General features: G+C 62.7%; 56 protein-coding genes (1 of these 56 running past the window's edge). 25 read left to right on the forward strand and 31 right to left on the reverse strand.

Annotated features, from left to right (window positions below):
• Nucleotides 1–1,129, forward strand: a 1,129-nt coding sequence (locus tag F6S12_RS05530; RefSeq protein ID WP_315868780.1) for a glycosyltransferase family 1 protein, incomplete at its 5' end; no start/stop codon positions are given.
• Here F6S12_RS05530 and F6S12_RS05535 read toward each other — a convergent pair.
• The 3 genes from F6S12_RS05535 to F6S12_RS05545 all read right to left on the reverse strand — a co-directional run bounded on the left by F6S12_RS05535 (nucleotide 1,126) and on the right by F6S12_RS05545 (nucleotide 3,506).
• Complete coding sequence (locus F6S12_RS05535; RefSeq protein ID WP_011059296.1) at nucleotides 1,126–2,229, reverse strand: NADH:flavin oxidoreductase; 1,104 nt, start codon at nucleotides 2,227–2,229, stop codon at nucleotides 1,126–1,128. The genes F6S12_RS05530 and F6S12_RS05535 overlap by 4 nt on opposite strands.
• Nucleotides 2,230–2,416: 187 nt before the next feature.
• On the reverse strand, nucleotides 2,417–2,899 hold the full coding sequence (locus tag F6S12_RS05540) for a glutathione peroxidase (RefSeq protein ID WP_015634175.1): 483 nt from the start codon (nucleotides 2,897–2,899) through the stop codon (nucleotides 2,417–2,419).
• Nucleotides 2,900–3,020: 121 nt separating this feature from the next.
• Complete coding sequence (locus F6S12_RS05545; RefSeq protein ID WP_011059294.1) at nucleotides 3,021–3,506, reverse strand: peptidylprolyl isomerase; 486 nt, start codon at nucleotides 3,504–3,506, stop codon at nucleotides 3,021–3,023.
• Here F6S12_RS05545 and F6S12_RS05550 point away from each other — a divergent pair.
• Genes F6S12_RS05550 through F6S12_RS05560 form a run of 3 tightly spaced genes read left to right on the forward strand, consistent with a single transcriptional unit; the run spans nucleotide 3,475 to nucleotide 6,875 of the window.
• Nucleotides 3,475–3,813 carry a DUF3565 domain-containing protein gene (locus F6S12_RS05550; protein ID WP_011059293.1) on the forward strand — a complete coding sequence of 113 codons (339 nt, stop codon included), beginning with the start codon at nucleotides 3,475–3,477 and terminating at the stop codon, nucleotides 3,811–3,813. The two genes, F6S12_RS05545 and F6S12_RS05550, sit on opposite strands and share 32 nt — an antisense overlap.
• Before the next feature lie 56 nt (nucleotides 3,814–3,869).
• Nucleotides 3,870–5,969 carry a phosphate acetyltransferase gene (gene pta / locus F6S12_RS05555; RefSeq protein ID WP_019096051.1) on the forward strand — a complete coding sequence of 700 codons (2,100 nt, stop codon included), beginning with the start codon at nucleotides 3,870–3,872 and terminating at the stop codon, nucleotides 5,967–5,969.
• Nucleotides 5,970–6,875, forward strand: coding sequence for an acyltransferase (locus tag F6S12_RS05560; protein WP_015634172.1), 906 nt, complete (start codon nucleotides 5,970–5,972; stop codon nucleotides 6,873–6,875).
• A 120-nt stretch (nucleotides 6,876–6,995) separates the two neighbouring features.
• Here F6S12_RS05560 and cysN read toward each other — a convergent pair whose 3' ends face one another.
• The 3 genes from cysN to F6S12_RS05575 form a co-directional block, all read right to left on the reverse strand.
• Nucleotides 6,996–8,894 (reverse strand): sulfate adenylyltransferase subunit CysN, encoded by a 1,899-nt coding sequence (cysN, locus tag F6S12_RS05565; protein WP_258718180.1) that lies wholly within the window; start codon nucleotides 8,892–8,894, stop codon nucleotides 6,996–6,998.
• A gap of 9 nt (nucleotides 8,895–8,903) precedes the next feature.
• Nucleotides 8,904–9,821, reverse strand: coding sequence for a sulfate adenylyltransferase subunit CysD (gene cysD / locus F6S12_RS05570; RefSeq protein ID WP_011059289.1), 918 nt, complete (start codon nucleotides 9,819–9,821; stop codon nucleotides 8,904–8,906).
• A gap of 235 nt (nucleotides 9,822–10,056) precedes the next feature.
• Entirely contained in the window at nucleotides 10,057–10,815 is a 759-nt protein-coding gene (locus tag F6S12_RS05575; RefSeq protein WP_011059288.1) for a Nif3-like dinuclear metal center hexameric protein, read from the reverse strand.
• Between the two features lie 102 nt (nucleotides 10,816–10,917).
• Between F6S12_RS05575 and algW the strand changes: the two genes are divergently transcribed.
• The 3 genes from algW to F6S12_RS05590 all read left to right on the forward strand — a co-directional run bounded on the left by algW (nucleotide 10,918) and on the right by F6S12_RS05590 (nucleotide 15,004).
• Nucleotides 10,918–12,072, forward strand: a complete 1,155-nt coding sequence (algW, locus tag F6S12_RS05580; protein WP_011059287.1) for a Do family serine endopeptidase AlgW — start codon at nucleotides 10,918–10,920, stop codon at nucleotides 12,070–12,072.
• Nucleotides 12,073–12,157: 85 nt separating this feature from the next.
• Nucleotides 12,158–14,263, forward strand: a complete 2,106-nt coding sequence (locus tag F6S12_RS05585) for a TonB-dependent siderophore receptor (RefSeq protein ID WP_315868781.1) — start codon at nucleotides 12,158–12,160, stop codon at nucleotides 14,261–14,263.
• 12 nt (nucleotides 14,264–14,275) lie between these two features.
• The gene (locus tag F6S12_RS05590) at nucleotides 14,276–15,004 is read left to right on the forward strand and encodes a DUF4198 domain-containing protein (RefSeq protein WP_011059285.1); all 729 of its coding nucleotides are present in this window, start codon (nucleotides 14,276–14,278) and stop codon (nucleotides 15,002–15,004) included.
• A 33-nt stretch (nucleotides 15,005–15,037) separates the two neighbouring features.
• Here F6S12_RS05590 and hisC read toward each other — a convergent pair whose 3' ends face one another.
• From hisC to F6S12_RS05640, 10 genes are all read right to left on the reverse strand, one after another.
• Nucleotides 15,038–16,090 carry a histidinol-phosphate transaminase gene (gene hisC, locus F6S12_RS05595; RefSeq protein WP_011059284.1) on the reverse strand — a complete coding sequence of 351 codons (1,053 nt, stop codon included), beginning with the start codon at nucleotides 16,088–16,090 and terminating at the stop codon, nucleotides 15,038–15,040.
• A gap of 2 nt (nucleotides 16,091–16,092) precedes the next feature.
• Nucleotides 16,093–17,421: a histidinol dehydrogenase gene (hisD, locus tag F6S12_RS05600; RefSeq protein ID WP_011059283.1), complete on the reverse strand. Its 1,329-nt coding sequence runs from the start codon at nucleotides 17,419–17,421 to the stop codon at nucleotides 16,093–16,095.
• 154 nt (nucleotides 17,422–17,575) lie between these two features.
• Entirely contained in the window at nucleotides 17,576–18,211 is a 636-nt protein-coding gene (hisG, locus tag F6S12_RS05605) for an ATP phosphoribosyltransferase (RefSeq protein ID WP_011059282.1), read from the reverse strand.
• A 129-nt stretch (nucleotides 18,212–18,340) separates the two neighbouring features.
• Nucleotides 18,341–19,606, reverse strand: coding sequence for a UDP-N-acetylglucosamine 1-carboxyvinyltransferase (gene murA / locus F6S12_RS05610; protein ID WP_011059281.1), 1,266 nt, complete (start codon nucleotides 19,604–19,606; stop codon nucleotides 18,341–18,343).
• 22 nt (nucleotides 19,607–19,628) lie between these two features.
• On the reverse strand, nucleotides 19,629–19,868 hold the full coding sequence (locus F6S12_RS05615) for a BolA family protein (protein ID WP_011059280.1): 240 nt from the start codon (nucleotides 19,866–19,868) through the stop codon (nucleotides 19,629–19,631).
• Between the two features lie 116 nt (nucleotides 19,869–19,984).
• Entirely contained in the window at nucleotides 19,985–20,293 is a 309-nt protein-coding gene (locus tag F6S12_RS05620; RefSeq protein WP_011059279.1) for a lipid asymmetry maintenance protein MlaB, read from the reverse strand.
• On the reverse strand, nucleotides 20,290–20,943 hold the full coding sequence (locus tag F6S12_RS05625) for a phospholipid-binding protein MlaC (protein ID WP_015634165.1): 654 nt from the start codon (nucleotides 20,941–20,943) through the stop codon (nucleotides 20,290–20,292). Before F6S12_RS05625 ends, F6S12_RS05620 begins: the two co-directional genes overlap by 4 nt.
• 11 nt (nucleotides 20,944–20,954) lie before the next feature.
• Entirely contained in the window at nucleotides 20,955–21,422 is a 468-nt protein-coding gene (mlaD, locus tag F6S12_RS05630) for an outer membrane lipid asymmetry maintenance protein MlaD (RefSeq protein WP_011059277.1), read from the reverse strand.
• Entirely contained in the window at nucleotides 21,422–22,219 is a 798-nt protein-coding gene (gene mlaE, locus F6S12_RS05635) for a lipid asymmetry maintenance ABC transporter permease subunit MlaE (RefSeq protein WP_011059276.1), read from the reverse strand. The genes mlaD and mlaE overlap by 1 nt, the downstream gene beginning before the upstream one ends.
• Nucleotides 22,219–23,028, reverse strand: a complete 810-nt coding sequence (locus tag F6S12_RS05640) for an ATP-binding cassette domain-containing protein (RefSeq protein WP_011059275.1) — start codon at nucleotides 23,026–23,028, stop codon at nucleotides 22,219–22,221. The genes mlaE and F6S12_RS05640 overlap by 1 nt, the downstream gene beginning before the upstream one ends.
• A 264-nt stretch (nucleotides 23,029–23,292) precedes the next feature.
• Here F6S12_RS05640 and F6S12_RS05645 point away from each other — a divergent pair, with 264 nt between their 5' ends.
• The 10 genes from F6S12_RS05645 (at nucleotide 23,293) to F6S12_RS05690 (ending at nucleotide 30,363) form a co-directional block, all read left to right on the forward strand.
• Nucleotides 23,293–24,267: a KpsF/GutQ family sugar-phosphate isomerase gene (locus tag F6S12_RS05645; protein ID WP_011059274.1), complete on the forward strand. Its 975-nt coding sequence runs from the start codon at nucleotides 23,293–23,295 to the stop codon at nucleotides 24,265–24,267.
• Complete coding sequence (locus tag F6S12_RS05650; protein WP_011059273.1) at nucleotides 24,267–24,791, forward strand: KdsC family phosphatase; 525 nt, start codon at nucleotides 24,267–24,269, stop codon at nucleotides 24,789–24,791. Before F6S12_RS05645 ends, F6S12_RS05650 begins: the two co-directional genes overlap by 1 nt.
• Before the next feature lie 9 nt (nucleotides 24,792–24,800).
• A complete protein-coding gene (gene lptC / locus F6S12_RS05655; RefSeq protein WP_011059272.1) occupies nucleotides 24,801–25,373 on the forward strand; it encodes an LPS export ABC transporter periplasmic protein LptC in 573 nt (190 codons plus the stop codon).
• On the forward strand, nucleotides 25,360–25,905 hold the full coding sequence (lptA, locus tag F6S12_RS05660; protein WP_011059271.1) for a lipopolysaccharide transport periplasmic protein LptA: 546 nt from the start codon (nucleotides 25,360–25,362) through the stop codon (nucleotides 25,903–25,905). The genes lptC and lptA overlap by 14 nt, the downstream gene beginning before the upstream one ends.
• Nucleotides 25,905–26,630, forward strand: a complete 726-nt coding sequence (gene lptB / locus F6S12_RS05665) for an LPS export ABC transporter ATP-binding protein (protein WP_011059270.1) — start codon at nucleotides 25,905–25,907, stop codon at nucleotides 26,628–26,630. Before lptA ends, lptB begins: the two co-directional genes overlap by 1 nt.
• 182 nt (nucleotides 26,631–26,812) lie before the next feature.
• Nucleotides 26,813–28,306, forward strand: a complete 1,494-nt coding sequence (locus F6S12_RS05670; protein WP_194237200.1) for an RNA polymerase factor sigma-54 — start codon at nucleotides 26,813–26,815, stop codon at nucleotides 28,304–28,306.
• A 125-nt stretch (nucleotides 28,307–28,431) separates the two neighbouring features.
• Nucleotides 28,432–28,737 (forward strand): ribosome hibernation-promoting factor, HPF/YfiA family, encoded by a 306-nt coding sequence (gene hpf / locus F6S12_RS05675; protein WP_011059268.1) that lies wholly within the window; start codon nucleotides 28,432–28,434, stop codon nucleotides 28,735–28,737.
• Nucleotides 28,738–28,749: 12 nt separating this feature from the next.
• Complete coding sequence (gene ptsN / locus F6S12_RS05680; RefSeq protein ID WP_011059267.1) at nucleotides 28,750–29,214, forward strand: PTS IIA-like nitrogen regulatory protein PtsN; 465 nt, start codon at nucleotides 28,750–28,752, stop codon at nucleotides 29,212–29,214.
• 2 nt (nucleotides 29,215–29,216) lie between these two features.
• Entirely contained in the window at nucleotides 29,217–30,074 is an 858-nt protein-coding gene (gene rapZ, locus F6S12_RS05685) for an RNase adapter RapZ (protein WP_011059266.1), read from the forward strand.
• 16 nt (nucleotides 30,075–30,090) lie between these two features.
• Complete coding sequence (locus F6S12_RS05690) at nucleotides 30,091–30,363, forward strand: HPr family phosphocarrier protein (RefSeq protein ID WP_011059265.1); 273 nt, start codon at nucleotides 30,091–30,093, stop codon at nucleotides 30,361–30,363.
• Between the two features lie 29 nt (nucleotides 30,364–30,392).
• On the opposite strand, the gene F6S12_RS05695 is transcribed toward F6S12_RS05690, so the two are convergent.
• From F6S12_RS05695 to pmbA, 6 genes are all read right to left on the reverse strand, one after another.
• Nucleotides 30,393–31,286 carry a ZIP family metal transporter gene (locus F6S12_RS05695; protein WP_315868782.1) on the reverse strand — a complete coding sequence of 298 codons (894 nt, stop codon included), beginning with the start codon at nucleotides 31,284–31,286 and terminating at the stop codon, nucleotides 30,393–30,395.
• Between the two features lie 34 nt (nucleotides 31,287–31,320).
• Nucleotides 31,321–31,932: a superoxide dismutase gene (locus F6S12_RS05700; protein ID WP_019095665.1), complete on the reverse strand. Its 612-nt coding sequence runs from the start codon at nucleotides 31,930–31,932 to the stop codon at nucleotides 31,321–31,323.
• Nucleotide 31,933: 1 nt separating this feature from the next.
• Entirely contained in the window at nucleotides 31,934–32,383 is a 450-nt protein-coding gene (locus F6S12_RS05705) for a hypothetical protein (protein ID WP_011059262.1), read from the reverse strand.
• A 28-nt stretch (nucleotides 32,384–32,411) separates the two neighbouring features.
• Entirely contained in the window at nucleotides 32,412–33,788 is a 1,377-nt protein-coding gene (locus tag F6S12_RS05710) for a class II fumarate hydratase (RefSeq protein ID WP_015634159.1), read from the reverse strand.
• A complete protein-coding gene (locus F6S12_RS05715) occupies nucleotides 33,781–34,176 on the reverse strand; it encodes a hypothetical protein (RefSeq protein WP_011059260.1) in 396 nt (131 codons plus the stop codon). Before F6S12_RS05715 ends, F6S12_RS05710 begins: the two co-directional genes overlap by 8 nt.
• Nucleotides 34,177–34,414: 238 nt before the next feature.
• The gene (gene pmbA, locus F6S12_RS05720; protein WP_011059259.1) at nucleotides 34,415–35,761 is read right to left on the reverse strand and encodes a metalloprotease PmbA; all 1,347 of its coding nucleotides are present in this window, start codon (nucleotides 35,759–35,761) and stop codon (nucleotides 34,415–34,417) included.
• Nucleotides 35,762–35,869: 108 nt separating this feature from the next.
• Here pmbA and yjgA point away from each other — a divergent pair, with 108 nt between their 5' ends.
• Nucleotides 35,870–36,391: a ribosome biogenesis factor YjgA gene (gene yjgA, locus F6S12_RS05725; protein WP_011059258.1), complete on the forward strand. Its 522-nt coding sequence runs from the start codon at nucleotides 35,870–35,872 to the stop codon at nucleotides 36,389–36,391.
• Nucleotides 36,392–36,440: 49 nt separating this feature from the next.
• Here yjgA and tldD read toward each other — a convergent pair whose 3' ends face one another.
• From tldD to mreB, 8 genes are all read right to left on the reverse strand, one after another.
• Entirely contained in the window at nucleotides 36,441–37,883 is a 1,443-nt protein-coding gene (gene tldD / locus F6S12_RS05730) for a metalloprotease TldD (RefSeq protein WP_011059257.1), read from the reverse strand.
• A gap of 26 nt (nucleotides 37,884–37,909) precedes the next feature.
• Nucleotides 37,910–38,749 (reverse strand): carbon-nitrogen hydrolase family protein, encoded by an 840-nt coding sequence (locus F6S12_RS05735; protein WP_011059256.1) that lies wholly within the window; start codon nucleotides 38,747–38,749, stop codon nucleotides 37,910–37,912.
• Between the two features lie 58 nt (nucleotides 38,750–38,807).
• Nucleotides 38,808–42,611, reverse strand: a complete 3,804-nt coding sequence (locus F6S12_RS05740; protein ID WP_161466193.1) for a YhdP family protein — start codon at nucleotides 42,609–42,611, stop codon at nucleotides 38,808–38,810.
• A 75-nt stretch (nucleotides 42,612–42,686) separates the two neighbouring features.
• Nucleotides 42,687–44,144, reverse strand: coding sequence for a ribonuclease G (rng, locus tag F6S12_RS05745; protein ID WP_011059254.1), 1,458 nt, complete (start codon nucleotides 44,142–44,144; stop codon nucleotides 42,687–42,689).
• A 56-nt stretch (nucleotides 44,145–44,200) separates the two neighbouring features.
• Complete coding sequence (locus F6S12_RS05750) at nucleotides 44,201–44,806, reverse strand: Maf family protein (protein WP_011059253.1); 606 nt, start codon at nucleotides 44,804–44,806, stop codon at nucleotides 44,201–44,203.
• 43 nt (nucleotides 44,807–44,849) lie between these two features.
• A complete protein-coding gene (gene mreD / locus F6S12_RS05755; RefSeq protein ID WP_011059252.1) occupies nucleotides 44,850–45,341 on the reverse strand; it encodes a rod shape-determining protein MreD in 492 nt (163 codons plus the stop codon).
• Nucleotides 45,341–46,438, reverse strand: a complete 1,098-nt coding sequence (gene mreC, locus F6S12_RS05760; RefSeq protein WP_072443017.1) for a rod shape-determining protein MreC — start codon at nucleotides 46,436–46,438, stop codon at nucleotides 45,341–45,343. The genes mreD and mreC overlap by 1 nt, the downstream gene beginning before the upstream one ends.
• Nucleotides 46,439–46,580: 142 nt before the next feature.
• The gene (gene mreB, locus F6S12_RS05765; RefSeq protein ID WP_002555108.1) at nucleotides 46,581–47,618 is read right to left on the reverse strand and encodes a rod shape-determining protein MreB; all 1,038 of its coding nucleotides are present in this window, start codon (nucleotides 47,616–47,618) and stop codon (nucleotides 46,581–46,583) included.
• 211 nt (nucleotides 47,619–47,829) lie between these two features.
• Between mreB and gatC the strand changes: the two genes are divergently transcribed.
• The 6 genes from gatC (at nucleotide 47,830) to F6S12_RS05795 (ending at nucleotide 53,095) form a co-directional block, all read left to right on the forward strand.
• Nucleotides 47,830–48,117 (forward strand): Asp-tRNA(Asn)/Glu-tRNA(Gln) amidotransferase subunit GatC, encoded by a 288-nt coding sequence (gene gatC, locus F6S12_RS05770; protein ID WP_011059250.1) that lies wholly within the window; start codon nucleotides 47,830–47,832, stop codon nucleotides 48,115–48,117.
• A 16-nt stretch (nucleotides 48,118–48,133) separates the two neighbouring features.
• On the forward strand, nucleotides 48,134–49,585 hold the full coding sequence (gene gatA, locus F6S12_RS05775) for an Asp-tRNA(Asn)/Glu-tRNA(Gln) amidotransferase subunit GatA (RefSeq protein ID WP_053149031.1): 1,452 nt from the start codon (nucleotides 48,134–48,136) through the stop codon (nucleotides 49,583–49,585).
• A gap of 10 nt (nucleotides 49,586–49,595) precedes the next feature.
• Nucleotides 49,596–51,041, forward strand: coding sequence for an Asp-tRNA(Asn)/Glu-tRNA(Gln) amidotransferase subunit GatB (gene gatB, locus F6S12_RS05780; RefSeq protein ID WP_011059248.1), 1,446 nt, complete (start codon nucleotides 49,596–49,598; stop codon nucleotides 51,039–51,041).
• A 187-nt stretch (nucleotides 51,042–51,228) separates the two neighbouring features.
• A complete protein-coding gene (locus tag F6S12_RS05785; protein ID WP_169892810.1) occupies nucleotides 51,229–51,603 on the forward strand; it encodes a septal ring lytic transglycosylase RlpA family protein in 375 nt (124 codons plus the stop codon).
• A 50-nt stretch (nucleotides 51,604–51,653) separates the two neighbouring features.
• Nucleotides 51,654–52,718, forward strand: coding sequence for a calcium/sodium antiporter (locus F6S12_RS05790; protein ID WP_026020272.1), 1,065 nt, complete (start codon nucleotides 51,654–51,656; stop codon nucleotides 52,716–52,718).
• On the forward strand, nucleotides 52,715–53,095 hold the full coding sequence (locus tag F6S12_RS05795; RefSeq protein WP_011059245.1) for a carboxymuconolactone decarboxylase family protein: 381 nt from the start codon (nucleotides 52,715–52,717) through the stop codon (nucleotides 53,093–53,095). The genes F6S12_RS05790 and F6S12_RS05795 overlap by 4 nt, the downstream gene beginning before the upstream one ends.
• A gap of 54 nt (nucleotides 53,096–53,149) precedes the next feature.
• Here the strand turns inward: F6S12_RS05795 and F6S12_RS05800 are convergent, their stop codons facing one another.
• Nucleotides 53,150–54,091, reverse strand: a complete 942-nt coding sequence (locus tag F6S12_RS05800; protein ID WP_011059244.1) for an AEC family transporter — start codon at nucleotides 54,089–54,091, stop codon at nucleotides 53,150–53,152.
• Nucleotides 54,092–54,350: 259 nt separating this feature from the next.
• Between F6S12_RS05800 and F6S12_RS05805 the strand changes: the two genes are divergently transcribed.
• Nucleotides 54,351–55,904, forward strand: the 5' portion of a protein-coding gene (locus F6S12_RS05805) for a hypothetical protein (RefSeq protein ID WP_015634152.1). 87 nt of this gene lie beyond the right edge of the window; only the first 1,554 of its 1,641 coding nucleotides appear in the window; it begins with the start codon at nucleotides 54,351–54,353; its stop codon lies beyond the right edge, outside the window.

A 55,904-nucleotide genomic window follows, 5' to 3' on the forward strand; every position in this document is an offset into this window, starting at 1 on the left:
CCCGCGCCAGGGTTGCGACCAGAGCCGGGCCAGCGACGAAGCCCTGCTGCTGTGCCGGGGCTGGCCGCTGCCGGGCTACCCGGGGCTTCAATGGGGCCAGTCGTCGATGCACAAGCTGCTGCGACGCTGGAAACGCCAGCGCCCGGACGTGCTCTATATCGCCACCGAGGGGCCGCTGGGGCTGTCTGCGCTGCGGGCCGCCAAGCGCCTGGGAATCTCCGTGGTCAGCGGCTTTCACACCAACTTCCAGCAGTACTCCAGCCAATATGGCCTGGGTTTGCTGACCCGCTTGCTGACCCACTATCTGCGCTGGTTCCACAACCGCTCGCAACTGACCCTGGTACCCAGCGCCAGCCAGCACCTGGAGCTGGAGCGCCGGCATTTCGAACGCCTGGCCCTGCTGTCCCGGGGCGTCGACAGCCAACTGTTCCACCCAGCCAAGCGGCTCGATACGCTGCGGGCCGACTGGGGCCTGGGCACCGATGACCTGGCGGTGATCCACGTCGGGCGCCTGGCGCAGGAGAAGAACCTGGGCCTGCTCAAGCGCTGCTTCGAACGCCTGCAGGCGACTTATCCACAGCGCAGGATGAAGCTGATCGTGGTGGGTGACGGCCCGCAACGTGGGGCTCTGGAAAAAAGCCTGCCCGAGGCCCTGTTCTGTGGCAGCCAGCGGGGCGAAGCCCTGGCCGCCCACTACGCCTGCGGGGACCTGTTTCTGTTTCCCAGCCTCACCGAAACCTTCGGCAACGTGGTGCTGGAGGCTCTGGCCTCGGGGCTCGCGGTGGTGGCCTACGATCAGGCTGCCGCAGCCCAGCATATCCGCCATGGCTACAACGGTGTGCTGGCCATGCCCGGCGACGAAAGCGCCTTCTGCGACGCTGCCAGCTGGCTGCTGGAAGAACCGGAAACCTTGCGCCGGGTACGCCTCAACGCCCGCCAGCATGCCAGCCGCCAGGGCTGGGCCGCGGTTATCGAGCAGTTTGAAGATCGCCTGCGCAGTGCCTGCGAGCACGGGCCGGCCGAGGATTACGAAGGGCTTATCGAAGCGACGGTCAAACCCCGCAGCGCCGTGGAGACACTCGGCACGGCAAGGGGGCTGCCCCCCTCGCCGCCCGGAGCCGGCAGTTAAACCAGGGTCGTCAGCGCGTCACGGCTGAACGGCAGGATGTCCTGCTCGCGACCTTCACGGACTTTCTGCGCCCAATCCGGATCCACCAGCAGTGCACGGCCCACGGCCACCAGATCGAACTCGTCGTTGTTCAGACGCTGCAGCAGGTTTTCCAGGCTGGCCGGCTGCGCCACCTTGTCGGTGTTGACCATGAACTGCAGGAACTCGCCGTCCAGGCCGACGCTGCCCACGGTGATGGTGGGCTTGCCGGTGAGTTTGCGAGTCCAGCCCGCCAGGTTGAGGTCGGAACCTTCGAACTCAGGCTCCCAGAAGCGGCGGGTCGAGCAGTGGAAGATATCCACACCGGCATCCGCCAGCGGCTTGAGGAAGGCCTCCAGAGCTTCCGGGGTCTGCACCAGGCGCGCGCTGTAGTCCTGTTGCTTCCACTGGGAAAAACGCAGGATGATCGGGAAATCCGGACCGACGGCAGCCCGTACGGCCTGGATCAGCTCAATGGCGAAGCGCGAGCGCTGGGCCAGGTCGCCACCGTATTCATCGGTACGCTGGTTGGTGCCTTCCCAGAAGAACTGGTCCACCAGGTAACCATGGGCGCCATGGATCTCCACGCCGTCCATGCCGATGCTCTGGGCATCCTTGGCGGCCTGGGCGAAGGCTGCGATCACCTCCTGGATGTCCTGGTGGGTCATGCCGTGCACCAGCACCTTGCCGTCCTTGAGCTTCTCGGTCGGGCCGTAGCCGGGCACGCTGGCGTCCGGCTCGGTGCCCAGGCGCCGCACATTGCCCACATGCCAGAGTTGCGGGACGATCTTGCCGCCTTCGGCGTGGACCGCATCCACCACCTTCTTCCAGCCGGCCAGGGCCGCCTCGCCATGGAACTGCGGCACATTGGGGTAACCATTGGCAGCCTGGTGACCCACCGTGGTGCCCTCGGTAATGATCAGGCCGACACCCGCAGCAGCGCGGCGGCGGTAATACTCGATGACCTTGGAGTTGGGCACGCCACCGGGGGAAAACGACCGGGTCATTGGTGCCATCACCACGCGGGTCGGCAGTTCCAGCGCGCCGAGTTGAAAGGGTTTGAACAAGGCTTGAACAGGCATGCTGCGCTCCGAGAAAAAGGCTTGAGTCGATATTCGACGCACAAGACTGCGCCGGGTACCGGCCCCGGCGCACTTATGATGAGGATAATATTCCCCCCTCAATGCGCTGCACAGCATTATTGATTTGAGTGATTTAGATGCAAAAACGCCGCATTGAAGCGGCGTTAAACAAGGGCCCGGCGCGGGTTCAGCTCAAGGCTTTTTCAATCGCCTGGATCACTGTCGGATCATCGGGAGCGGTACGCGGCGAGAAACGCGCCAGTACCCGACCGTCCTTGCCCAATAGGAATTTCTCGAAGTTCCAGGTGATGTCCCCGGGAAACTCGGCGCCTTCGCCCGCCAGCAGGCGGTACAGCTGATGGCGCTCGGGACCGTTCACGTCCAGTTTGCTGCTCAAGGGAAAGGTCACCCCGTAGTTGAGGCTGCAAAATTCCTGGATCTCCTGCTCGGTGCCCGGTTCCTGCCCGGCGAACTGGTTGCAAGGCAACCCCAGCACGCTGAATCCCTGGGCCTTGTATTGCTGGTAGAGATTCTCCAGCGCCGCATATTGTGGTGTCAGACCACATTTGGAGGCGACGTTGACCACCAGCACGACGTGCCCCTTGAAGGGCGCGAGCGGCAGCTCCTGACCATCCAGGGCTTTCAATTTAAGGTCGTGAAAAGCACTCATGACGAACTCCAAATTCCTGTGTTCTTACAGAAAACAGCCTCTCGACAGTACAGCCAAAAGCCGCGGACTAAAAAGGCGCCCTCGGGCGCCTCTCCAGTAAGCTTGAGCTTAGCGCAGAAAATCAGTGGTGATGGCCACCTTCGCCATGGACGTGACCATGAGCGATTTCTTCCTGGCTGGCGTCACGGATGGCAACGATCTTGACCTGGAAATTCAGGCGCTGACCAGCCAGCGGGTGGTTGCCGTCGACGGTAACGTCGTCGCCGTCCAGGTCACGGATGGTCACGATCTGCATCTGGCCGTCCGGAGCGGAAGCGTGGAACTGCATGCCCACTTCCAGTTCGTCGACGCCTTCGAACATGCTGCGGCTCAGGGTGCTGACCAATTCGGCAGCGTATTCGCCGTAGGCATCTTCAGGTTCTACGGAGACTTTCAGTTCGTCACCAACTTGCTTGCCTTCCAGGGCCTTTTCCAGACCAGGAATGATGTTACCTGCGCCTTGCAGGTAAACCAGCGGGGCGCCGCCGGCAGAGCTGTCGATGACCTCACCAGCGTCGTTGGTGAGGGTATAGTCGATGGAGACAGCCTTATTGGCGGCGATCAGCATGGGGCGGGACCTTTTGCATAAGAATGAAGAACGTCCAAGTTTAGCGAAGCAATCGCTCGAAAGCGAACGGAACCCGGACCAACGGAACGTGAAAAATCACTCGACAATCTGCGGTTTTCACCAGGATGAAGAAGGCCATTGGGTGGCTGAACTGTCCTGCGGGCATACCCAGCACCTGCGCCACCAACCGCCCTGGCAGTCCCGGGCCTGGGTCCTGGAGCCGCAGTTGCGAGCCAAAAAAATAGGCCAGCGCTTTGCCTGCGGCTGGTGTGCTCAAGCCCCGGATAACGATAACCTTAGCGCCTGACTTCAGGCAGACGGCCAAAGACCGTCGCCTTTGCCATGCACCTTCTGAGAATTCGCATGCAAACTTTTTTCATCGCGCCCACCGATTTTGGAGTGGGTCTGACCTCCATCAGCCTCGGGCTGGTGCGTACGCTGGAACGGGCTGGCCTCAAGGTCGGCTTCTTCAAACCCATAGCCCAACCTCACCCCGGTGACACCGGCCCCGAGCGTTCCACCGAACTGGTGGCGCGCACCCATGGTCTGAAACCGCCACAACCCCTGGGCCTGGCCCATGTGGAGCGGATGCTCGGCGACGGCCAGCTGGATGAGTTGCTGGAAGAAATCATCACCCTCTACCAGCAGGCAGCCATCGGCAAGGATGTATTGATCGTCGAAGGCATGGTGCCGACCCGCAGTGCCAGCTACGCCGCCCGGGTCAATCTGCACCTGGCAAAAAGCCTGGATGCCGAGGTGATCCTGGTATCCGCCCCGGAAAACGAAGTGCTCACCGAGCTGTCCGGACGGGTCGAGTTGCAGGCCCAGCTGTTCGGCGGCCCGCGGGACCCGAAAGTGCTGGGGGTGATCCTCAACAAGGTGCGCACCGACGAAAGCATGGAGGCGTTTTCCGCGCGTTTGAAGGAACATTCGCCCTTGCTGCGCAGCGGCGACTTCCGCCTGCTGGGGTGCATCCCCTTCCAGCCGGAGCTCAATGCCCCGCGTACCCGGGACGTGGCCGACCTGATGGGCGCCCAGGTGCTCAACGCCGGCGACTACGAAAGCCGGCGCATGACCAAGATCATCATTTGCGCCCGCACCATGCGCAACACCGTGGAACTGCTCAAGCCCGGCGTGCTGGTGGTGACCCCGGGCGACCGTGACGACATCATCCTCGCCGTGAGCCTGGCGGCCATCAACGGCGTGCCCCTGGCCGGCCTGCTGCTGACCAGCGACACCCTGCCCGACCCGCGGATCATGGAGCTCTGCCGGGGCGCCCTGAACGCCGGCCTGCCAGTGCTTTCGGTGAGCACCGGATCCTACGACACCGCCAACCAGCTCAATGGCCTGAACAAGGAAATTCCCATCGATGACCGCGAGCGCGCGGAAATCATCACCGACTTCGTCGCCAGTCACCTGGACGCCAACTGGCTGCACCAGCGCTGCGGCACCCCACGGGAAATGCGCCTGTCACCTGCGGTGTTCCGCTACCAGTTGATCCAGCGCGCCCAGCAGGCCAACAAGCGTATCGTCCTGCCCGAAGGCAGCGAGCCGCTGACCGTGCAGGCCGCCGCCATCTGCCAGGCCCGGGGCATCGCCCGCTGCGTGCTGCTGGCCAAGCCCGAGGACGTGCACGCGGTGGCCCGGGCCCAGGGCATCGAACTGCCCGAAGGCCTGGAGATTCTCGACCCGGACCTGATTCGCCAACGCTACGTGGAGCCCATGGTGGCCCTGCGCAAGAGCAAGAGCCTCAACGCTCCCATGGCCGAGCAGCAGCTGGAAGATCCGGTGGTGATCGGCACGGTGATGCTGGCCCTGGATGAAGTCGATGGCCTGGTTTCCGGGGTCATCCACTCCACCGCCAACACCATCCGCCCGGCCCTGCAGTTGATCAAGACCGCGCCGGGCTGCAGCCTGGTGTCCTCGGTGTTCTTCATGCTGTTCCCCGAGGAAGTGCTGGTGTATGGCGACTGCGTGATGAACCCGCACCCCAGCGCCAGCGAGCTGGCGGAAATCGCCCTGCAGAGCGCCGACTCGGCAGCCGCCTTCGGTATCACCCCGCGCGTGGCGATGATCAGCTACTCCAGCGGCGACTCGGCCAGCGGCGAGGAAGTGGAGAAAGTTCGCGAAGCCACTCTGCTGGCCCACGAAGCCCAGCGTTCGCTGCTGATCGACGGGCCGTTGCAATACGACGCCGCGGCCAACGAAAACGTCGCCCGGCAACTGGCCCCCAACAGCCAGGTCGCGGGCAAGGCCACGGTCTTCGTGTTCCCTGACCTCAACACCGGCAACACCACCCACAAGGCGGTGCAACGCAGCGCCGATTGCGTGAGCCTGGGGCCGATGCTGCAAGGCCTGCGCAAACCGGTGAACGACCTGCCCCGGGGCGCCCAGGTGGACGACATCGTCTACACCATCGCCCTTACCGCGATTCAAGCCGCCAACCGACCTATGGATGTCTAAATGCTGGAATTCCTACCTGCCGTGGTGCGCGGAATCATCGCCTCGCTCCTGTTGGCGCTGAACACCATCCTGCTGTGCTCGTTCCTGTTCTGCGTGGCGTTGGTCAAGGCCCTGCCGTTCGCCCTCACCCAGCGCTTGAGCCTGTGGCTGATGAACCACACCCACGAAGCCTGGATCAGCAACAACAAGGCCTGGATGCAGTTGGTATGCCGTACCCGTTGGCACGTGCAGGGCCTGGAAGGCCTTGATTACCAGCACTCCTACCTGGTCACCAGCAACCACCAGAGCTGGGTCGACATCATGGTCCTGCAGTACGTGCTCAACCGGCGTATCCGCCCCCTGAAGTTCTTCCTCAAGCAGGAGCTGATCTGGGTGCCGGTGATTGGTCTGGCCTGGTGGGCCCTGGGCTTTCCGTTCATGAAGCGCTACTCCAAGGCGTACCTGGAGAAGCACCCGGAAAAGAAAGGCAAAGACCTGGAAACCACGCGCAAGACCTGTGCGAAGTTTCGCAACAACCCGGTGGGCATCTTCAACTTCGTCGAGGGCACGCGCTTTACCGACGCCAAGCACGCCCAGCAGCAATCGCCGTTCCGCTACCTGCTCAAGCCCAAGGCCGGCGGCATCGCCTTTGTCCTGGATGCCATGGGCGAGCAACTGCAGTCGATCATCGATGTGACCATCCACTACCCGGCGGGCCGCCCCGGTTTCTGGGACCTGCTGTGCGGCAGGGTCAAGGATGTGGTGGTGCGTTTCGAAGAGGTGCAGATCCCGGCGCAGTTCCTTGGCAAGAACTACGAGCAGGACACGGCCTATCGCCAGGAATTCCAGGGCTGGATCAACCAGCAGTGGCTGGACAAGGATGCGCTGCTCGAAACGCTGCATCGGGAGTATCCGGCAAGACCCTGAGGGCCTTTTCGCTGGCAAGCCAGCTCCTGCGGTCCTGCACCCTACTTACCGCCGAACGCTATCTGAAGCGCACAAAAAAGCCCGCAGCCGATCACTCGGCTGCGGGCTTTTTGCTATGGCTTAGATCGCGCCGCGGCTGCGCAACAGGTCCAGCACCTGCTTGACGCTTTCTTCCAGCGACAGCGACTGGGTGTCGATCACCAGATCGGCATTGAGCGGCACGTCATAGGGGAAGGACTCGCCCGGGATGTTATCCCCTCCGGCCGCGTACAGGCCCTGCGGATCACGCTCGGCGCACACCGCAGGCGATGCCTGGACGTAGACCGTCAGCAGACGCTCCTTGCCGATCAGGTCCTTGGCCTGCTCGCGCCCTTCGGCACTCGGTGCCACGAACGCGGCCAGGGTCAACAGGCCGGCTTCGTTGAACTGACGGGCAACGTGAGCCGCACGGCGCCAGTTTTCGGTACGCCCCGCACGATCCTGTGGCAGGCCCTTGTTCAGGTCATGACGCAGGTTCTGACCATCGAGCACATACACCGCGCGCCCCATGTCGAACAGACGGCGCTCCACTGCATAGGCCAGGGTGCTCTTGCCAGCGCCCGACAAGCCGCTGAACAGCACGGTGGCCGGCTGCTGGCCGAAACGCTGGGCACGCTCTTCAGTGGCCACGTGGGCCAGCTTGCCGTGGTGAGTAGCACTGCCATGGGCCACTGGCTGGGCGATGATCATGCCGGCACCGACGGTGCCGTTGGTCAAACGGTCGATGACAATGAAAGCACCCGTGGTGCGGTTGCTTTCATAGCCATCCAGGGCAATCGGCGCGTCGAGGCTGATCTTGACCTTGCCGATCTCGTTCAGTTGCAGCGCACTGGCCGCCCCCTCTTCCAGGGTGTTCACATCGACCTTGTGGACGATGCTGGCAATCGAACCCGGCACGTAGCTGGTGGCACGCTTGATGTCGTATTTCTTGCCCGGCAGCATCGGTTCTTCAGCCATCCACACCAGCATGGCTTCGAAATTCTCGGTCACGGGCGGCACGTTATCGGCATGCACCAACAGGTCGCCACGGGAGATGTCGATCTCGTCTTCCATGGTCAGGGTCACGGCCTGGCCGGGACCGGCCTGCTCCAGCTCACCCTCGAAGGTGACGATGGACTTGACCCGGCTGCTCTTGCCCGATGGCAGCACCACGACTTCGTCGCCCTTGTGCACGATGCCGCTGGCCAGAGTGCCGGCAAAACCACGGAAGTTCAGGTTCGGGCGGTTGACGTACTGCACCGGGAAACGCAGGTCGGTGAAGTTGCGATCGCCGGCCACTTCCACGGTTTCGAGGATCTCCATCAGCGACTGCCCGGTGTACCAGGGCGAACGCTCGCTCTTGTTCACCACGTTGTCGCCCTTGAGCGCCGACATCGGTACGAAGTGCAGGCTGGTGGGCTGCAGCTTCAGGCCCTGGGCAAACTTCAGGTAGTCGGCCTTGATCGACTCGAACACGCCCTCATCGAAGTCCTTGAGGTCCATCTTGTTGATGGCCACGACGATGTGCTTGATCCCCAGCAGGGAGGCGATGAAGCTGTGGCGACGGGTCTGGGTCTGCACGCCGTAGCGGGCGTCCACCAGGATGATCGCCAGGTCACAGGTGGAGGCTCCGGTGGCCATGTTGCGGGTGTACTGCTCATGGCCGGGGGTGTCGGCGATGATGAACTTGCGCTTGGCGGTGGAGAAATAACGGTAGGCGACATCGATGGTGATGCCCTGCTCACGCTCGGCCTGCAGGCCGTCGACCAGCAACGCCAGGTCGATGTCGTCACCGGTGGTGCCGACCTTCTTCGAGTCCCGGGTGATGGCTTCCAGATGGTCTTCGTAGATCATCTTCGAGTCGTGCAGCAGGCGCCCGATCAGGGTGCTCTTGCCGTCGTCGACGTTACCGCAGGTCAAAAAGCGCAGCAGCTCCTTGCGTTCGTGCTGGCCCAGGTACGCGAGGATGTCCTCGCTGATCAAATCAGATTGATGCGACATGACAGCCCCTTAGAAATAACCTTGACGTTTCTTGTCTTCCATTGAGCCGGCGCCATCGTGGTCGATGACCCGGCCCTGGCGCTCGGAAGTTCGCGTCAGGAGCATTTCCTGGATGATGTCCGTCAGGCTCTCGGCCTCGGACTCCACCGCGCCCGTCAACGGGTAGCAGCCAAGGGTACGGAAACGTACTTTCTTTTTGACGATGCGGGCTTTCTCTTCATCGGACAGATGCTCGAGGATGCGCTCGTCATCGATCATGATCAGGGTGCCGTTCTTCTCGATCACTTCACGCTCGGCGGCGAAGTACAGCGGCACGATCGGGATGCCTTCGAGGTAGATGTACTGCCAGATGTCCAGCTCGGTCCAGTTGGACAGCGGGAACACACGGATCGACTCGCCCTTGTTGACCTTGCCGTTGTAGACGTTCCACAGCTCGGGGCGCTGGTTCTTCGGGTCCCAGCGGTGCTTGCTGTCGCGGAACGAGTAGACGCGCTCCTTGGCGCGGGACTTCTCTTCATCGCGGCGGGCACCGCCGAACGCGGCGTCGAAACCATGTTTGTCCAGAGCCTGCTTGAGGCCCTCGGTCTTCATGATGTCGGTGTGCTTGGCACTGCCGTGGGTGAAAGGGTTGATGCCCTGGGCCACGCCATCCGGGTTGACGTGGGTGATCAGGTCCAGGCCCAGCTCTTCGACCATGCGGTCGCGGAACTTGTACATTTCCTGGAATTTCCACTGGGTATCGACGTGCATCACCGGGAACGGCAGCTTGCCGGGGAAGAACGCCTTGCGAGCCAGATGCAACATCACGGCGGAGTCTTTACCGATGGAGTACAGCATCACCGGGTTGTCGAACTCGGCGGCCACCTCGCGGATGATGTGGATGCTTTCCGCCTCCAGCTGTTTCAGATGCGTCAGTTTGTCGACCATGGCTACTCACGAAAGCTTTCTTATGGACGGCCATCGGGCCGTGTTCGAGCGGGGCATGCTAGCACAGCGACCTGCTTCTAATCAGGGAGCCAACTAGAACGAAACGGTATATGAATATACCGCTCCGTTAGGCCCCAGGCGCCGCTCTGCAGGAGCTGGCTTGCCAGCGAAGGCGCTTTCAAGCGCACCTTCGGGCTGAAGATCTTTTCGCCGGCAAGCCGGCTCCTGCCGGGGGTCAGATGGGGTTGGGGCAGTCGATGAACAGGTGCTCCAGGGCAAAGCGCCGGGCCAGGTAGTCACCCAGGGCCTGGACGCCATAACGCTCGGTGGCGTGATGGCCGGCGGCAATGAAGCTGATGTCGTTTTCCCGGGCACTGTGGAAGGTCTGCTCCGAGGCTTCGCCACTGAGGTACAGGTCGACGCCGGCCTGCACCGCCTGGTCGATGTAGCCCTGGCCGCCACCGGTGCACCAGCCGACCCGACGGATCATCTCGCTGCCTTCGATCAGCAGCGGCTCTCGCCCCATTGCCTCTTGCACCCGGCGGGCAAAGTCCCGCGCGGTCATCGGCTCGCTGAGGGAACCCACCAGGCCGACGACCTTGGGGTTTTCCGGGTCCAGCGGGCCTTCCACGGTGATGTCCAGCTGACGGGCCAGTTGCACGTTGTTGCCCACTTCCGGGTGCAGGTCCAGGGGCAGGTGATAGGCCAGCAGGCTGATGTCGTGCTTGAGCAGGGTTTTCAGCCTACGCTGCTTCATGCCGGTGATGCAGGGGTTCTCGCCCTTCCAGAAGTAGCCGTGATGCACCAGCACCAAGTCGGCCTTGGCCTCCACCGCAGCGTCCAGCAACGCCTGGCTGGCGGTCACGCCACTGACGATGCGCATCACCTGCGGGCGCCCTTCGACCTGCAGGCCATTGGGGCAGTAATCGGCAATACGTGAACTGCCCAGGTAACGGTCCGCTTCTTCCACCAGTGTGCTCAGGGCAACGGCCATAAAAGACTCCTAAATATCCCGTTCAGAGGCACGCGCGGCCTCGTATAATGCGCGACATTATGGGCCGTGCGCAGCCCTTCGTAACCACCCAGGACTTGCTCAATGCTCAAGGCTCTGCGTTTTTTTGGCTGGCCGCTACTGGCCGGCGTGCTTATCGCGTTGTTGATTATCCAGCGCTACCCGCAATGGGTGGGCCTGCCTAGCCTCGACGTCAATCTGCAGCAAGCCCCGCAAACCACCAGCACGCAACAGGGGCCGGTGTCCTACGCCGACGCCGTGGTGATCGCCGCGCCCGCGGTGGTCAACCTGTACACCACCAAGGTCATCAACAAGCCGGCTCACCCGCTCTTTGAAGACCCGCAGTTCAGGCGCTTTTTCGGCGACAACCTGCCCAAGCAGCAGCGCATGGAATCGAGCCTGGGCTCGGGGGTGATCATGAGCCCCGAGGGCTACCTGCTGACCAACAACCATGTGACCTCCGGTGCCGAGCAGATCGTGGTGGCCCTCAAGGACGGCCGCGAGACCCTGGCCCGGGTGATCGGCAGCGATCCGGAAACCGACCTGGCGGTGCTCAAGATCGACTTGAAGAACCTGCCTTCGATCACCGTCGGCCGTTCGGAAAACGTCCGCGTCGGCGACGTCGCGCTGGCCATCGGCAACCCGTTCGGGGTCGGCCAGACCGTGACCATGGGCATCATCAGTGCCACCGGGCGCAACCAGCTGGGCCTGAACAACTACGAAGACTTCATCCAGACCGACGCCGCCATCAACCCGGGCAACTCCGGTGGCGCCCTGGTGGACGCCAACGGCAACCTGACCGGGATCAACACTGCGATCTTCTCCAAGTCCGGCGGCTCCCAGGGCATCGGTTTTGCGATCCCGATCAAGCTGGCCATGGAAGTGATGAAGTCGATCATCGAGCACGGCCAGGTCATCCGCGGCTGGCTGGGGATCGAAGTGCAACCCTTGACCCAGGAGCTGGCAGAGTCCTTCGGCCTGGCCGGGCGCCCGGGAATCGTGGTGGCAGGGATCTTCCGCGACGGCCCGGCGCAGAAAGCCGGGATGCAACTGGGTGACGTGATCCTCAGTATCGATGGCGAACCTGCCGGCGACGGCCGGCGTTCGATGAACCAGGTGGCGCGGATCAAACCGACGGACAAAGTCTCGATCCTGGTCATGCGCAACGGCAAGGAACTCAAGCTGACGGCAGAAATCGGCCTGCGACCACCGCCCGCGCCCGTCAAAGAAGAAGAGTGAAGCTGGGCCCGGCCATGCCGGGCTAACAGCATACATTCTCATTAGTCATGTTATATTGTTTCAATATCGCTATTGGAACAGCCCCATGACGTCCCGAAGAATCCTCCCCTTGGCAGGCCTGACCCTGGGCCTGCTGGCAGATCCGCTGCTGGCCAAAGAACCTGAGCCGCTGGAACTTGAAACCACCCGTATCAGCACCGAATACGAATCCGCCACGGGCCCGGTCAAGGGCTATCGGGCCACACGCTCGGCCAGCGCGACGAAGACCGATACGGCGATCCGCGACATTCCCCAATCCATCAGCGTGATCCCCGCCAGCGTGCTCAAGGACCTGGGCAGCAACAACGTCGAACGCGCCCTGGAGTTTGCCGGCGGGGTTTCCAAGCAGAACAACTTCGGCGGGCTGACCCTGTATGAATACAGCGTGCGCGGCTTCACCACCTCGGAGTTCTACAAGGACGGCTTCAGCGCCAACCGCGGCTATCCCAGTACCCCGGACGCCGCCACTGTCGAGCGCATCGAAGTGCTCAAGGGGCCGGCCGCCAGCCTCTACGGCCGTGGCGACCCCGGCGGCACGGTGAATATCGTCACCAAAAAACCCCAGCCCGAAGCCTTCGCGACCTTGCAGACCAGTGCTGGCAGCTGGGACCGCTACCGCACCGCCCTGGACCTCAACACCCCGCTGGATGCCCAGGGCAACCTGCTGTCCCGGGTCAACCTGGCCGTGGAGGACAACCACAGCTTTCGCGACCACGTGGACAGCCGCCGGGTGTTCGTCGCGCCTTCCTTCAGCTGGCAGTTGAACCCGGACACCAGCCTGCTGCTGGAAAGCGAATGGGTGCACCACAGCTCGACCTTCGACCGCGGCATCGTGGCCCCGACCAATCGCTGGAGCGGCGTCTCCCGCTCGACCTTCCTCGGCGAACCCGATGACGGCAACATCGACAACCACAACAACATGCTTCAGGCCACCCTGGAACACCACCTCAATGACAGCTGGAAACTGCGTCTGGCCAGCCACTACAAGGAAGGCAAGCTCTGGGGCTTCGCCTCCGAAACCCGACCGCTGAACGCCGACCGGCACACGGTCAACCGGCGCTACCGCGAGCGGGACAACAACTGGCATGACAGCATCACCCAGCTGGAACTGCGCGGCCTGTTCGACCTCGGCAGTTGGCAGCATGAACTGCTGATCGGCAGCGAATACGAGAACTACCGCAAGAACGAGCGGGTCACCAGCATTGCCGGCGGCGCCTATGCCATCGATATCTACGACCCGATCTACGGTCAGGCCAAGCCCAACGGCAAACGCTCTGGCACGGACTTTTTCGAGCATGTCGAAAGCCAGGCCCTCAACCTGCAGGACCAGATCATCTTCACTGACCGCCTGCGAGGCATGGTCGGCGCCCGCTTTGAACACTTCGAGCAAAAGATCGACGACCACACCACCGGCAAGCGCAGCCGCCAGAACCACGATGCCCTGACCCAGCGCGCCGGCCTGCTCTACCAACTGACCCCGCAGGTGGGGCTGTTCGCCAACGCCTCCACCTCGTTCAAGCCCAACAATGGGCTGGATGCGGGCGGCAAGACCTTCAAGCCCGAGGAAGGCGTCGGCTATGAAGTGGGGATCAAGAGCGAGCTGTTCGACCAGCGCTTGAGCGCCACCCTCGCCGCCTTCCATATCGACAAGGAAAACGTCCTGACCCTGGACCCCGGCACCGACGCCAGCCGCGCCATGGGCAAGGCCCGCAGCCAGGGCTTCGACCTGCAGTTCAGCGGCCAGTTGACCGACGCGGTGCGCGTGATAGGCGCCTATGCGCTGATTGATGCGCAAGTCACCAAGGGCGACCCGGCAATCCCCGCCGGCAGCCGCATTCTCGGCGTGGCCAAGCACAGCGCCAGCCTGCTGGGGGTCTATGAATTCCAGGACGGCCGGCTCAAGGGCTCGGACATCGGCGCAGCCCTGACCTATGTCGGCGACCGCTCGGGCGAGGCCGGAGGCCGCTTCGAGCTGCCCGCCTACCGCACCCTGGACCTGCTGGCCCACTACAAGGCCAGCGACAACCTGACCCTGGGCCTGAACCTGAACAACCTGTTCGACGAGAAGTACTACGAACGCTCCTACAGCAACTACTGGGTCAATCCCGGCGAACCGCGCAATTTCACCCTCAGCCTCACACTCAACCTGTAGAAGAGAGCAGCCATGCACAGCCTCAAATCCATCGCCCTGCTGGGCCTGCTCGCCACACTGGGCGCCACCCAGGCCTCGGCCCACGGCCTGTGGACCGAACAACGACGCGGCAATATCGAAGTGATCTACGGCCACGGCGCCGAAGACGACGCCTTCAAGGCCAAGAAGATCAGCGGTGCCTGGGCCTATGACGGCGCGGCCAGAATGATTCCGGTGACCGTGCAACGCCTGGCGGACCACGCACGCCTGCAACCGCTCAAACCACCGGCGGTACTGGCCGTGGCACTGGACAACGGCCCCTGGTCGCAAACCGCGGACAAGCGCTGGGTCAACCAGGGTCGCAGCAAGGTCCCGGGGGCCATCGCCTCGACTCACACCTACAAGTACAGCCTGGCGATCTATCAACCGGGAGCGAAGCTGCCCAAGCTGGAACAGCTCAAGCTGGTGATCCTGCCGGAAGTCGACCCGCTGACCGTCGGCCCGGGCAAGAACCTGCCGGTGCGGGTGCTGCTGGATGGGCAGCCCGTGGCCGGGGTGAAGTTGATTGGCGATTACCGCAATGCACCGAGCACCCTGAGCACCGAGACCGATGCCCAGGGACGTGCCCAAGTGCTGGTGAGGAACGAAGGCCTGAACGTGATTGCCGCAGAGCTGGAGGTAGCGCTCAAGGACAACCCGGATGTGGCGTCACGCGGCCTGTTCAGCTCCCTGACCTTCCTCGGCGAGCCGCACCACGAATAAAGGTACGGCCGCCTCGGAAGCCAGGCGCCTGGACTACAGCTCGCCCAGGCCGTCGATCAGCGCCTGGTTCTGTTCCTGTGTGCCGATGCTGATCCGCAGGAACTGAGCGATCCGCTGCTGCTTGAAGTGGCGCACTATCACCCCTTGCTCGCGCAGCTTGGCCGCCAGGCCGGCTGCGTCGTGCCGCGGGTGGCGGGCAAAGATGAAGTTGGCCGCCGACGGCAGCACTTCGAAGCCCTTGGCCTGCAACTGCGCCACCACCCATTCGCGACTGTCGATCACTTGCTGGCAGGTCTTGGCAAAGTACTCGCGGTCCTCGAAGGCCGCCGCCGCTCCGACGATCGCCAGGCGATCCAGCGGGTAGGAGTTGAAGCTGTTCTTGACCCGCTCCAGGGCCTCGATCAGATCCGGGTGCCCTACCGCCAGGCCCACTCGCAAGCCGGCCAGGGAGCGCGACTTGGACAGGGTCTGGGTCACCAGCAGGTTCGGGTAGCGATCCACCAGGCTGATGGCGGTCTGGCCGCCGAAGTCGATGTAGGCCTCATCCACCACCACCACGGAATCCGGGCTGGCCTTGAGGATCTGCTCCACCGCATCCAGGGCCAACAGGCAGCCGGTGGGCGCATTCGGGTTGGGGAAGATGATCCCGCCGTTGGGCCTGGCGTAGTCGGCCACGCGGATCTGGAACTGCTCGTCCAGCGGCACCGCTTCGTGCTCGATGCCGTACAGGCCGCAATACACCGGGTAGAAGCTGTAGCTGATGTCCGGGAACAGCAGCGGTTTTTCCTGCTGCAGCAGGCCGTGAAAAATGTGCGCCAGGACTTCGTCGGAACCGTTGCCGAGGAACACCTGGTTACCCTGCACCCCGTAGTAACTGGCTACCGCCTGCTTGAGCAGGTCACTGTTGGGGTCCGGGTACAGACGCAGGTTGTCGTTGAGTTCGGCCTGCATCGCCGCCAGGGCCCTGGGCGACGGGCCATAGGGGTTTTCATTGGTGTTGAGCTTGACCAGCTTGGTCAGCTTGGGTTGTTCGCCCGGCACGTAGGGCACCAGGTTCTTGACGAACGGACTCCAGAATTTGCTCATGTTCATTGCCCCTGATCTTGGTCGTCGACGATGCGGTATTCGGCGCTGCGGGCGTGGGCGGTCAGCGACTCGCCACGGGCCAGCACCGAGGCGGTGCGGCCCAGTTCAGAGGCGCCCTGCTCGGAGCAGAAGATGATCGACGAACGTTTCTGGAAGTCATACACCCCCAGCGGCGACGAGAAACGCGCGGTGCCGGAAGTCGGCAGCACGTGGTTCGGCCCGGCGCAGTAATCCCCCAGCGCTTCGCTGGTGTGGCGGCCCATGAAGATCGCCCCGGCGTGGCGGATCTGCGGCAGCCAGGCTTGCGGGTCGGCCACGGACAGCTCCAGGTGCTCGGGGGCAATGCGGTTGGCCACTTCAATGGCTTGCTGCATGTCACGGACCTTGATCAGGGCTCCACGGCCATTGATCGAGGTGTTGATGATTTCCGCGCGCTCCATGGTTGGCAGCAGCTTGGCGATGCTTGCCGCGACTTTATCCAGGAACTCGGCATCCGGGCTGACCAGGATCGCCTGGGCGTCTTCGTCGTGCTCGGCCTGGGAGAACAGGTCCATGGCGATCCAGTCCGGGTCGGTCTGACCGTCGCAGACCACCAGGATCTCCGACGGGCCGGCGATCATGTCGATGCCGACCTGGCCGAACACGTGGCGCTTGGCGGTGGCCACATAGATGTTGCCCGGGCCGACAACCTTGTCCACCTGGGGCACGCTTTCGGTGCCGTAGGCCAGCGCGGCCACGGCCTGGGCGCCGCCGATGGTGAACACCCGATCGACCCCGGCGATGCAGGCGGCAGCCAGCACCAGTTCGTTGACCTCGCCACGCGGGGTCGGCACCACCATCACCACCTCGGTAACGCCCGCCACCTTGGCCGGAATCGCGTTCATCAGCACCGACGACGGGTAGGACGCCTTGCCCCCCGGTACGTACAGCCCGGCGCGGTCCAGCGGCGTGACCTTCTGGCCCAGCACCGTGCCGTCGGCCTCGGTGTAGGTCCAGGAGTCCTGTTTCTGCTTCTCGTGGTAGCTGCGCACCCGCGCCGCGGCCTTTTCCAGGGCTTCGCGCTGGGCCACGGTGATCCGGGTCAGGGCCAGCTCCAGGCGCTCGCGCGGCAGGATCAGGTCTGCCATGGAGGCCACTTGCAAGCCGTCAAAACGCTGGGTGAACTCCACCAGCGCCGCATCGCCGCGCTCGCGCACGGCCTTGATGATGTCCAGCACCCGCTGATTGACCGAATCGTCAGAGACACTTTCCCAGCTCAGCAGATGATCCAGATGACGGGCGAAATCCGGGTCGGCAGCGTTGAGTCGGCGAATTGCAGTCGGAGCGGTCATAGCGAAGGCCTCAATGATTGGCGAATGCACAAAAGGGCAAGCTTGGATTTGCAAAGCTCAGGCGCCGCAAGACTACCAAGCCATCCGCGTGGGCACCTGAGCATTCTGGCTATGACGCGGATAGATGGGCGCGGCTCAAGGCCACGCATGTGAATCAGCCGCGGTGTCGCGATTCCACTGCCTTGCGCAGGGTATCGATCAACGCCTGGATACGGGCGTGCTGCATCTTCATCGATGCCTTGTTGACCACCAGGCGGGAGCTGATGGTAGCAATCAGTTCCTGGGGTTCCAGGCCGTTGGCCCGCAGGGTATTGCCAGTGTCGACCACGTCGATGATCTTGTCGGCCAGGCCGATCAGCGGCGCCAGCTCCATGGAACCGTAGAGCTTGATGATATCCACCTGACGACCCTGCTCGGCGTAGTAGCGCTTGGCTACGTTGACGAACTTGGTGGCCACGCGCAGGCGGCCCTTGGGTTCTGCGGCGCCAATGGCACCGGCAGTCATCAGCTTGCACTGGGCAATCTGCAGGTCCAGTGGCTCATACAGGCCTTGGCCGGTGTATTCCATCAGGACGTCCTTGCCGGCCACCCCGAGGTCGGCAGCGCCATGCTCGACATAGGTCGGCACGTCAGTGGCACGCACGATCAACAGGCGGACATCGTCCTGGGTCGTGGGGATGATCAGTTTGCGGCTCTTGTCCGGATTCTCGGTTGGCACGATGCCCGCTTCAGCCAGAAGCGGCAGCGTGTCGTCGAGGATACGGCCCTTGGACAGTGCGATGGTCAACATGAGTAACGTAAGTCCTTATGCGGCGACTGATGCCCGGACGCAAACGGCGCCAGACATGCGTCGAGCCTGAAGACAGGCTCGACGTGGAACAGATTCGGCAGTGGGCACCTCCCTGTGCCCGTCATGCAACTAGCCCGGTACGCGGCGGATCTTGGCGCCGAGCATCTGCAGCTTCTCTTCGATGCACTCGTAACCACGGTCGATGTGGTAGATGCGATCGATCAGGGTGTCGCCTTCGGCCATCAGGGCCGAGATCACCAGGCTGGCCGAAGCCCGCAGGTCGGTAGCCATGACAGGCGCGCCCTTGAGGATTTCGGTACCGGTAACGATGGCGGTGTTGCCTTCGACCTGGATCTTGGCGCCCATGCGGTGCAGCTCATAGACGTGCATGAAGCGGTTTTCGAAGATGGTCTCGATCACCGCGCCAGTGCCTTCGGCAATCGCGTTCAGGGAAATGAACTGCGCCTGCATGTCGGTGGGGAACGCCGGGTACGGAGCGGTACGCACGTTGACCGCCTTGGGGCGCTTGCCGTGCATGTTGAGCTCGATCCAGTCGCTGCCGGTGGTGACTTCAGCGCCGGCTTCCTTGAGCTTTTCCAGAACGGCTTCAAGGATGGTGGGATCGGTGTCCTTGACCTTGACGCGGCCGCCGGTGACGGCTGCAGCCACCAGGTAGGTGCCGGTTTCGATACGGTCAGGCATCACTTTGTAGATCGCCGAATGCAGGCGCTCTACGCCATCGATGGTGATGGTGTCGGTGCCAGCGCCGGAAATCTTCGCGCCCATGGCGATCAGGAAGTTCGCCAGGTCCACGACTTCTGGTTCGCGAGCGGCGTTCTGCAGCACGCTGCGGCCACGGGCCAGGGCTGCAGCCATCATGATGTTCTCGGTACCGGTCACGCTCACGGTATCGAAGAAGAAATTCGCGCCGCGCAGGCCACCCTCAGGCGCCTTGGCCTTGATGTAGCCGCCTTCGACGTCGATCACCGCGCCCATGGCTTCCAGGCCGCGGATGTGCAGGTCCACCGGACGCGAGCCGATGGCGCAACCGCCAGGCAGGGCCACTTCGGCTTCGCCGAAACGGGCAACCATCGGGCCCAGTACCAGGATCGAGGCGCGCATGGTTTTCACCAGCTCGTAGGGTGCCACCAGGGTCTTGATGGTACGCGGGTCGATTTCGACGCTGAGTTTCTCGTCGATCACCGGCTCGATACCCATGCGACCGAACAGCTCGATCATGGTGGTAATGTCGTGCAGGTGCGGCAGGTTGGCCACGGTGACCGGGCCATCGCACAGCAGGGTTGCCGCCAGAATCGGCAGCGCGGAGTTCTTGGCCCCGGAAATGCGGATCTCGCCATCAAGGCGAACGCCGCCGGTAATAATCAATTTATCCATAACAGTCTCGACGCCCTTGGGCTCAGGTGCGCTCGGCCCAGGCCGCGCGGCTGAAAAATTTCATGGTGATCGCGTGGATGCTGCCATCGGCAATCCATGGATTCAAATGGGCATAGATGCTCTGCTGACGCTTCACCGGGCTCAAGGCCGACAGTTCGTCGCTAATCACGTTCAGCTGAAAGTTGCAGCCTTCGCCCTCAACTTCTACCTGAGCTCCGGGCAGCTTTCCCTCAAGAAAGCTCTTCACTTCGTTGGCCTGCATGCTCAACCTCAATCGGCGCCCTGTGCGCGCGGGTCGGACATCATACAAAAAAGCCCCGCGCCTGCGAACCCCGCATAGCAGGACTCTGACGGGGGGCTTCTATATAGAGATGTGGGTTATTGGGGATGGGCGAAGATTTCGGTGACTCCGGAGACCTCGGCGATCTCGCGCATGTCCTCGGGCAGCGCACGAACGCTCACCGCCTTGCCCAGTGCCTGGCCATCACGCATGAAGGCCAGCAGCAGCGCGAGTCCGACGCTGGAGGACTTCTCCACCGCCGAGCAATCGAGCACCAGCGCCGGTGCCTGGCTCGACTTGATCAGTGCCTGGCCCTGCTTGCGCAGGCCCGGGCCGCTGCGGTAATCCAGCACGCCGCTGATCAACAGTTCCCCGGCGTCACCGAGGCGCACGGCCGATTCACTCATTGCGCAGCCTTTTGTGCAGCGTCTTCGGTCACTTCCTTGGCCTTGGCCACTTCACCGGCCCAGCCGTCGATGGTCTTGTCCAGGTTGTTGCCATTGCGCTGCATCGCGTCGGCGAACTGATCACGGAACAGCTTGCCGATATTGATGCCGTTGATGATCACGTTACGCACTTTCCACTCACCATTGATCTTTTCCAGGGTATAGGACACTGGGTAGATCGCGCCGTTGTTGCCCTTGACCTGCATATCGACGCTGGTGCGGGTGCCGCTTTCATCCTTGGCCGGAGAAACCGTGATGCCCTGGTTGTTGTACTCCAGCAAGGCATTGCCATAGAACTGCATCAGGCTGCGCTTGAAGTTTTCCTGGAAGCGCACCATCTGCTCCGGCGTGGCCTTGCGCGAATACTTGACGGTCATGATGCTGCGGGAAATACCGTCGGCATCCACCACAGGACCGACGATGCTGTTCAAGGCATTGTAGAAGTCGTTCGGGCTTTGCTTGTACTTCTCTTTATTAGCCGCCAGGTCAGCGAGCAGACGGGTGGTCGTGTCCTGCACCAGATCATGCGCGGAAGGCGTGCTTGCCGCGTTGGCCAGCAACGGCAGAGCCGCCAGCAGCACCAACAGGCCACGTCGCAAGATAGAGATCATCGAAAAACTCCTCATTTGGCGTCTTTGCTAACGGTATTGAGCAGGAATTTACCGATCAGGTCCTCCAGTACCAGCGACGACTGGGTGTCGTGGATGGTTCCACCATCCTTGAGCAAGGCTTCTTCCCCGCCCACGCTGATACCGATGTATTTCTCACCCAACAGGCCAGCAGTCAGGATAGATGCAGTGGAGTCAGTCGGCAGATTATCCACGCGCTTTTCCAATTGCATCGTTACCCGGCCAGTGAAGCTGTCACGGTCCAGATCGATCGCCGTGACCTTGCCGATGGTCACGCCGGCCATGGTCACTTTGGCTCTGACCGTCAAACCGGCGATATTGTCGAAGTAGGCGTAAAGTTTATAAGTATCGGTGCTCGCGGTTGGAGACAAGCCACTGACTCGCAGGGCAAGCAACAGCAAAGCCAGGATGCCGGCCAGCAGGAAAAGGCCGACACCGATTTCCAGGGTGCGGTTTTGCATCAGAAATCTCCAAACATCAAGGCGGTCAGAATAAAGTCCAAGCCGAGTACGGCCAACGAGGCATACACCACGGTCTTGGTAGTGGCACGGCTGATCCCCTCTGAAGTGGGCTCACAGTCATAGCCTTGGAAAACGGCGATCCAGGTCACTACAAACGCAAAAACAATACTTTTGATCACACCGTTGAGCACGTCACCACTGAAGGTCACGCTGTTCTGCATGTTCGCCCAGTAGGAGCCGTCGTAGACTCCCAGCCAGTCGACAGCGACCCACGAACCGCCCCAGATGCCCACCACGCTGAAAATCATCGCCAGCAATGGCAGGGAAATGAAGCCGGCCCACAGGCGCGGCGCAATGATGTACTTGAGCGGGTCGACACCGATCATCTCCAGGCTGGAGAGCTGCTCGGTGGACTTCATGTTGCCGATTTCCGCGGTCAGCGCCGAACCAGCACGCCCGGCGAACAGCAGCGCAGTCACTACCGGCCCCAGCTCCCGCAACAGGGTCAGGGCCACCATCTGCCCCACCGCCTGCTCCGAACCGTAGCTGGAAAGGATATTGAAGCCCTGTAGCGCCAGCACCATGCCGATGAAGATCCCGGACACGACAATGATCACCAGGGACATCACGCCCACTGAGTGCAGTTGCTTGACCAGCAGGCCAAAGCTGCCGCCGATGCCACCGCGGCCCAGCAACGCATGGAACAGGAACAGCGTGGAACGCCCCAGTACCGCCAGGACATCGATGCCTGAGCGACCGAAGAGGCGAACCCTCTCGATTAGCGATATTTTGCGCATCAGCGCTTCCCCAGAAGATCTGCGCGGTAGTCCGTCGCTGGAAAGTGAAACGGCACCGGGCCGTCGGGATCGCCCTTCATGAACTGACGGATACGCGGATTATCGGAGTCCATCAGCTCTTCGGGAGTTCCCTGGCCCAACACCTGGCCATCGCCCACTACATAGAGGTAGTCGGCAATGCTCGCGGTTTCCGCCAGGTCGTGGGAAACCAGGATGCTGGTGATGCCCAGGGCATCGTTGAGCAGCCGGATCAGGCGCACCAGAACGCCCATGGCAATGGGGTCCTGGCCCACGAAAGGCTCGTCGTACATGAGTATCTGCGGATCCAGGGCAATCGCCCGGGCCAGGGCGACCCGGCGCTTCATGCCGCCGGACAGCTCGTCGGGCATCAGGTCGACCGCGCCGCGCAAGCCCACCGCCTGCAACTTGAGCAGGACGATGTCACGAATCATTTCGTCCGGCAGTTGGGTGTGCACCCGCAGCGGAAAGGCCACGTTCTCGAACACGTCCAGGTCGGTGAACAGTGCGCCGCTCTGGAACAGCACGCCCATCTGCTTGCGCGCGTCGAACAGATCGCTGCGCGAAAGGCTCGGCAGATTCTGGCCATTGACCCACACTTCGCCGCTGCTGGGCCGCAACTGCATGCCCATCAAGCGCAACAGGGTGGTCTTCCCACAGCCGGAAGGCCCCATGATGCCGGTGACCTTGCCCCGCGGAATACGGATATCCACGTTATTGAAAATGCTGCGCGTACCGCGCTTGAAGGACAGTCCCTTCAGCTCGACCGCGTAGGCGTTATCGGCACTCATCTAAACTCCTTGCGATGCAGCCTATCACTCGGACGCTTGGCTCCCTGCCGGGAGTACATGCCCCTGGGCAGGCCGAACTGGCGGCGAACTATATCACTGCTGATACGGAGCCCCCAAGGCCGACGCCACCCCCGTTCAGGTCGACGACAGGCAAAAACCAGGCTTTCCTCACGCCCGGCAGACAAAGCCTGACGAACTTGCGTGAGGGATTTGTTCATTACCGCTATAATCGCCGCCTTTTCATCGGGCTATACGATTTCAGACATGAGCCAATCCAGCGACCTGATTCAATCAGCACAACGCACCATCCGCCTCGAACTACAGGCAGTAGAAGGCTTGCTGCCCCATATCGACGCAGATTTCGTACGCGCTTGCGAGATGATTCTGGCCAGCAAAGGCCGCGTAGTGGTGGTCGGCATGGGCAAGTCCGGGCACGTCGGCAACAAGATTGCCGCTACCCTGGCCAGCACCGGGACCACGGCCTTCTTCGTCCATCCTGCCGAAGCCAGCCATGGCGACATGGGCATGATCACCCGCGATGACGTAATCCTGGCCCTCTCCAACTCCGGCTCCACCAACGAAATCGTCACCCTGCTGCCCCTGATCAAGCGTCTGGGCATCCAGTTGATCAGCCTCACCGGCAACCCCGAGTCGCCGCTGGCCAAGGCGGCTGATGTCAACCTCAACGTCCACGTCGAGCACGAAGCCTGCCCGCTGAACCTGGCACCGACCTCCTCGACCACCGCCGCCCTGGTCATGGGCGACGCCCTGGCCGTGGCGCTGCTGGAAGCCCGGGGCTTCACTGCCGAGGACTTTGCCTTCTCCCACCCGGGTGGTGCCCTGGGCCGTCGCCTGCTGCTCAAGGTGGAGAACGTCATGCACGAAGGCAGCGATCTGCCCCAGGTGCAACGCGGCACCCTGCTCAAGGACGCGCTCATGGAAATGACCCGCAAGGGCCTGGGCATGACCGTGATCCTGGAGGCCGACGGCCGCCTGGCCGGGATCTTCACCGACGGCGACCTGCGTCGCACCCTGGATCGGGCCATCGATATACACCATGCCACCATCGATTCGGTGATGACCCCTCATGGCAAGACCGCACGTGCCGACATGCTGGCCGCCGAAGCCCTGAAAATCATGGAAGACCACAAGATCAGCGCCCTGGTGGTGGTGGACAAGGAAGACCGGCCAATCGGCGCCTTGAACATGCACGATCTGCTGCGCGCGGGAGTGATGTGATGAGTGCCGACCTGCTGCAACGCGGTAAAAACATCAAGCTGGCGGTATTCGATGTCGACGGCGTGCTGACTGACGGGCGCCTGTACTTCCTCGAAGACGGCAGCGAGTTCAAGACCTTCAACACCCTGGACGGCCAGGGCATCAAGATGCTCATGGCAGCCGGCGTACAGACGGCGATCATCAGCGGGCGCAAGACCCCGGTGGTAGAGCGCCGGGCCAAGAACCTGGGGATTCCCCACCTGTACCAGGGCCGCGAAGACAAGCTGGTGGTATTGGACGAGCTTCTTGGCCAACTGGGCCTAAGCTATGAACAGGTCGCCTATCTGGGCGACGATTTGCCCGACCTGCCGGTGATCCGCCGCGTGGGGCTGGGCATGGCGGTGGCCAATGCCGCAGCGTTTGTCCGCGAACACGCCCACGGCGTCACGGTGGCCCGCGGCGGCGAAGGTGCCGCCCGCGAGTTCTGCGAACTGATCCTGCGTGCCCAGGACCGCCTTGAAGCAGCCAATGCCGCTTACTTATAGAGCCTTCCCATGCTGAGCAAAAAGATTCGCAACATCCTGATCTTCGGGACCATCGCCCTGCTGTTCGCAGCGGTCGGTTACTGGAACATCAGCCCGGAACGCTTCCTCGACAAGCCGGTGGCCCAGGTCGACGAAAGCGCCATTGACTACTACGTGATCAACGCCCGCAGCGTGCAGTACCTGCCCGACGGCAAACTGCAGTACGAAATGACCTCGGACAAGGTCGAGCACGTCAAGGCCAGCGAAGTGACCCTGCTGACCAAGCCGGACCTGCAGATGTACCGTGGCACCACGTTCCCCTGGCATGTCCAGAGCGAACGCGGCGAGGTCAACCCGGACGGCACCGAGGTCGAGCTGATCGATTCGGTACGGGTTTCCCGCACCGACGAGCACAACCGCAACCTGCTGATCACCACGACCCGCATGACAGTATTCCCGCAGAAGCAATATGCGCAGACCGAGCAAGCCGTTAGAATCGACGGCGCCGGCGGCGTGACTACGGCCAAGGGAATGAAAGCGTATTTGAAAGACGGCAGGATGAACCTGCTATCGAACGTAAGAGGACAGTATGAGGCTCGTTAAAACCCTCCCTATTTTGCTCAGTCTGGGCGCAGCACTGGGAAGCGTGAGCGCCTGGGCTCTGCCGAACGATAGCCAACAGCCGATCCGCATCCAGGCCGACGACGCCCAGCTGGACGACAAGAACGGCGTGGCCACCTACAAGGGCGATGTCATCATCACCCAGGGTTCGATGAAGATCACCGGCAACACCGTGACCATCACCCGGTCCAAGACCGGTGAAATCGACGTGGTGACCTCGGTGGGCAACCTCGCCTACTTCGAGCAACTGCAGAAGCAGACCGACCCGAAACCGGTCCAGGCCTACGCCGTGACCATCCAGTACCATGCCCAGCAGAACCGCATCGTGCTGATCGACAAGGCCAAGGTCATCAACGACGGTAATACCACCGAAGGCGAGAAGATCGTCTACGACACCGTCAAGCAGGTTGCCAACGCCGGTCGCGCCAATGGCAGCTCGGTTACCGCGCCGCGTCCGCGGATCGACATGGTCATCCAGCCGAAAAAGAAAACCGACGAGCAAAAGGCCCAGTAATGGCAACTCTGAAAGCTCAGCATCTGGCCAAGAGCTACAAGAGCCGCCAGGTCGTGCGTGATGTCAGCCTGTCCATCGACAGCGGTCAGATCGTCGGCCTGCTCGGCCCCAACGGCGCCGGCAAGACCACCTGCTTCTACATGATCGTCGGCCTGGTCCAGGCCGATCAGGGCCGCGTCCTGATCGACGACCTGGATGTCAGCCACCAACCGATGCACGGCCGCGCACGCGCCGGTATCGGCTACCTGCCCCAGGAAGCCTCGATCTTTCGCAAGCTGTCGGTGGCCGACAACATCATGGCCATCCTCGAGACCCGCAAGGAGCTCGACAAGGCCGGCCGTCGCCAGGAACTGGAAAGCCTGCTGCAGGAATTCCACATCAACCACATCCGCGACAACCTCGGCATGAGCCTGTCCGGTGGTGAGCGGCGCCGCGTGGAGATCGCCCGGGCCCTGGCCACCGCGCCCAAGTTCATCCTGCTGGACGAACCCTTCGCCGGTGTCGACCCGATCTCGGTGGGCGATATCAAGCAGATCATCCACCACCTCAAGGCCAAGGGCATCGGGGTGCTGATTACCGACCACAACGTCCGGGAAACCCTGGACATCTGCGAGACCGCCTACATCGTCAACGACGGGCAACTGATCGCCGAAGGCGACTCCGAGACCATCCTGGCCAACGAACTGGTCAAGGAAGTCTATCTGGGCCATGAGTTCCGCCTGTAAGGGCTGATGTGTTGGGCTGGACGCCAGGGCGCCGGGAACAATAAAACCCTACAAACTTTATTGTTACAGCGCTCTAGGCAAACACTTCAGTTTCAGGCATATAATTTGCTTATGTTTGGCGCTCCGGCGCCCTGTAGTGGATGGCGCATGTGCGCCGGCAAATAAGGTGTTAAGCCCCTGCCATGAAACCATCGCTAGTCCTTAGAATGGGCCAGCAGCTGACGATGACACCGCAGCTGCAACAGGCCATCCGCCTGCTCCAATTGTCGACCCTGGACCTGCAACAGGAAATCCAGGAAGCCCTGGAGTCCAACCCGATGCTCGAACGCCAGGAAGAAGGCGACGACTTCGACAACAGCGACCCCCTGGCCGACAACACCGAGTCCAAACCCAATACCGAGATCCAGGAGCCCTCCTACCAGGAAACCGCCCCCACGGTGGACAACCTCGAGGACGGTGAGTGGAACGAGCGCATCCCCAACGAACTGCCGGTCGACACCGCCTGGGAAGACGTCTACCAGACCAGCGCCAGCAGCCTGCCCAGCAGCGATGACGACGAGTGGGACTTCACCACCCGCACTTCGGCGGGCGAGAGCCTGCAGAGCCACCTGCTCTGGCAACTGAACCTGGCGCCGATGTCGGACACCGACCGCCTGATTGCCGTGACCCTGATCGACTGCATCAACAATCAGGGCTACCTGGACGAAACCCTCGAGGAGATCCTCGAAGCCTTCGATCCGGAACTGGACATCGAACTGGACGAGATAGAAGCCGTCCTGCACCGCATCCAGCAATTCGAACCTGCGGGCATCGGCGCCCGCAACCTGGGCGAGTGCCTGTTGCTGCAACTGCGCCAGCTGCCGGCGAAAACGCCCTGGCTGGGCGAGGCCCAGCGCCTGGTCAGTGACTACATCGACCTCCTGGGCAACCGCGACTATAGCCAGCTGATGCGGCGCATGAAGCTCAAGGAAGATGAGCTGCGCCAGGTCATCGAGCTGGTGCAGAGCCTCAACCCCCGTCCCGGTTCGCAGATCGAATCCAGCGAAGCCGAATACGTGGTCCCGGACGTCATAGTGCGCAAGGACAACGAACGCTGGCTGGTGGAACTGAACCAGGAATCCGTGCCGCGCCTGCGGGTCAACGCCCAGTACGCCGGTTTTGTACGCCGCGCCGACACCAGCGCCGACAACACCTTCATGCGCAACCAGTTGCAGGAAGCCCGCTGGTTCATCAAGAGCCTGCAAAGCCGCAATGAAACCCTGATGAAGGTCGCCACCCAGATCGTCGAGCACCAGCGCGGCTTTCTCGAATATGGCGATGAAGCGATGAAGCCGCTGGTTCTGCACGATATCGCCGAGGCGGTGGGCATGCACGAATCGACGATTTCCCGGGTGACCACGCAAAAATTCATGCATACCCCACGGGGCATATATGAGCTGAAATACTTTTTCTCCAGCCACGTCAGCACTTCGGAAGGCGGTGAATGCTCGTCCACGGCGATCCGCGCGATCATCAAAAAATTGGTGGCCGCGGAAAATCAGAAAAAGCCGTTGAGTGACAGCAAGATCGCTGGTTTACTGGAGGCACAAGGCATTCAGGTAGCCCGTCGTACCGTCGCCAAGTACCGCGAATCCCTTGGGATCGCGCCTTCCAGCGAACGTAAGCGGTTGATGTAGCCGCAGGGCTGGCCACAGCGTTTCAGAGTGTGTTTGAAAAGGGCCCGGTGTCGTTTTCAAACGTAGTCTAGGTGGCAGGCAACCCAGCCTGCCGCGTTATGCACTGGCAACGAAGGAGAAGCTGTATGCAAGTCAACATCAGTGGACACCAACTCGAAGTGACTGAACCCCTGCGCGTCTACATCGGCGAAAAACTCGACCGGCTGGAGAGGCACTTCGACAAGATTACCAATGTGCAGGTCACCATGGCTGTCGAGAAGCTGAAGCAGAAAATCGAAGCCACCCTGCACATCCACGGTGGGGAGGTCGTTGCCAACGCAGAACATGACGATATGTATGCCGCAATCGACCTGCTCACGGACAAGCTTGACCGCCAACTGAAAAAGCATAAGGAAAAGCAACTCCACCTTCTCCAAGGCACGGGTCGCTAACACTCCCCTCCCATGATCCGACTTGAAAGCATCCTGACCCCCGGCCGTTCCCTGGTGAACGTGCCGGGCGGCAGTAAAAAACGCGCCCTCGAACAAATTGCCAACCTGATCAGCCGTGAAGTGCCTGATCTGGAGATGCAGGATGTCTTCGAGAGCCTGATTGCCCGTGAAAAACTCGGTTCCACCGGTTTTGGCAACGGCATCGCCATTCCCCACTGCCGCCTCAAAGGCTGCGAGTCGCCCATCAGTGCGCTGATGCACCTGGACGCTCCGATCGATTTCGACGCCATTGATGGCGCACCGGTCGACCTGCTGTTCGTCCTGCTGGTTCCGGAAGCCGCGACCGATGCACACCTGGAACTGCTCCGGCAGATCGCCAGCATGCTCGATCGCAAGGAAGTCCGTGACCGGCTGCGCAGCGCCACCAGCAACGAAGCCTTGTATCAGGTCGTTCTGGACGAGCAAAACGGTCAGTAATCATGCGTTTGATCATCGTCAGCGGCCGCTCCGGCTCAGGTAAAAGCACCGCCCTCGATGTTCTCGAGGACCACGGCTACTACTGCATCGACAACCTGCCAGCCGGCTTGCTGCCGGAACTGGCTGAACGTGCGTTGATCCACACCGAACTGGCGCAACCGCTGGTGGCGGTGTCCATCGATGCCCGCAACCTGCCCAGTCATCTGTCGCGATTCCCCGAATTGCTGGAAGAAGTGCGCAGCCGGCATATCCAGTGCGATGTGCTGTACCTGGATGCCGACGAAGAGACCCTGCTCAAGCGCTTCTCCGAGACCCGTCGGCGCCACCCGCTGAGCAGCGCCAACCGCTCCCTGGCCGAAGCCATCCACGATGAAACCCAACTGCTGGGGCCGATCGTCGACCTGGCCGATCTCAAGGTCAACACCACCAACCTGAACCTTTACCAGCTGCGCGACACCATCAAGCTGCGACTGTTGAACCAGCCGGAACCCGGTACCGCGTTCCTGGTGGAGTCCTTCGGCTTCAAGCGCGGCATGCCGGTAGATGCAGACCTGGTGTTCGACGTGCGCTGCCTGCCCAACCCGTATTGGAAGCCCGAGTTGCGCGCCCAATCAGGCCTGGATGCGCCCGTGGCCGAGTATCTGGCGGCGCAACCCGATGTCGAGGAAATGTTCCAGGACATCTCCAGCTACCTGCTCAAATGGCTGCCACGCTTTGCCGCCAGCAACCGCGCCTATGTGACCATCGCCATCGGCTGCACCGGCGGGCACCACCGCTCCGTGTACCTGACCGAGCGCCTGGGCCAGGTCCTGCAAAAATCCCTGAAGAACGTCCAGGTTCGCCACCGCGACCTTAGCTGAAAGGATCTACCCCGCGATGCCAGCTCTGGAAATCGAGATCATCAATAAACTGGGCCTGCATGCCCGTGCCTCGGCCAAGTTCGTCGGCGTGGCCGGGCAGTTTCCCTGCCAGATCCGCGCCGGCAGGACCCCGGATTCCATGGTCGATGGCAAAAGCATCATGGCCATGATGATGCTGGCCGCCGGCAAGGGCACCAGGATCCACCTGAAGACCGAAGGCGAGCAGGAACAGGAAGCGATGGATGCGCTGGTGGCACTGATCAACAACTTCTTCGACGAAGGCGAGTAGGCCCGGGCGGGCCCCTCACCATACGGCTCTCAGGCGAGTGCCGTATCCATGACCATCATCAGGCAGAAACCGATGCACAGGCCAAGGCTGGCAAGCTTGTCATGGCCATTGCGACGCGACTCCGGAATCACTTCATGAGTGACCACCAGGAGCATCGCCCCCGCCGCCAGGGCCAGGCCCAGGGGCAGCAATACCTGCGCCAGGCTCACCAGCCAGGCGCAGAGCAAGGCAAAGACCGGTTCCACCAGACCTGAAGCCGCACCAATCAGGAATGCCTTGACCCGCGACATCCCCGCCCCCGCCAATACCAGGGCAATCACCAGGCCTTCCGGCACATCCTGCAGGGCAATGCCCATGGCCAGGCTGTCCGCATCCGGCATGCCGCCTCCGGCCGACACCCCCACCGCCATCCCTTCAGGAATGTTGTGGGCAATGATGGCGAAGACGAACAGCCAGATACGCGGGGCAATCACCGGATGCTCTGGCGTGCCCACCAGCACCTCCGGGCTGCCCCACGAGACCTTGAGATCCACCAGGAACAGGCCAAAGGCCCCGAGCATGATGCCGGCGCAGATCAGGCCGCTGGAGCCCCAGGCAGACAAGCCCAGGTCCTGGGCCGCAGCGATGCCGGGGACGATCAGCGAAAATGCCGTGGCCGCCAGCATCACTCCGGCACCAAAGCCCAGCAGGGTGTCGCTCACCGCCACCGGCATCCGCCGGATCACCAGCACCGGGACCGCCCCCAGCGCCGTGCCCAGCGCGCAGATCGAACCGCCCTGCAAGGCGCGCAGCAAGCGCGGCTCCAGGTTCAGCCAGCTCAACCCTTGAGCCACCAGCAACGCCGTGCCCGCCAACAGCAACAGCGAACCGAAGGCATAACGAAACATTCGCCCGCTGCTGATTGCCAGTGTTTCAGTGCCCATAGTCGGCCTTAGATCTTGTTTTGATGGAAAGGTATCAAGCCATCGCGGCCTGGTAGCGCTGAGCGACTTCCGGCCAGTTGATGACGTTGTAGAAGGCGTTGATGTATTCCGGGCGGCGGTTCTGGTAGCGCAGGTAGTAGGCGTGCTCCCACACATCCAGACCGAGGATCGGCGTATTGCCGTTCATCAGCGGGCTGTCCTGGTTACCGCTGCTTTCCACCACCAGTTTCTTCTCCGGTGTCACGCTGAGCCAGGCCCAGCCACTGCCGAAACGGGTGAGTGCGGCCTTGGTGAACGCTTCCTTGAAGCTCTCGAAACCACCCAGTTGCTGCTCGATGGCTTGCCCCAGGGCGCCTTGGGGATGACCGCCACCGGTGGGTGTCATCACCGCCCAGAACAGCGAATGGTTGGCATGCCCGCCACCCTGGTTGATCACCGCAGCACGCAGTTTTTCCGGCAGTTGCTGAACGCTGGCTACCAGCTTTTCCACCTCCCACCCTGCCCATTCGGTCCCCTCGACGGCGGCGTTGAGGTTGTTGATGTAGGTCTGGTGATGCTTGGTGTAGTGGATTTCCATGGTTTGCGCATCGATGTGCGGTTCCAGGGCGTCGTAGGCGTAAGGCAGTGCAGGCAAGGTAAAGGACATATCAATGGGCTCCGTAAGAGGGGCTGTCTGGTTGCGGGCTGTCGGCTGACAGGCCCGCGACGTTGCTGTCCAGCAAACGGTGAGTGCGCGGGTATTCGCCGTGATCACCGATGAAATTCAGCAGTTCGACGTAGGTCTTGCTGCTTTGGCGCAAGGCCGCTTCCCGCAGGGCTGTGGGCAAGCGGCTGTCCTGCATGGTCTGCAGCAACCGCTGATGGATGGCGCAGAGGTATTCCGCGCTCTCCTCCGGCTGATTGAGGCGCAGGTGCAGGTCTGCCAGGTTGTGATGGGAAATCACACAGGCCGCCACCGCTTCGTCGGCATCCGACCAGCGCTCGAACAGCACCTGGGCCAGGGCCAGCGCCTGCAGGTAGAACTCGCGAGCATCCACCAGCTCGCCCTGCATAAAGAGGCGATTGGCCCTTTCGATCGTGCGTTTCCAGTGCTCCATGGTGAGCCTCCAAAGCGGTGTCGGTGGGTTACACGCCGCCGGCAGTGAGCTTTTCCGGGTCCAGCAGGACCTCCAGCTGGCTGCGTGGCAGATCGGTATGTTCAAGGGCCACGTCGATCACCGGGCGCCCCTGCTTGTAGGCGGTCTTGGCGATCTGCGCAGCCTTCTGATAGCCGATGATCGGGTTCAGCGCCGTGACCAGGATCGGGTTGCGCGACAGCGCTTCCTTGAGCTTGGGCTCGTTGACCTTGAAGCTGGCGATGGCCTTGTCTGCCAGCAGGCGGCTGGAGTTGGCCAGCAACTCGATGCTGCTCAGCAGGTTCTGGGCAATGATCGGCAGCATCACGTTGAGCTCGAAATTGCCCGATTGCCCGGCCACAGTGATGGTGCTGTCGTTGCCGATGACCTGGGCGGCGACCATCGCGGTGGCTTCAGGAATCACCGGGTTGACCTTGCCGGGCATGATCGACGAACCGGGCTGCAAACCTTCCAGCTCGATCTCGCCGAGCCCGGCCAGCGGGCCGGAGTTCATCCAGCGCAAGTCGTTGGCGATCTTCATCAACGACACCGCGGTAGCCTTGAGCTGGCCGGATACCGTCACCGCAGTGTCCTGGGAGCCGATCAGGGCGAAGAGGTTCTTGCCTGGGGTGAATTGCACCTGGGTCAGCTTGCTCAACTGCTGGCTGAAACGCGCAGCGAACTCGGGATGCGCATTGATTCCGGTACCCACAGCGGTGCCGCCCTGAGCCAGGGATTGCAGGCTCGGCAGCAGATCCTGCAGGTGGCTGATATTGGCCTTGAGTTGCTGCGCCCAGCCCTCCAGCACCTGGCTCATGCGCACCGGCATCGCGTCCATCAGGTGAGTGCGGCCGGTCTTGATGAAGGGGTGCACCTGTACCGCCTTGCGCTCGATGACCTCCACCAGATGCACCAGGGCCGGCAGCAGTTGCTCATGCAGGGTCAGCGCGGCGCTGACATGAATGGTGGTAGGGATGATGTCGTTGCTGCTCTGGCCGCAGTTGACATGGTCATTGGGGTTGACCGGTTCACCCAGCAGGCGGCTGGCCAGGGTTGCCAGTACTTCATTGGCGTTCATGTTGGAACTGGTGCCAGAGCCGGTCTGGAAAATGTCCACCGGGAAGTGCGGCATGAAATCACCTTCCAGCAGACCCTGGGCGGCATCGACGATGGCCTTGCCCTGGGCTTCGCTGATCTGCCCCAGTTCGACGTTGGCCTTGGCCGCAGCCGCCTTGGCCAGGATCAGCGCACGGATGAAGGCTGCCGGCATGCGTTGCCCGCTGATGGGGAAGTTGTCCACCGCACGCTGGGTCTGTGCGCCGTACAGGGCCAGTTCCGGTACCTGCAGTTCGCCCATGCTGTCGCGTTCGATACGGGTATTACTCATCGGGAAATCCTTGCACCAGTTCTATCAGGGGAATGGAAGGCAGCAGCGAGCAGGTCGCCAACTGCCAGGCGTGGCTCTGCCAGCGCTTGAGCCGGCAATTGCACAAAGACAACCGCTCCATGTCGCGCAACGGCCGCCAGGCCTGGTCCAGGCACTGGCTGCGCCAATGCCAGGGCAGCGCTGTATCGGTTGCGGTATCGATCAATAAACGGAAGGAAGTTTCAGCGACGGTCCAGGCCGACATCGCGGTACAGCAGGCCAGGTAGCGGCCTTCGGCGAGGTAATGCTCGATCAGACGGGGTTCGTCCGGTTCCAGTGCGCAACGGATCTGGCGGCTCATCCAGCGCCAGCTTTCGAGGTAAGGCTGCTCGTGCAAGGCAGAACTCATGACCTGGGCTCATCGAATAATGATTTTCATTATTAAATGATATTGAGAATCAAATCAATCTGGCTTGTATGATTTTTGTCCAACTCTTATAGGGCCCGGCTTGCCGGCGAATGAGCCCTTGAGCCTGGTGCCGGATGTCAGGACGCTTTCGCTGGCAAGCCAGCTCCTACAAAAATGGCGGCCATAAAAAACGCGCCACCTCGGGGAGGTGGCGCGTTGGGGGTGAAGCTGGGCGCGGTCAGCTGCCGGCGACGGTCATGCGTTCGATCAGCACCGAGCCGGTGCGGATGTTGCTACGCAGCTCCAGGTCGTTACCCACTGCAAGGATCTGCTTGAACATGTCCCGCAGGTTGCCGGCAATGGTCACTTCCTGCACCGCGAACTGAATCTCGCCGTTCTCGACCCAGAAACCCGCCGCACCGCGGGAGTAGTCCCCGGTGACCATGTTCAGGCCATGGCCCATCAGCTCGGTCACCAGCAGGCCACGGCCCATGCGCCGCAGCAGCGCGGCCTGGTCTTCGTCGCCATGGGTGACGAACAGGTTGTGCACGCCACCGGCGTTGGCGGTGCTCGGCATGCCCAGCTTGCGTCCGGAATAGGTGCCCAGTACATAGGACACCAGCTCACCGTCCTGGATGAACGGCTTGGCGTAGGTGGCCAGGCCATCGCCGTCGAAAGCCGAACTGCCCATGGCGCGCATCAGGTGCGGGCGCTCATCGATGGTCATCCACTGCGGAAACAGTTGTTGACCCAGGGCGCCTTCGAGGAAGGACGACTTGCGGTACAGGTTGCCACCGGAAATCGCCCCGAGAAAACTGCCGAACAGGCCACCGGCCAGTTCTGCGGAAAACAGCACCGGCACCTCACAGGTCGGCACTGGACGGGCACCTAGCCGGCTGGCCGCGCGCTGGGCGGCACGCTGGCCAATGCTCACCGGGTCGGCCAGCAACTGGCCCTGGCGATTGACGTCGTACCAGTAGTCGCGCTGCATCTGGCCATCCGCCTCGGCAATCATCACGCAGCTCAGGCTATGGCGGGTGGACGCATAACCACCAATGAAGCCGTGGCTGTTGCCATACACCCGACAGCCCTGGTGGGTGCTGAGGGTGGTACCGTCGGCATTCTTGATCCGGCTGTCGGCAGCAAAGGCCGCTGCCTCACAGGTCAGGGCCTGCTCTATGGCTTGTTCGGGAGTGATGTCCCAGGCGTGGAACAGGTCGAAGTCCTGCAGGTCCTTGGCCATCAAGGCCGCGTCGGCAAGGCCCGAGGCTTCGTCTTCGGAGGTGTGCTTGGCAATCGCCAGGGCCGCCGCCACGGTTTCGCGAATGGCCTCGGGGCCGCTGGCAGACGTACTGGCCGAACCCTTGCGCTGGCCCAGGTAGAGGGTGATGCCAAAGCCCTGGTCGCGGTTGAACTCGACGGTTTCCACTTCCCGCTGGCGCACCGAAGTCGACAGCCCCTGCTCCAGGGACACCGCCACTTCACAGGCGCTGGCCCCCTGGCGCTTGGCCTCGGCGATGATCTGCTCGACTTGCTCCTGCAGGGCCGGCAAAGCCTGTGGGCCGACGCTTTGTGCTGCACTCATGCTGTTCTCCACTCAAATTCTGCTTTCGATTAAGGCCGGCGAGCGACCGGGCCGGACAAGCGGCCCTCGACTGGTTATCATGGCGGCGTTTCTTTGCGGACTGCCACCATGGTTGATTCTTACGACGACTCCCTCGATGGGGAGAAAAGCAAATCCCAGGTCAAACGCGAGCTGCATGCTCTGGTTGATCTCGGCGAGCGCCTTACCACTCTCAAGCCCGACTTGCTGAACAAACTGCCCCTGACCGACGCCTTGCGCCGGGCCCTGGCGGATGCACCCAAGCACGTCGCCCATATCGCCCGAAAGCGCCACCTGCAGTTCATCGGCAAGCTGATGCGGGACCAGGACACCGACGCGATTCTGCAACTGCTTGACCAACTCGATGCCTCCACCCGGCAGTACAACGAACGCTTCCATAACCTGGAGCGTTGGCGCGACCGCCTGATCGGCGGCGGCGATGACGTGCTGGAAAAGTTCGTCGGCGAGTACCCGGACGCCGATCGCCAGCAACTGCGCTCCCTGATCCGTCAGGCCCAGCATGAGCTGGCGCATAACAAGGCACCGGCCTCAAGCCGTAAAATCTTCAAGTACATCCGCGAGCTGGACGAGACTCAACGCGGCCTGCGCTGAGCCTTGCCACGGGTGAGCTGCCCTGCAGCTCACCCGACGCCCTCCCTCCTTATGCCCCAGTGCCACCCACGGTGATCGCATCGATCTTCAGGGTCGGCTGGCCGACGCCCACTGGCACCGATTGCCCATCCTTGCCGCAGGTGCCGACGCCACTGTCCAGGGACAGGTCATTACCCACCATCGATACCCGGCTCATGGCTTCCGGACCGTTGCCGATCAAGGTCGCGCCCTTGACCGGGGCGGTGATCTTGCCGTCCTCGATCAGGTAGGCCTCACTGGTGGAGAACACGAACTTGCCGCTGGTGATATCCACCTGGCCGCCGCCGAGGTTGGCGCAATAGATGCCCTTCTTCACCGAAGCGATGATTTCCGCCGGATCGCTTTCGCCACCCAGCATGTAGGTGTTGGTCATGCGCGGCATCGGCAGGTGCGCATAAGACTCGCGGCGACCGTTGCCGGTGCGGGCCACGCCCATCAGCCGGGCATTGAGCTTGTCCTGCATGTAGCCCTTGAGCACTCCGTTCTCGATCAGCGTGGTGCATTCGGTGGGGGTGCCTTCGTCGTCCACGCTCAGGGAACCACGGCGCCCGGCCAGGGTGCCGTCGTCGACGATGGTGCAGAGCTTGGAAGCTACCATTTCGCCCATGCGCCCGCTGTAGGCCGAACTGCCCTTGCGGTTGAAGTCGCCCTCCAGGCCGTGGCCCACGGCTTCGTGCAGCAGCACTCCGGACCAGCCGGAGCCCAGCACCACCGGCAGGGTTCCGGCCGGCGCCGGAATGGCTTCCAGATTGACCAGCGCCTGGCGCAGGGCTTCACGGGCATAGCCCATGGCCCGATCTTCGCTGAGGAAATAGCGGTAGTCGGTACGCCCGCCGCCGCCATGGCCACCGCGCTCGCGGCGACCGTTCTGCTCGACGATGACGCTGACGTTGAAACGCACCAGCGGCCGCACGTCCGCCGCCAGGCCGCCATCGGTAGAGGCCACCAGGATCCGCTCCCAGACCCCGGCCATGCTCACGCTGACCTGCTGGATGCGCGGATCCAGGGCGCGGGTTGCGGCGTCAACGCGCTTGAGCAGCTCGACCTTCTCGGCCCGGCTGATGACTTCCAGGGGGTTGTCCGGCGCATACAGCTGCGCCACGTCCTGGGTCGAGAACGCCTGCACGGTGCCGTTTTGCCCGGCCCGGGAAATCGAGCGCGCCGCCCGGGCGGCGAGGCCCAGGGCCTCCAGGGTGATGGCATTGCTGTAGGCGAAGCCGGTCTTCTCACCGGATTGCGCACGCACCCCAACCCCCTGGTCGAGGTTGAAACTGCCTTCCTTGACGATTCCGTCTTCCAGGGACCAGGACTCGGAAATCTGCCCCTGGAAATACAGATCGGCGGCATCGATGCCCGGGCCGGCCAGATCCCCCAGCACGCCTTGCAAGCTTTCGATGGTCACGCCGCCCGGGGCTAGTAGATGTTCACTGACAGAGGACAACAACCCGCTCATATGTTTTGGCCTTAAATTCGTCGTACTTATGCAAGCCGTTGCACGCCTTGCGAGAAAATGCGCCGGTGACTGAACACCGGCATCCGCGCCCGGATGGACGCCTGTTCGCTGCTGTCGCGCTCGGCCAGCAGCACGCCTTGACCTTGATCCTGTTGCGCCACTATCCGCCCCCAGGGGTCGACGATCGCCGCATGGCCGTAGGTTTCCCGCGGGCCGGGATGCACGCCGCCCTGGGCCGCCGCCAGCACATAGCACTGGGTCTCGATGGCACGGGCGCGAATCAGCACCTCCCAATGAGCCGCACCGGTGACCGCGGTAAACGCCGAAGGCGCGGTGATCAACTCGGCGCCAGCGGCGCGCAACTCGCTGTACAGCTCGGGAAAGCGCAGGTCATAACAGACTGTAAGGCCGACCCTCCCCACCGGAGTATCCGCCACCACCACCCGGTCTCCATGAGCATAGTCATCGGATTCACGGTAGCGTCCGCGATTGTCCGCCACATCGACATCGAACAGGTGCAGCTTGTCGTAGCGCGCCACGAACTGCCCCTGGTCATCCACCAGCAACGAACAGGCATTGGACTTGGCCTCGGGCTGATCGACGGGGGGCAACGGCAAGGTGCCGGCCACTATCCATAACCTGAGGTCGCGGGCGGCCTGTTTCAACCATGGCAGGATCGGACCTTCGCCCAGCGCTTCGGCGCGACCGATGGCCGCCATGTCGCGGCGCCCCATGGCGGCGAAGTTTTCCGGCAGGACGGCCAGCTTTGCACCGCCGGCAGCAGCCTGTTCGAGCAGGCTCCGAGCCTGCTGCAGATTGGCCAGGACATCGCTCTGGCTGACCATTTGAATCACCGCAAGAGACATGGCGAACTCCTTGTAGGGTAGGCCGCCATGCTACTCCATAGGCGCGAATCGAGGATTCTCAAAACGGTTTGTCGAAGGTGATTTTCGGCTCTTTCCATGGGCCTTTGACGTTGTATTTGACGCTGGCGAAGCGCGCCACGCGGTCACCGATCAGCTTGTCGATCAGGAACAACGCCCCGCCCACCGCCGGCGCACCGACAATCAGCGCGGCAATCGGCAGGTTGTTGGTCACCGGCAAGGTCACCAGCAGCTTGGCGTCCACCTGGTCGGCCACCATGTCCAGGGTGCCATTGAGCTCCAGGTTGCTCGACGGCCCGGTCAGGGTGATCGGTTCGCGAGTGACGTAAACGCCATTGCTCGCCGCCAGCACGCCCCGGACCCGGTCATAGCTCAGGCCCTTGCCGAACAGGTCGGAGAAGTCCAGGCGCAGGCGACGACCGATGGAGTTGAAGTTGAGCAGGCCGAACACCCGCAAGGCCTGGGCCCCGCCGTCGACTTCGACGAACTGGCCCTTGCGCAGGGTAGCGTCCAGGCTGCCGGAGAAGCGCTTCAAGCCCACCCATGCCGGCGAGCCCGGCCAGCGGCCATCGACGTCCAGGTGAAATTCTTCACTGGTCACGGTCGGGGCGAAGCCCCAGCCCTTGAGCACGTCCGCCAGGTTCTTGCCGCCAATGCGGCCCCGGTACCAACTGTTGCTGGCACCGGCCAGGCCTTCCCAGCCGCCCTCGCCCTGCAACTGCATGCCCTTGAGGCCCAGGTCCAGGCCATTGAAGACCATGCCCCTGGACGTCGGCCGCACCTTGAGCGCCCAGCGGCCGATCAGGTCCTGGCCCTGGAACAGCTGGGCAATGGAAATATCCAGGGGCGGAACGCTCTTCGGATCCACCGAGGCCAGGGGGTCGGGCGCATTTTCATCGGCCTGCGCTGCCGGATCGGCAGCCGGCAGGCGCACGTACGCCATGTCGATGGCCATCGGCGCCGCCTTGGCATCGGGAATCCCGACCTTGCCTTTGGCCTGCTGGCTGTCGATCTGCAACTCCCAGGCAGCGGGCTTGCGCGCCAGCAACAGGTTGACCTGGTCCAGGGTGGTGCCGAAGGCACTGAGCTTGCCAACCTTGAAGTCCGCACTGCTGAGCAACTGTTTGGCGCTGCCTCCCGGGTCCTGCCCGGCGTAGCGATCCACCAGGGCTTTCCAGGGTTCCACATCCAGCTCGGAGAGAATCCCTCGTATCCGCAGCCCTTTACCCGGCGGCAGCAAGGCCGCGCCATCGCCGAGGAACAGCTCGCCCCGACCCTCGGCGAGCTTGCCGCTGGGCGCCGCAAAGGTGAAGTCGGCCAGTTCGCCGTAGTTGAACCAGTAGCGCCGCTCGGCCCCTTGCAGAGTCATGCGAAATACACTGTTGCGCCCGGTGCTGGCCGCCATGCCGAACGGCGCCGGCAGGTCCACCGCTACGCCCTTGAGACTGGAACTGACCATCAACTGGCTGTCGGCTCCGTCCAGGTTCAGTTGCAACTGGTAGGGCACCTCGCCGGACACCGGCAACGGCTGGCCGACTTGCAACCAGTCGGTAAGTTTCTTGACCGCAACCTGGCCCTTGGCAACCACTCGAGTATTGGGTTTGCCCGGCTTGCCATCGGCGAAGATCTGCGCCGTGACCGGCCGCTCGAACGCCTGGGCACTGATGCCCTCGCCACTCAGGCCCTTGGCACTATCGAAGCGGAAATCACCCTTGAGCTGGGTTAGTTCCAGCTCAGGCTCACTGAGCTTGAGGCGCGCCTTGTCGGTCTTGAACGCCACCACGATCTTCGGCTCCTGGCCCTTGACCAGGGGAATATCCAGATCCAGCTTGCCTTGCAGATCGCCCTCGCCATGCCAGCCGGCAAAGGTCGAGCCGGTGCCGATCGGCGCTTCCTGGAGAATTTTCACGCCATCGCCCAGGCCACCGGCAAAGGCGCCATCGATGTACATGTGGCTGTCCTGCCCGCTGGCAGCATGGGGAATGTTGACGAAGACATCCCGCACCTTGGTGTCCAGCAACTGGCCTTTGCTGGCGACGATGCGCACGCCGCTGTCTTCGATGAACACATCGCCGCTGACCTTGGTCAAGTGCGGCCAGCCCGGCTGGAACGCCAGCTCGGTGTCATGCACCTTGAAGAACAGGCTGATGCTGCGGGCGGCCTCGACGGCGTCATGGTTCAGCGAACCCTGGTACTGGAAGAAGCCCTGGTCCACCGCGCCCTTGAGGATCGCCGTGCGCAGCCATTCATCCACACCGGCGTTGAGCACCTGGGGCAGGTACTTGGCGGTGTAGCGCCCATCGCCGTCCACCAGGCCGACTCGCAGGTCCATGTAGTCTTCCTGGCTGTGGTCGAAATGCAGGCGGATCAGGAAGTCGCCGGCGATCTTGCCCTCTTCGCCCAGCACCTTCAGGTAGGGGGCAATCAGGGTGAAGCCTTCCTTGTCGAGCTTCCAGGTCAGGGTGGCGTTGGCCTGGATGTACTGCCAGGGCTTGGCGAAGATCGGGTACAGGTGCAGGGAGAAATCCTTGCTGTCCATGCGCAGCTCGCCCTTGCCCAGGTCGCCGCTGATGCTGCCGCTGACATTTCGCGCTGCCGGAGCACCGTGATAGGCGTCGAAGCCAACCCGGTCGAGGTTCGCAGCGAAGCTCAGGCGCTGGTCGCCACTGTTCTGGGGACGATAGTCGAGCAGCACGTTGCGCAGGCCGCCAGTGACTTTCAGTCGGTCGATGGCCGTGGCCAGGCCTTCCGGCAAGGGGGCCAGGGCATCGAGGATCGGGGTGATCGGCTTCAGGTCCAGGCGGTCGGCCTGCACATGCCAGAGTTCTTCCTGCTGCTCGGTCGCGTTGCGCTGCTGCACCTGCACACGGGATTCCCAGCGGGTCTCGCCGAGGTTCAGCGCCAGGGAGTCAAGCTGCACCTGCAGGCCCTGCTCGTCACGCTGGAAGTAGGCATTCAACGCCAGGTTGCTCAGGGACACCGGCGTGCGCTCGGCATAGGCCCCGGTGAATTGCGGGGCATTCAAGCGCAGCGTGGCGTTTTGCACCCCACCCTTGGCCCACTTCAGCCACAGCTCGCCACCCGCTTTGAGCTCGGAGAGTTTCCACTCCCGGGTCAGCCGGGCCGGCACCCAACGCGACCAGTCGCTTTGCGGCAGGCTCAGGTACAAGTCGGCCTGGGCATCGCGCCAGGCCTCGGCCCGCATCCTGGTCCGCAGGTTCATTGCCAGGGGCTGGCCGTCCGGCAGCGTCAGGCGCAGGTCCAGGCGCTGGCGGCTGGTACCGCTGCGCAGATTGAGCCCGACGTAGGTCAGGGCCACGGGCTGGTGGTCCAGAGGCTGCAAGGTGACCTGGCTGTCCAGCAGCGACAGCTCGGCAACCTGTTGCAGGCGGCCCAGCAACTGCTGGGGGTCCATCGGCTGGTCCTGTTGCACCGGCAGGCCTTCAAGCTGCCACTGGCCGTCCGCGCCCTCTTTCAGGCTCAGGCTCAGGCCGCTGAGCTCCAGGCGGCCGATCCGCAGGTCACGGGCCAGCAGGCTGCCGAGCATATCCGGCGCCACGCTCACCTGATCCAGGCGCAGCGCATTGGCGCCCTCGCCCACCTGCACGTCGTGGGCCAGCAGGATCGGCGACAAGCCGCTCCAGCGCCCCTCCAGGCTACCGATATGCACCGGCAAGCCCACGGCCTGCTGCACCTTGGCCTCGACCTCGGGCTGGTACTCGGCCACCAGCGGGGTCAGTTCCCGGCCCAGACTGACATACAAGGCAGTCGCCACCAGCGCCAGCGCACAGAAGCCAAGCCCCCAGCGAATCAGCGTGGTGAACAGGCGCATCAGCCGCTCCATTTCAGTTGGCTCCCAGGGTAAAAGTCATGCAAAAAGCTGAAGCCAGCCATTTCCACGGATGTAGAACACGCGGAATCAGAGCAGCACCACGTCGTATTGTTCCTGGGAATACATGGTTTCGACCTGGAACCTGATGGTCCGGCCGATAAAACCCTCCAGCTCCGCCACGTTGCCCGACTCTTCGTCCAGCAGCCGGTCGACCACCTTCTGATTGGCCAGCACCCGATACCCTTCTGCCTGATAAGCCCGGGCCTCGCGGAGGATTTCTCGGAATATTTCGTAACAGACGGTTTCCGGGGTTTTCAACTTGCCCCGCCCCTGGCAACTGCTGCAAGGCTCGCACAGCACCTGCTCCAGGCTCTCGCGGGTACGCTTGCGAGTCATCTGCACCAGGCCCAGCTCGGTGATGCCGATGATGTTGGTCTTGGCGTGGTCACGCTCCAGCTGCTTTTCCAGGGTGCGCAATACCTGGCGCTGGTGCTCTTCATCTTCCATGTCGATGAAGTCGATGATGATGATCCCGCCCAGGTTGCGCAGGCGCAGTTGCCGGGCAATGGCGGTGGCCGCCTCGAGGTTGGTCTTGAAGATGGTTTCCTCAAGGTTGCGATGACCGACGAAGGCCCCGGTGTTGACGTCGATGGTGGTCATGGCTTCCGCCGGGTCTACCACCAGGTAGCCTCCGGACTTGAGCGGCACCTTGCGCTCCAGGGCTTTCTGGATTTCGTCCTCGACGCCGTACAGATCGAAGATCGGCCGCTCGCCGGGGTAGTGCTCCAGGCGGTCGGCGATTTCCGGCATCAGTTCGGCCACGAACACCGTGGTCTTCTGGAAGGTTTCCCGGGAGTCGATGCGGATCTTCTCGATCTTCGGGCTCACCAGGTCGCGCAGGGTGCGCAGAGCCAGGCCCAGGTCCTCGTAGATCACATTGGGCGCGCCGATGGTCTTGATCTGCGCGCCGATCTGGTCCCAGAGCCGGCGCAGGTAACGGATGTCCATCATGATCTCATCGGCCCCGGCGCCTTCGGCGGCGGTGCGCAGGATAAAACCACCGGCCTCCTTGATGCCTTCCTGGGCCACGCAATCACTGACGACCTGCTTCAGGCGCTCACGCTCGGCTTCGTCCTCGATCTTCAGCGAGATACCGACATGGGCGGTACGCGGCATGTACACCAGATAGCGGGAAGGGATCGACAACTGAGTGGTCAGGCGCGCGCCCTTGGAACCGATGGGGTCCTTGGTGACTTGCACCACCAGGCTCTGCCCTTCGTGCACCAGAGCGCTGATGCTCTCTACCGCAGTGCCTTCGCGGGTGGAAATTTCCGAGGCGTGGATAAACGCCGCCCGGTCCAGGCCGATGTCGACGAAGGCCGCCTGCATGCCCGGCAAGACCCGCACCACCTTGCCCTTGTAGATGTTGCCGACGATCCCCCGGCGCTGGGTGCGCTCGACGTGAACCTCTTGCAGCACTCCGTTTTCGACCACCGCCACGCGTGATTCCATCGGCGTGATGTTGATCAGAATCTCTTCACTCATGGCAGTGTCTCGTTCAGGCGTGTTCATAGAGGGCCGCAGCAATCGGGTACGGCGCTTTAGCGCACTGGAAGGTTTTGCCAACAGGGTATGCCGAAATGCCCGAGCAGTTCTGCGGTTTCGCACACCGGCAAGCCGACCACCGCGGAATAACTGCCATTGAGGCCGGCGACAAACACCGCTGCCAGTCCCTGGATAGCATAGCCACCGGCTTTGTCGCAGGGCTCGCCGCTGGCCCAGTAGAGCGCGGCCTCTGCAGGCGAGATCGGGCGAAAACGTACCAGGCTGCGCACCACTCGCGACTCGCAGCGTTCACCGTCAAGCAGGGCAATGGCGGTGAACACTTCATGCTCACGCCCCGAAAGCGCCATGAGCATCTGCAACGCATCAGCCTGATCCAGCGGTTTGCCGAGAATCCGCCCATCGAGCACTACCGCGGTGTCGGCCCCCAGCACACAGGCCGGGGCCTGGGATTCACTGCTGGTGATCAGCCCGCGCCCCGCCGCAGCCTTGCCTCGGGCCAGGCGCTCGACGTAGGCGGCAGGTGACTCATCGGCCAGCGGGGTTTCATCGATGTCCGCACTGATGGCGGTGAACGGCACGCCGATCTGCGTCAGCAACTCACGCCGACGAGGCGAACCGGAAGCGAGGTAAAGCGGATTCATCAAGACATCTCCCTGTCGAGGTGCGGGCCAATGCCTGACCGAATTAATTGATTTTGAAACGTCGACGCAAGCCGCGCAGGCCGAAGCTGACCCAGGGCCACAACAAGGCACTGACCAGGGCCGGCAGCACCAGGGCCAGGGTCGGCTGGCGGTTGCCGGTCAGGGCGCTGAGCCAGAGTTGCACCAACTGCGCCAGGCCGAAGATCACCAGGATCACCAGGCTCTGCTGCCACATCGGGAACATCCGCAGGCGCTGTTGCAGAGACAGTACAAGGAAGGTGATCAGCGTCAGGATCAGGGCATTCTGCCCCAGCAGCGTGCCATAGAGCACATCCTCTGCCAGCCCCAGGCACCAGGCAGTGACCATGCCGACCTTGTGCGGCAGGGCCAGGGCCCAGAACGCCAGCAACAGCGCCAGCCACAGCGGACGCAGGATCTCCATGAACTGCGGCAGGGGCGAGACGCTCAGCAGCAGCCCGATAAGGAAGGTCAACCAGACGATCCAGCCATTTCGCGAATAGGTGCTACCCGCCATTATTCTCTTCCTCCGGTGGTGGCCGGTGCTGCTGCCGGTGGTTTGGCAGCGGCCGGTTTCACCACAGGTTTATGGACCGGCTTGGCCGGAGCGTGAGCCGCGGGTTTGGCCGGGGTCGCCGGCGCAGCAGGAGTCGCAGTGGCGGGCGCAGCCCCGGCGTTTGCCGCCGCGGCCGGCTTGGGCACGGTGGCCGGGACCACTGGCGCGGCGCCGGCGCCCTGCTGGTCCTGGGCTTCCTGGGCCTGGGCGGCGTCGTTGGCACGCTCTTCGGCGGTACGCGGATCGCTGAATACCAGCAGCAGGTAGCGGCTGCGATTCAGCGCAGCGGTGGGTACCGCCCGCACAATGGCGAACGGCTGGCCGGAGTCGTGGATCACTTCCTTGACCGTGGCCACCGGGTAGCCGGCGGGGAAACGCTGGCCCAGACCGGAGCTGACCAACAGATCGCCTTCCTTTATATCCGCGGTGTCGGCCACATGGCGCAACTCCAGGCGCTCCGGATTGCCGGTGCCGCTGGCGATGGCGCGCAGGCCGTTGCGGTTGACCTGCACCGGAATGCTGTGGGTGGTGTCAGTGAGCAGCAGTACGCGGGAGGTGTAGGGCATCAACTCCACCACCTGGCCCATCAGGCCACGGGCATCGAGCACCGGCTGGCCGAGGAACACGCCATCGCGCTCACCCTTGTTGATGATGATGCGGTGGGTAAAGGGGTTCGGGTCCATGCCGATCAACTCGGCCACTTCAACCTTCTCGTTGACCAGTGCCGAGGAATTGAGCAACTCGCGCAGGCGCACGTTCTGCTCGGTCAGGGCCGCGAGCTTTTGCATGCGCCCCTGCAGCAGCAGGTTTTCGGTCTTGAGTTTTTCGTTTTCAGCGACCAGTTCGGTACGGCTGCCGAACTGACTGGCCACGCCTTGCCATAGCCGCTGCGGCAGGTCGGTGATCCAGTAGGACTGCATCAACACCAGCGACATTTGGCTACGCACTGGCTTGAGCAGTGTGAAGCGGGCATCGACCACCATCAGTGCGACCGAGAGAACGACCAGCACCAGGAGGCGCACGCCTAATGAGGGGCCTTTGGCGAAAAGCGGTTTAATAGGCCGCTCCTCCCAGGCAAATGTTGTGTTTATTCATACGGCATCAAACCGGCCTGGATGCAGATTGACAGAAGATAAACGCCACAGGCAGCACTGCAAAGTGCTGCCTGTGAGCGCAACAGCATAGATGCAACCGGCGAAGTTATTCGCTGGAGAGCAGGTCCATGGTGTGTTTGTCCATCATTTCCAATGCACGGCCACCGCCGCGAGCGACACAGGTCAGCGGGTCTTCGGCAACGATCACCGGCAGGCCGGTTTCCTGGGCCAGCAGCTTGTCCAGATCACGCAGCAGCGCGCCACCACCGGTCAGCACCAGGCCGCGCTCGGCGATGTCCGAAGCCAGTTCCGGAGGCGATTGCTCCAGGGCGCTTTTCACCGCCTGAACGATGGTTGCCAGAGACTCTTGCAGAGCCTCCAGCACTTCATTGGAGTTCAAGGTGAAGGCACGTGGCACGCCTTCGGCCAGGTTACGGCCGCGGACGTCGACTTCACGCACTTCGCCGCCCGGGTAGGCGGTGCCGATTTCCTGCTTGATGCGCTCGGCGGTGGACTCACCGATCAGGCTGCCGTAGTTGCGACGCACGTAGGTGATGATCGCTTCGTCGAAACGGTCGCCGCCAACCCGTACGGATTCGGCGTAGACCACACCGTTCAGGGAGATCAGGGCGATTTCAGTGGTACCACCACCGATGTCCACGACCATCGAACCGCGGGCCTCTTCAACCGGCAGGCCGGCACCGATCGCAGCGGCCATCGGCTCTTCGATCAGGAACACTTCACGGGCACCGGCGCCAAGGGCCGACTCACGGATGGCGCGACGCTCAACCTGGGTGGACTTGCATGGAACGCAGATCAGCACACGTGGGCTGGGCTGCAGAAAGCTGTTTTCGTGAACCTTGTTGATGAAGTACTGCAGCATCTTTTCGCAAACGCTGAAGTCGGCGATCACGCCGTCTTTCATCGGACGAATGGCTGCGATGTTGCCCGGGGTACGACCGAGCATGCGCTTGGCCTCAGTACCAACCGCGACAACACTTTTCTGATTACCGTGGGTCCGAATGGCCACAACCGATGGTTCATTCAGGACAATACCGCGCTCGCGCACGTAAATAAGGGTGTTGGCAGTGCCCAGGTCAATGGAAAGATCGCTGGAAAACATGCCACGCAGTTTCTTGAACATGGGAAAGGGACCCTAGGCAACGCGTGGGTAAAAAAGTGCGGCAAACTCTAACAACGACAGGGATTTTGGGCAAGGCGCCAATATGTTAAATTGGCCGCTTTTCTGTGCACCAACCCCCACAATCGCGGCCATAAGACCGTAGAAATGCGGTAGTGTTCCGACAATCTAACACGCGGACGAAATCCGTTTTTGTTTTCCACTGGAGAATCCCATGGCGCTTGAACGCTCCGACGTGGAAAAAATCGCTCATTTGGCCAGCATCAAGCTCAATGAAGGCGATCTTCCACACATCACCTCCGCCCTGAACAGCATTCTCGGGCTGGTGGATGAAATGCAGGCAGTCGATACCGACGGTATCGAGCCCCTGGCCCACCCCCTGGAAGCCAGCCAGCGCCTGCGCGCAGACGTTGTGACCGAGTCCAATCATCGCGAGGCCTATCAGTCCATCGCACCAGCGGTCGAAAGCGGCCTGTACCTGGTTCCGAAAGTCATCGACTAAAGGGAAAGAGCCTGCAATGCATCACATGACTCTGGCCGAGATCGCCCGCGGCCTCGCCGACAAGAAATTCTCTTCTGTAGAACTGACCCAGACCCTGCTGGCGCGCATCGCCCAGCTGGATCCGCAGATCAACAGCTTCATCAGCCTCACCCAGGACCTGGCACTGTCCCAGGCCAAGGCCGCCGACGAGCGTCGCGCCAATGGTGAGAGCGGTGCCCTGCTGGGCGCGCCGATCGCCCACAAGGATCTGTTCTGCACCCAGGGCATCCGCACCAGCTGCGGCTCGAAGATGCTCGACAACTTCAAGGCGCCCTACGACGCCACCGTGGTCGCCAAGCTGGCCGCTGCCGGGGCCGTGACCCTGGGCAAGACCAACATGGACGAATTCGCCATGGGCTCGGCCAACGAGTCGAGCTGGTACGGCGCGGTGAAAAACCCGTGGAACCTCGAACACGTACCCGGCGGTTCGTCCGGTGGTTCCGCCGCCGCGGTCGCTGCGCGCCTGCTGCCAGCCGCCACGGCTACCGACACCGGCGGCTCGATCCGCCAGCCCGCCGCCTTCACCAACCTCACCGGCCTGAAGCCGACCTACGGTCGCGTTTCCCGTTGGGGCATGATCGCCTACGCTTCCAGCCTCGATCAGGGTGGCCCGCTGGCGCGCACCGCCGAAGACTGCGCGATCCTGCTGCAAGGCATGGCCGGCTTCGACCCGAACGACTCCACCAGCATCGATGAACCGGTGCCGGACTACAGCGCCGGCCTCAACGGCTCGCTGCAGGGCCTGCGCATCGGCGTGCCGAAGGAATACTTCAGCGCCGGCCTGGACCCGCGCATCGCCGAGCTGATCCACAACAGCATCAAGGAGCTGGAAAAGCTCGGTGCGGTGATCAAGGAAATCAGCCTGCCGAACATGCAGCACGCCATCCCCGCGTACTACGTGATCGCCCCGGCGGAAGCCTCTTCCAACCTGTCGCGGTTCGACGGCGTGCGCTTCGGCTACCGTTGCGAGAACCCGGAAAACCTGGAAGACCTGTACAAGCGCTCCCGCGGCGAAGGCTTCGGCAGCGAAGTGCAGCGCCGGATCATGGTCGGTGCCTACGCACTGTCCGCCGGCTACTACGATGCCTACTACCTCAAGGCGCAGAAAATCCGCCGCCTGGTGAAGAACGACTTCATGAGCGCGTTCAACGAAGTCGACATCATCCTCGGCCCGACCACGCCCAACCCGGCCTGGAAGCTCGGCGCCAAGAGCAGCGACCCGGTCGCTGCATACCTGGAAGACGTCTACACCATCACCGCCAACCTCGCGGGCCTGCCGGGCCTGTCGATGCCGGCCGGCTTCGTCGACGGCTTGCCGGTCGGCGTGCAACTGCTCGCTCCGTATTTCCAGGAAGGCCGCTTGCTCAACGTTGCGCACCAGTATCAGTTGAACACTGACTGGCACACCCGCACCCCAACCGGCTTCTGAGGAGACACACATGCAATGGGAAGTCGTGATCGGGCTGGAGATTCATACCCAGCTCACCACTCAATCGAAGATTTTCTCCGGTAGCTCCACCGCCTTCGGTGCCGAGCCCAACACCCAGGCCAGCCTGATCGACCTGGGCATGCCCGGCGTGCTGCCAGTGCTGAACCAGGAAGCGGTGCGCATGGCGGTGATGTTCGGCCTCGCGGTTGACGCCGAGATCGGCCAGCACAACGTGTTCGCCCGCAAGAACTACTTCTACCCGGACCTGCCCAAGGGCTACCAGATCAGCCAGATGGAACTGCCTATTGTCGGCAAGGGCCACCTGGACATCCCCCTGGAAGACGGCACCATGAAACGCGTCGGCATCACCCGCGCGCACCTGGAAGAAGACGCCGGCAAGAGCCTGCACGAAGAATTCAACGGCGCCACCGGCATCGACCTGAACCGTGCCGGCACGCCGCTGCTGGAAATCGTTTCCGAGCCTGACATGCGCAGCGCCAAGGAAGCCGTGGCCTACGTCAAGTCGATCCACGCCCTGGTGCGCTACCTGGGGATCTGCGACGGCAACATGGCCGAGGGCTCCCTGCGTTGCGACTGCAACGTCTCGATCCGTCCCAAGGGCCAGGTCGAGTTCGGCACCCGCTGCGAGATCAAGAACGTCAACTCGTTCCGCTTCATCGAGAAGGCCATCAACTCCGAGATCCGGCGCCAGATCGAGCTGATCGAGGACGGTGGCAAGGTGATCCAGCAGACCCGCCTGTACGACCCGAACAAGGACGAAACCCGTCCGATGCGCAGCAAGGAAGAAGCCAACGACTACCGTTACTTCCCCGATCCGGACCTGCTGCCCGTGGTCATCGAGGATTCCTTCCTCGACCAGGTACGTGCCACCCTGCCGGAACTGCCACCGCAGAAACGCGAGCGCTTCCAGGAGCAGTTCGGCCTGTCGGTCTACGACGCCAGCGTCCTGGCCACCAGCCGTGAGCAGGCGGACTACTTCGAGAAGGTCGCCAGCATCGCCGGTGACGCCAAGCTCGCCGCCAACTGGGTCATGGTCGAGCTGGGCAGCCTGCTGAACAAGCAGGGCCTGGAAATCGACGAAGCCCCGGTCTCGGCCGAACAACTGGGCGGCATGCTGTTGCGGATCAAGGACAACACCATCTCCGGCAAGATCGCCAAGACCGTGTTCGAAGCCATGGCCAATGGCGAGGGCAATGCCGACGAGATCATCGACAAGCGTGGCCTCAAGCAAGTCACCGACAGCGGCGCGATCTCTGCGGTGCTCGATGAGATGCTCGCAGCCAACGCCGAACAGGTCGAACAGTACCGTGCCGCCGATGAGGCCAAGCGCGGCAAGATGTTCGGCTTCTTCGTCGGCCAGGCGATGAAAGCATCCAAAGGCAAGGCCAACCCGCAACAGGTCAACGAGTTGCTGAAGAGCAAGCTCGAGGGCTGATCGGGGTTTAACCGCAAGCGGCCCCGGCCGCTTGCGCGTGACGTGGGAGCGTGCTCCCGCTCGGTCCGACAGCGACTGCAAACCGGCCGGCGCCGCTCCAGCAAGGAACATCGCCGTCGGCTTGCGGTCTGCCAGACAGACCAGCGGGAGTACGCTCCCTCGCCACATCAACCATCGGAGCTCCCGAATGAAGCGTCTGGTTGCCACTAGCGCCCTGCTCGCTCTGCTCACTGGCTGCGCCACCAGCCACGTCATCGACCCCCGGGGTTATGACGCAACCGGCACCGCCTCCTATTACGGCGCTCAGCACCACGGCAATCGCACTGCCAGTGGCGAGCCCTTCGACCAGAACGGCCTGACCGCCGCCCACCGCGAACTGCCATTCGGCACCCGGGTACAGGTCACCAACCTGGGCAACGACAAGAGCGTCGTGGTACGTATCAACGACCGAGGCCCGCACACCCGAGGCCGCCTGATCGACCTGTCCCGCGCCGCCGCCCAACAACTGGACATGCTGCGCAGCGGAACTGCCAAAGTCCGCGTCCAAGCCCTCAGCGACTGACCCCGGGAGCCCACGCCATTACCGCTTTTGCCGAACTGCCCCTGCTCAGCCTGATCCAGCTCATCAGCGGCCTGGTGATGCTGATCGCCGGCGCCGAACTGCTGGTGCGCGCGGCCATCCGCCTGGCTGCACGCCTGCACATGCGCCCACTGATCATTGGCCTGAGCATCGTCGCCTTCAGCAGCAGCGCGCCACAAATGGCCATCAGCCTGCAGGCGACCCTGGCCGACAACACCGACATTGCCGTGGGCAGCGTGATCGGCAGCAGCATTTTCAACATCCTGGTGACCCTCGGCCTGTCCGCGCTGATCATCCCGCTGCGGGTCTCGCGGCAACTGGTGCGCCTGGACATCCCGCTGATGATCGGCGCCAGCCTGCTGGTGTTCGTGCTGGCCTACAACGAACAACTCAGCCCCAGCGACGGCCTGATCCTGCTGGCAGCCCTGGTGCTGTACCTGGGCCTGCTGTTGCGCCAGTCCCGCCATTCGCACCGCCCCCACTCACCCGCACCAGCCGGCCAGCGCAGTTGGGCACCGCGCATCAGCAGCCTGCTGATGGTCCTGCTCGGCCTCGGCCTGCTGGTCTTCGCCGGGCACTTGCTGCTGGGCGCCGCCGTCTCCGTGGCCGACGATCTGGGGCTTTCCGAGCGGGTCATGGGCCTGACCGTGATCGCCGTCAGCACCTCCCTGCCCCAACTCGCCACTTCGCTGCTGGCGGCCCTGCGCGGCCAGCGCGAGATTGCCGTGGGCAACATCATCGGCAGCAACCTGTTCAACCTGCTGGGAGTGCTGGGCTTCACCGCCCTGGTGGCACCGACACCTCTTTCGGTCTCGCCCAATGCCCTGGACTTCGACCTGCCGGTCATGCTCGGCGTGGCCGTGCTGTGCCTGCCGGTGTTCTATTCCGGATACCGCGTGACCCGGGCCGAAGGCCTGCTGTTTCTGGGCTTGTACCTGGCTTACGGGCTGCATGTGGTGTCCTTCACCACCGGCATGCCTCTGGCCGGCAAGCTGGAACACCTGATGCTGTTTTTCGTCCTGCCAGCGCTGGTGGCGTTCCTGCTGTTCAGTTCGCTGCGAGCCTGGCGCCGCCAACACAAGAAGGAAGCACCATGAGCGAGAACAAGAAAAGCGGATTGCAGATGCGTCGCCAGGTCATGGGCGATGCGTTCGTCGATCGCGCCCTGGGCAACGCCACCGAATTCACCCAGCCCTTGCAGGACTTCGTCAACGAGCATGCCTGGGGCGGTGTATGGAACCGTGAGGGCCTGCCGCTCAAGACCCGCAGCCTGATCACCCTGGCGACCCTGACCGCACTCAAGTGCCCACAGGAACTCAAGGGCCACGTGCGCGGCGCACTGAACAACGGCTGCAGTGTCGAAGAGATTCGTGAAGCGCTGCTGCATTGCGCGGTGTATGCCGGAGTGCCGGCGGCCATCGATGCGTTTCGCGCGGCCCAGGAAGTGATAGACACCTATCAGCAACCGCAGTGAACCTGCTGCCGGCTCCTACGCAATAGCCGTGCAGGAGCCGGCTCGCGGCAAAGCCTAGATCCACCCACCCCACTGCAACAGGAAAATCCCGATATTGGTGGTCACCGCCGCCATCACCGTGGTGATGACGATGATCGCCGCCGCCAGTTCGTGGTTGCCATTGGCCGCCCGGGCCATGACAAAACTGGCCGCCGCGGTGGGGCTGCCAAAGTACAGGAACAGGATCCCCAACTCCGCCCCGCGAAACCCGCACAGCCAGGCCCCCAGGGTCGCCAGGGCCGGCAGGCTGACCATCTTCAGCAAACTGGAACTCATCGCCAGCTCGCCGCTGTTGCGCAAGGCTGCCAGGGACAAGGTGCCGCCAATGCAGATCAGCGCCAGGGGCAGGGTCATCTGCGCCAGGTAGCGCCCCGAAGTTTCCAGCCAGTTGGGAATGCCGATCTGCCAGTAGGCGAACGGTGCGGCCACCAGCACACTGACAATCAGCGGGTTGCTGACAACGCTCTTGAAGATGCTCCAGGGATCGGACTTGATCACCGGGCTGTAGACCGCCAGGACGATGGTCGAGAGGGTGTTGTAGAACAGGATCACCAGGGCTGCGAGCACTGCGCCCAGGGAAATTCCGTAATCGCCGTACATGCTGGCAGCCAGGGCCAGGCCGATGATCGCGTTATTGCCGCGAAACGCGCCCTGGGTATAGATCCCGCGGTCGGCCTTGGGGCAACGCCAGATCGCCCAGCCCCAGGCCAGGCCAAAGCACGCCAGGGTGGCCAAGGAGAAATAGATCAGCACCCCGGGTTTCAACGATGAATGCAGGTCGGCATGGACAATGCCGAGAAACAGCAGCGCCGGCATGGTGACGTTGAACACCAGGGCCGAGGCCGTATGAATGAAGTTGTCGTCGATCCATTCCACCCGTTTGAGCAACAGGCCGAGCAGCAACATGGCAAAGACCGGCGCCGTGATCGTCAGGGTTTCGAGAAAAATAGCCAGCATGGGCGGGTGGACCTTGAGCCTGTCGTTAGGGCGCTAATAATAATTCAATCCGCACGCTGGCGTCTGGAGCCTCGCTTCCATGGGATCTGCCTGCCCCACGCAGTACCCAGCCTGCGGCTCCATTGCGGGGCGAAAGAAAAAATGCTGCAGCGGTGCATTCGCTTCTTGACGGGAAAACGTTTTCCTCTATGCTCGATTTAACTGTATATGCATACAGTTAAATAAGGAAATATCCCCATGACATATCAAGGAGCTAGAAATGTCAGGACTCTCTGCACAGAAGCAGCAACAGCCACAACACGCGGGCAAGATCGTCGCCGACCTGGACCGCCTGTTCAGTGAACAAGGCATCGCCATTTCCGGCGATGGCGACACCCTGGTACTGGTCGCCGATGGCCACCACACCATCAAGTACCACCGCCCGGAAGACCTGCCTCGTTCTGCACAAAAAACCACCAAGGGCCAGCCACAGCTGCGTTTCGAGGGCGGCGAACACACAGCCATCGGCGACAGCACCCTGCTGCGCTTCGTCAAGGATGCACCGGCCATCCCGGCGTGGCAGGTCGAACTGCACCTGCCTAACGGCCTGGCGCTGACCTACGGCCAGGTGGTGGCCCTGGGGGGCGACTTCTATGGCATTCCCGAGCAGCCGATCTGCGAAGGCGCAACCCCCAGTGATCGAGTACAGCGCTTTATCGCGGCGTTCAACTCCCTTGCGGTACTGCCGGCGGCGAAAGACGAAGCCCGGCAGATCCTTGCGGTGATGCAAAAGGAAATCGTCGCCGCCAACCAGGCGATCCGCGACGGCAAGCAGCCCCATGAAGCCTATGACGCCCTGGGCGACACCCTGTCCGAGGAGTGGAACAAGATAACCGGGGGCGGCAGCGTGGTATCCGCCCTGTTCCCCCTGGGGCGCTACCTGAAGCTGGCGGCCAACAACGCCGATCACTTCGGCGAGTGGGCCCTGGCTGCCTACACCGCAGGCCATACCGCAGCGCTGCAGCAAGCGGTACTGGCGGGCAAGAGCGCGGACGACAAGCAACTGGAACTGGCTTACGCAATGAACGCCTTCGCCGACCATTTCCTCACCGATCTGTTCTCCTCCGGCCACGTACGGGTGCCGCGCAAACAGGTGGCGGCAGTCGTCACCCCCAGCGACCTGGGTTCGCTGATTACCCGCTTCATGCATGACGAGGACAGCAAGTTCGGCCTGAATGTCAGCAACGCCCAGGGCGATCGCTGGCACGCCTATGGCGACAAGCGCTACTTCGACAGCGTCGACCATCGCAATCGCCAGCAAGTGAAGATGGCTGTGCAGAGTTCGGCAGACGAAATCTTCGCCAGCTACCTCAGCGGCAACCTCCCCGCACCCGCCAGCTACGCAGCCCTGAAAACCCTGCCGGACCTGAATGCCGCGAAAACCGGCAACTTCTCGCCACTGTTCGTGATGAGTGGCGACAAGGTCCTGCGCCGCAGCGACGTCAACAACCTCAATGACAGCAAGACCATCGACAACTGGTGGGGCTGGAGCACCTACCTGCTGCTGCAGAACTACAGCCCGAACAAGCCGACCGGCTACCTGGAAACCCCCAGCGCGGTTCCGGTGATCCTCGCCGATGGCTGGCAGAGCCACAGCCCCAGCGAACCCAACTGGCTGCCAGGCCACGCGGTGCGCTACGCCCTCAGCGAAACCAACGGGTTGAACGAGTCCTACATCGGCCCCTGGTCGGCCTATGTGGAACTGAGCGACAGCTTCCAGCCAACCCTGAGCATTCCGGCCGGTACCAGCAACAGCAGCGCCACCGGGCGCAAT

Source organism: Pseudomonas sp. JV245A, assembly GCF_032424515.1.
GTDB lineage: Bacteria > Pseudomonadota > Gammaproteobacteria > Pseudomonadales > Pseudomonadaceae > Aquipseudomonas > Aquipseudomonas protegens.

Coding starts and splice junctions, on each gene's coding strand:
- F6S12_RS05550 (WP_011059293.1), top strand. CDS start 3,475: ATGGAGACAGCCTTATTGGCGGCGATCAGCATGGGGCGGGACCTTTTG.
- F6S12_RS05625 (WP_015634165.1), bottom strand. CDS start 20,943: ATGATCTCTATCTTGCGACGTGGCCTGTTGGTGCTGCTGGCGGCTCTG.
- F6S12_RS05650 (WP_011059273.1), top strand. CDS start 24,267: ATGAGTGCCGACCTGCTGCAACGCGGTAAAAACATCAAGCTGGCGGTA.
- F6S12_RS05640 (WP_011059275.1), bottom strand. CDS start 23,028: ATGAGTGCCGATAACGCCTACGCGGTCGAGCTGAAGGGACTGTCCTTC.
- hisD (WP_011059283.1), bottom strand. CDS start 17,421: ATGACCGCTCCGACTGCAATTCGCCGACTCAACGCTGCCGACCCGGAT.
- lptB (WP_011059270.1), top strand. CDS start 25,905: ATGGCAACTCTGAAAGCTCAGCATCTGGCCAAGAGCTACAAGAGCCGC.
- mreD (WP_011059252.1), bottom strand. CDS start 45,341: ATGGCGGGTAGCACCTATTCGCGAAATGGCTGGATCGTCTGGTTGACC.
- gatA (WP_053149031.1), top strand. CDS start 48,134: ATGCATCACATGACTCTGGCCGAGATCGCCCGCGGCCTCGCCGACAAG.
- yjgA (WP_011059258.1), top strand. CDS start 35,870: ATGGTTGATTCTTACGACGACTCCCTCGATGGGGAGAAAAGCAAATCC.
- F6S12_RS05540 (WP_015634175.1), bottom strand. CDS start 2,899: ATGAGTGCTTTTCACGACCTTAAATTGAAAGCCCTGGATGGTCAGGAG.
- gatC (WP_011059250.1), top strand. CDS start 47,830: ATGGCGCTTGAACGCTCCGACGTGGAAAAAATCGCTCATTTGGCCAGC.
- F6S12_RS05710 (WP_015634159.1), bottom strand. CDS start 33,788: ATGAGTAATACCCGTATCGAACGCGACAGCATGGGCGAACTGCAGGTA.
- pmbA (WP_011059259.1), bottom strand. CDS start 35,761: ATGAGTGCAGCACAAAGCGTCGGCCCACAGGCTTTGCCGGCCCTGCAG.
- cysD (WP_011059289.1), bottom strand. CDS start 9,821: ATGGTCGACAAACTGACGCATCTGAAACAGCTGGAGGCGGAAAGCATC.
- mreB (WP_002555108.1), bottom strand. CDS start 47,618: ATGTTCAAGAAACTGCGTGGCATGTTTTCCAGCGATCTTTCCATTGAC.
- F6S12_RS05715 (WP_011059260.1), bottom strand. CDS start 34,176: ATGAGTTCTGCCTTGCACGAGCAGCCTTACCTCGAAAGCTGGCGCTGG.
- F6S12_RS05705 (WP_011059262.1), bottom strand. CDS start 32,383: ATGGAGCACTGGAAACGCACGATCGAAAGGGCCAATCGCCTCTTTATG.
- pta (WP_019096051.1), top strand. CDS start 3,870: ATGCAAACTTTTTTCATCGCGCCCACCGATTTTGGAGTGGGTCTGACC.
- F6S12_RS05695 (WP_315868782.1), bottom strand. CDS start 31,286: ATGGGCACTGAAACACTGGCAATCAGCAGCGGGCGAATGTTTCGTTAT.
- F6S12_RS05620 (WP_011059279.1), bottom strand. CDS start 20,293: ATGAGTGAATCGGCCGTGCGCCTCGGTGACGCCGGGGAACTGTTGATC.
- F6S12_RS05750 (WP_011059253.1), bottom strand. CDS start 44,806: ATGAATCCGCTTTACCTCGCTTCCGGTTCGCCTCGTCGGCGTGAGTTG.
- ptsN (WP_011059267.1), top strand. CDS start 28,750: ATGATCCGACTTGAAAGCATCCTGACCCCCGGCCGTTCCCTGGTGAAC.
- mlaE (WP_011059276.1), bottom strand. CDS start 22,219: ATGCGCAAAATATCGCTAATCGAGAGGGTTCGCCTCTTCGGTCGCTCA.
- tldD (WP_011059257.1), bottom strand. CDS start 37,883: ATGAGCGGGTTGTTGTCCTCTGTCAGTGAACATCTACTAGCCCCGGGC.
- F6S12_RS05690 (WP_011059265.1), top strand. CDS start 30,091: ATGCCAGCTCTGGAAATCGAGATCATCAATAAACTGGGCCTGCATGCC.
- rapZ (WP_011059266.1), top strand. CDS start 29,217: ATGCGTTTGATCATCGTCAGCGGCCGCTCCGGCTCAGGTAAAAGCACC.
- F6S12_RS05575 (WP_011059288.1), bottom strand. CDS start 10,815: ATGGCCGTTGCCCTGAGCACACTGGTGGAAGAAGCGGACCGTTACCTG.
- F6S12_RS05785 (WP_169892810.1), top strand. CDS start 51,229: ATGAAGCGTCTGGTTGCCACTAGCGCCCTGCTCGCTCTGCTCACTGGC.
- algW (WP_011059287.1), top strand. CDS start 10,918: ATGCTCAAGGCTCTGCGTTTTTTTGGCTGGCCGCTACTGGCCGGCGTG.
- hisG (WP_011059282.1), bottom strand. CDS start 18,211: ATGTTGACCATCGCACTGTCCAAGGGCCGTATCCTCGACGACACGCTG.
- F6S12_RS05585 (WP_315868781.1), top strand. CDS start 12,158: ATGACGTCCCGAAGAATCCTCCCCTTGGCAGGCCTGACCCTGGGCCTG.
- F6S12_RS05615 (WP_011059280.1), bottom strand. CDS start 19,868: ATGCAGGCCAACGAAGTGAAGAGCTTTCTTGAGGGAAAGCTGCCCGGA.
- F6S12_RS05700 (WP_019095665.1), bottom strand. CDS start 31,932: ATGTCCTTTACCTTGCCTGCACTGCCTTACGCCTACGACGCCCTGGAA.
- hisC (WP_011059284.1), bottom strand. CDS start 16,090: ATGAGCAAATTCTGGAGTCCGTTCGTCAAGAACCTGGTGCCCTACGTG.
- F6S12_RS05795 (WP_011059245.1), top strand. CDS start 52,715: ATGAGCGAGAACAAGAAAAGCGGATTGCAGATGCGTCGCCAGGTCATG.
- F6S12_RS05740 (WP_161466193.1), bottom strand. CDS start 42,611: ATGGAGCGGCTGATGCGCCTGTTCACCACGCTGATTCGCTGGGGGCTT.
- F6S12_RS05670 (WP_194237200.1), top strand. CDS start 26,813: ATGAAACCATCGCTAGTCCTTAGAATGGGCCAGCAGCTGACGATGACA.
- F6S12_RS05560 (WP_015634172.1), top strand. CDS start 5,970: ATGCTGGAATTCCTACCTGCCGTGGTGCGCGGAATCATCGCCTCGCTC.
- mlaD (WP_011059277.1), bottom strand. CDS start 21,422: ATGCAAAACCGCACCCTGGAAATCGGTGTCGGCCTTTTCCTGCTGGCC.
- rng (WP_011059254.1), bottom strand. CDS start 44,144: ATGAGTGAAGAGATTCTGATCAACATCACGCCGATGGAATCACGCGTG.
- F6S12_RS05545 (WP_011059294.1), bottom strand. CDS start 3,506: ATGCTGATCGCCGCCAATAAGGCTGTCTCCATCGACTATACCCTCACC.
- cysN (WP_258718180.1), bottom strand. CDS start 8,894: ATGTCGCATCAATCTGATTTGATCAGCGAGGACATCCTCGCGTACCTG.
- lptA (WP_011059271.1), top strand. CDS start 25,360: ATGAGGCTCGTTAAAACCCTCCCTATTTTGCTCAGTCTGGGCGCAGCA.
- murA (WP_011059281.1), bottom strand. CDS start 19,606: ATGGATAAATTGATTATTACCGGCGGCGTTCGCCTTGATGGCGAGATC.
- F6S12_RS05590 (WP_011059285.1), top strand. CDS start 14,276: ATGCACAGCCTCAAATCCATCGCCCTGCTGGGCCTGCTCGCCACACTG.
- gatB (WP_011059248.1), top strand. CDS start 49,596: ATGCAATGGGAAGTCGTGATCGGGCTGGAGATTCATACCCAGCTCACC.
- lptC (WP_011059272.1), top strand. CDS start 24,801: ATGCTGAGCAAAAAGATTCGCAACATCCTGATCTTCGGGACCATCGCC.
- F6S12_RS05735 (WP_011059256.1), bottom strand. CDS start 38,749: ATGTCTCTTGCGGTGATTCAAATGGTCAGCCAGAGCGATGTCCTGGCC.
- F6S12_RS05645 (WP_011059274.1), top strand. CDS start 23,293: ATGAGCCAATCCAGCGACCTGATTCAATCAGCACAACGCACCATCCGC.
- hpf (WP_011059268.1), top strand. CDS start 28,432: ATGCAAGTCAACATCAGTGGACACCAACTCGAAGTGACTGAACCCCTG.
- F6S12_RS05535 (WP_011059296.1), bottom strand. CDS start 2,229: ATGCCTGTTCAAGCCTTGTTCAAACCCTTTCAACTCGGCGCGCTGGAA.
- F6S12_RS05800 (WP_011059244.1), bottom strand. CDS start 54,091: ATGCTGGCTATTTTTCTCGAAACCCTGACGATCACGGCGCCGGTCTTT.